The 54,184-nt window shown below is 45.0% G+C and carries 44 protein-coding genes and 4 riboswitches; of the genes, 10 read left to right on the forward strand and 34 right to left on the reverse strand.

From position 1 onward, the window contains the following. Positions 1-645: 645 nt before the first annotated feature. Entirely contained in the window at positions 646-1,401 is a 756-nt protein-coding gene (locus tag MHH60_RS28250; protein WP_076135382.1) for an SDR family NAD(P)-dependent oxidoreductase, read from the forward strand. Positions 1,402-1,500: 99 nt separating this feature from the next. On the opposite strand, the gene MHH60_RS28255 is transcribed toward MHH60_RS28250, so the two are convergent. The 22 genes from MHH60_RS28255 to MHH60_RS28360 form a co-directional block, all read right to left on the reverse strand. Further along, complete coding sequence (locus MHH60_RS28255) at positions 1,501-5,814, reverse strand: glycosyl hydrolase (protein ID WP_143766700.1); 4,314 nt, start codon at positions 5,812-5,814, stop codon at positions 1,501-1,503. Between the two features lie 396 nt (positions 5,815-6,210). Continuing rightward, positions 6,211-6,555: a hypothetical protein gene (locus MHH60_RS28260; protein ID WP_076135381.1), complete on the reverse strand. Its 345-nt coding sequence runs from the start codon at positions 6,553-6,555 to the stop codon at positions 6,211-6,213. A 219-nt stretch (positions 6,556-6,774) separates the two neighbouring features. Continuing rightward, positions 6,775-7,875 (reverse strand): glycerol dehydrogenase, encoded by a 1,101-nt coding sequence (locus MHH60_RS28265; protein ID WP_076135379.1) that lies wholly within the window; start codon positions 7,873-7,875, stop codon positions 6,775-6,777. A 163-nt stretch (positions 7,876-8,038) separates the two neighbouring features. Next, the gene (locus tag MHH60_RS28270; RefSeq protein ID WP_076135377.1) at positions 8,039-9,433 is read right to left on the reverse strand and encodes an MATE family efflux transporter; all 1,395 of its coding nucleotides are present in this window, start codon (positions 9,431-9,433) and stop codon (positions 8,039-8,041) included. A 513-nt stretch (positions 9,434-9,946) separates the two neighbouring features. Then, positions 9,947-10,855 carry an AlbA family DNA-binding domain-containing protein gene (locus MHH60_RS28275; RefSeq protein WP_076119639.1) on the reverse strand — a complete coding sequence of 303 codons (909 nt, stop codon included), beginning with the start codon at positions 10,853-10,855 and terminating at the stop codon, positions 9,947-9,949. Further along, positions 10,852-13,965 (reverse strand): sacsin N-terminal ATP-binding-like domain-containing protein, encoded by a 3,114-nt coding sequence (locus tag MHH60_RS28280; protein WP_212567877.1) that lies wholly within the window; start codon positions 13,963-13,965, stop codon positions 10,852-10,854. The genes MHH60_RS28275 and MHH60_RS28280 overlap by 4 nt, the downstream gene beginning before the upstream one ends. A gap of 23 nt (positions 13,966-13,988) precedes the next feature. After that, positions 13,989-15,887, reverse strand: coding sequence for an AAA family ATPase (locus MHH60_RS28285; protein WP_076119641.1), 1,899 nt, complete (start codon positions 15,885-15,887; stop codon positions 13,989-13,991). Next, positions 15,887-16,390: an ABC-three component system middle component 2 gene (locus tag MHH60_RS28290; protein ID WP_076119642.1), complete on the reverse strand. Its 504-nt coding sequence runs from the start codon at positions 16,388-16,390 to the stop codon at positions 15,887-15,889. Before MHH60_RS28290 ends, MHH60_RS28285 begins: the two co-directional genes overlap by 1 nt. After that, positions 16,387-17,481 (reverse strand): ABC-three component system protein, encoded by a 1,095-nt coding sequence (locus MHH60_RS28295; protein WP_076119722.1) that lies wholly within the window; start codon positions 17,479-17,481, stop codon positions 16,387-16,389. The genes MHH60_RS28290 and MHH60_RS28295 overlap by 4 nt, the downstream gene beginning before the upstream one ends. 417 nt (positions 17,482-17,898) lie before the next feature. After that, positions 17,899-19,908 carry a C40 family peptidase gene (locus tag MHH60_RS28300; RefSeq protein ID WP_076135374.1) on the reverse strand — a complete coding sequence of 670 codons (2,010 nt, stop codon included), beginning with the start codon at positions 19,906-19,908 and terminating at the stop codon, positions 17,899-17,901. 28 nt (positions 19,909-19,936) lie between these two features. Then, positions 19,937-20,344 (reverse strand): DUF6075 family protein, encoded by a 408-nt coding sequence (locus tag MHH60_RS28305; protein WP_076119644.1) that lies wholly within the window; start codon positions 20,342-20,344, stop codon positions 19,937-19,939. A gap of 119 nt (positions 20,345-20,463) precedes the next feature. Then, a complete protein-coding gene (locus MHH60_RS28310) occupies positions 20,464-20,883 on the reverse strand; it encodes an RNA polymerase sigma factor (protein WP_076119645.1) in 420 nt (139 codons plus the stop codon). Positions 20,884-21,666: 783 nt separating this feature from the next. Further along, the gene (locus tag MHH60_RS28315) at positions 21,667-22,128 is read right to left on the reverse strand and encodes a hypothetical protein (RefSeq protein WP_076119647.1); all 462 of its coding nucleotides are present in this window, start codon (positions 22,126-22,128) and stop codon (positions 21,667-21,669) included. Next, positions 22,115-22,309, reverse strand: a complete 195-nt coding sequence (locus MHH60_RS28320) for a hypothetical protein (RefSeq protein ID WP_076119648.1) — start codon at positions 22,307-22,309, stop codon at positions 22,115-22,117. The genes MHH60_RS28315 and MHH60_RS28320 overlap by 14 nt, the downstream gene beginning before the upstream one ends. 165 nt (positions 22,310-22,474) lie before the next feature. Beyond that, entirely contained in the window at positions 22,475-23,152 is a 678-nt protein-coding gene (locus MHH60_RS28325; protein ID WP_143766699.1) for a response regulator transcription factor, read from the reverse strand. A 96-nt stretch (positions 23,153-23,248) separates the two neighbouring features. Then, a riboswitch (cyclic di-GMP riboswitch) is annotated at positions 23,249-23,336 on the reverse strand. A gap of 76 nt (positions 23,337-23,412) precedes the next feature. After that, positions 23,413-24,222 carry an alpha/beta fold hydrolase gene (locus MHH60_RS28330; protein WP_283936254.1) on the reverse strand — a complete coding sequence of 270 codons (810 nt, stop codon included), beginning with the start codon at positions 24,220-24,222 and terminating at the stop codon, positions 23,413-23,415. Positions 24,223-24,266: 44 nt separating this feature from the next. After that, entirely contained in the window at positions 24,267-24,773 is a 507-nt protein-coding gene (locus tag MHH60_RS28335) for a sigma-70 family RNA polymerase sigma factor (RefSeq protein ID WP_076119651.1), read from the reverse strand. Between the two features lie 78 nt (positions 24,774-24,851). Beyond that, positions 24,852-27,188, reverse strand: coding sequence for a histidine kinase (locus MHH60_RS28340; protein WP_076119652.1), 2,337 nt, complete (start codon positions 27,186-27,188; stop codon positions 24,852-24,854). 76 nt (positions 27,189-27,264) lie between these two features. Further along, positions 27,265-27,873 carry a potassium-transporting ATPase subunit KdpC gene (gene kdpC, locus MHH60_RS28345; RefSeq protein WP_076119653.1) on the reverse strand — a complete coding sequence of 203 codons (609 nt, stop codon included), beginning with the start codon at positions 27,871-27,873 and terminating at the stop codon, positions 27,265-27,267. 54 nt (positions 27,874-27,927) lie between these two features. Then, positions 27,928-29,958, reverse strand: a complete 2,031-nt coding sequence (gene kdpB, locus MHH60_RS28350) for a potassium-transporting ATPase subunit KdpB (RefSeq protein ID WP_076119654.1) — start codon at positions 29,956-29,958, stop codon at positions 27,928-27,930. Between the two features lie 13 nt (positions 29,959-29,971). Next, positions 29,972-31,654: a potassium-transporting ATPase subunit KdpA gene (kdpA, locus tag MHH60_RS28355; protein WP_076119655.1), complete on the reverse strand. Its 1,683-nt coding sequence runs from the start codon at positions 31,652-31,654 to the stop codon at positions 29,972-29,974. A gap of 293 nt (positions 31,655-31,947) precedes the next feature. Next, on the reverse strand, positions 31,948-32,349 hold the full coding sequence (locus MHH60_RS28360) for a hypothetical protein (RefSeq protein WP_076119656.1): 402 nt from the start codon (positions 32,347-32,349) through the stop codon (positions 31,948-31,950). 109 nt (positions 32,350-32,458) lie between these two features. Continuing rightward, positions 32,459-32,622: riboswitch (cyclic di-AMP (ydaO/yuaA leader) on the reverse strand. A 115-nt stretch (positions 32,623-32,737) separates the two neighbouring features. Beyond that, a riboswitch (cyclic di-AMP (ydaO/yuaA leader) is annotated at positions 32,738-32,925 on the reverse strand. 276 nt (positions 32,926-33,201) lie between these two features. Between MHH60_RS28360 and MHH60_RS28365 the strand changes: the two genes are divergently transcribed. The 8 genes from MHH60_RS28365 (at position 33,202) to MHH60_RS28400 (ending at position 43,229) form a co-directional block, all read left to right on the forward strand. Then, complete coding sequence (locus tag MHH60_RS28365; RefSeq protein ID WP_076135372.1) at positions 33,202-34,746, forward strand: ATP-binding protein; 1,545 nt, start codon at positions 33,202-33,204, stop codon at positions 34,744-34,746. Then, positions 34,743-35,444 carry a response regulator gene (locus MHH60_RS28370; RefSeq protein ID WP_076119658.1) on the forward strand — a complete coding sequence of 234 codons (702 nt, stop codon included), beginning with the start codon at positions 34,743-34,745 and terminating at the stop codon, positions 35,442-35,444. Before MHH60_RS28365 ends, MHH60_RS28370 begins: the two co-directional genes overlap by 4 nt. A 211-nt stretch (positions 35,445-35,655) precedes the next feature. Further along, positions 35,656-35,815: riboswitch (cyclic di-AMP (ydaO/yuaA leader) on the forward strand. Positions 35,816-35,926: 111 nt separating this feature from the next. Then, positions 35,927-36,379: a hypothetical protein gene (locus MHH60_RS28375; RefSeq protein WP_076119659.1), complete on the forward strand. Its 453-nt coding sequence runs from the start codon at positions 35,927-35,929 to the stop codon at positions 36,377-36,379. Positions 36,380-36,388: 9 nt separating this feature from the next. Further along, positions 36,389-36,766, forward strand: coding sequence for a Na-translocating system protein MpsC family protein (locus MHH60_RS28380; protein ID WP_081388994.1), 378 nt, complete (start codon positions 36,389-36,391; stop codon positions 36,764-36,766). A 56-nt stretch (positions 36,767-36,822) separates the two neighbouring features. After that, positions 36,823-38,052, forward strand: coding sequence for an aspartate kinase (locus tag MHH60_RS28385; protein WP_076119661.1), 1,230 nt, complete (start codon positions 36,823-36,825; stop codon positions 38,050-38,052). Positions 38,053-38,141: 89 nt separating this feature from the next. Next, positions 38,142-40,166, forward strand: a complete 2,025-nt coding sequence (gene kdpB, locus MHH60_RS28390; protein ID WP_076119662.1) for a potassium-transporting ATPase subunit KdpB — start codon at positions 38,142-38,144, stop codon at positions 40,164-40,166. Positions 40,167-40,193: 27 nt separating this feature from the next. Continuing rightward, on the forward strand, positions 40,194-42,482 hold the full coding sequence (locus tag MHH60_RS28395; RefSeq protein WP_076119663.1) for a sensor domain-containing protein: 2,289 nt from the start codon (positions 40,194-40,196) through the stop codon (positions 42,480-42,482). Between the two features lie 42 nt (positions 42,483-42,524). Next, complete coding sequence (locus tag MHH60_RS28400) at positions 42,525-43,229, forward strand: hypothetical protein (RefSeq protein WP_076119664.1); 705 nt, start codon at positions 42,525-42,527, stop codon at positions 43,227-43,229. Positions 43,230-43,425: 196 nt separating this feature from the next. Here the strand turns inward: MHH60_RS28400 and MHH60_RS28405 are convergent, their stop codons facing one another. Genes MHH60_RS28405 through MHH60_RS28420 form a run of 4 tightly spaced genes read right to left on the reverse strand, consistent with a single transcriptional unit; the run spans position 43,426 to position 46,679 of the window. Then, a complete protein-coding gene (locus tag MHH60_RS28405) occupies positions 43,426-45,756 on the reverse strand; it encodes a VirB4-like conjugal transfer ATPase, CD1110 family (protein ID WP_076119665.1) in 2,331 nt (776 codons plus the stop codon). Then, positions 45,749-46,114 (reverse strand): PrgI family protein, encoded by a 366-nt coding sequence (locus MHH60_RS28410; RefSeq protein WP_076119666.1) that lies wholly within the window; start codon positions 46,112-46,114, stop codon positions 45,749-45,751. Before MHH60_RS28410 ends, MHH60_RS28405 begins: the two co-directional genes overlap by 8 nt. Positions 46,115-46,139: 25 nt before the next feature. After that, positions 46,140-46,469, reverse strand: a complete 330-nt coding sequence (locus MHH60_RS28415; protein ID WP_076119667.1) for a hypothetical protein — start codon at positions 46,467-46,469, stop codon at positions 46,140-46,142. A gap of 24 nt (positions 46,470-46,493) precedes the next feature. Continuing rightward, the gene (locus MHH60_RS28420) at positions 46,494-46,679 is read right to left on the reverse strand and encodes a hypothetical protein (protein ID WP_076119668.1); all 186 of its coding nucleotides are present in this window, start codon (positions 46,677-46,679) and stop codon (positions 46,494-46,496) included. Positions 46,680-46,843: 164 nt separating this feature from the next. On the opposite strand from MHH60_RS28420, the gene MHH60_RS28425 reads away from it, so the two are divergent. After that, complete coding sequence (locus MHH60_RS28425) at positions 46,844-47,179, forward strand: helix-turn-helix domain-containing protein (protein ID WP_036684668.1); 336 nt, start codon at positions 46,844-46,846, stop codon at positions 47,177-47,179. Positions 47,180-47,200: 21 nt separating this feature from the next. Here the strand turns inward: MHH60_RS28425 and MHH60_RS28430 are convergent, their stop codons facing one another. From MHH60_RS28430 to MHH60_RS28465, 8 genes are all read right to left on the reverse strand, one after another. Continuing rightward, positions 47,201-48,040, reverse strand: a complete 840-nt coding sequence (locus tag MHH60_RS28430) for a hypothetical protein (RefSeq protein ID WP_249923549.1) — start codon at positions 48,038-48,040, stop codon at positions 47,201-47,203. A 67-nt stretch (positions 48,041-48,107) separates the two neighbouring features. Beyond that, a complete protein-coding gene (locus MHH60_RS28435) occupies positions 48,108-48,416 on the reverse strand; it encodes a glutamyl-tRNA amidotransferase (protein ID WP_069202418.1) in 309 nt (102 codons plus the stop codon). Next, entirely contained in the window at positions 48,413-50,182 is a 1,770-nt protein-coding gene (locus MHH60_RS28440) for a VirD4-like conjugal transfer protein, CD1115 family (RefSeq protein ID WP_076119669.1), read from the reverse strand. Before MHH60_RS28440 ends, MHH60_RS28435 begins: the two co-directional genes overlap by 4 nt. Beyond that, entirely contained in the window at positions 50,169-50,360 is a 192-nt protein-coding gene (locus MHH60_RS28445; protein WP_076119670.1) for a hypothetical protein, read from the reverse strand. Before MHH60_RS28445 ends, MHH60_RS28440 begins: the two co-directional genes overlap by 14 nt. Before the next feature lie 40 nt (positions 50,361-50,400). Then, positions 50,401-51,303 carry a hypothetical protein gene (locus MHH60_RS28450; RefSeq protein WP_076119671.1) on the reverse strand — a complete coding sequence of 301 codons (903 nt, stop codon included), beginning with the start codon at positions 51,301-51,303 and terminating at the stop codon, positions 50,401-50,403. Continuing rightward, positions 51,300-52,262 carry a PcfB family protein gene (locus MHH60_RS28455; protein WP_076119672.1) on the reverse strand — a complete coding sequence of 321 codons (963 nt, stop codon included), beginning with the start codon at positions 52,260-52,262 and terminating at the stop codon, positions 51,300-51,302. The genes MHH60_RS28450 and MHH60_RS28455 overlap by 4 nt, the downstream gene beginning before the upstream one ends. Then, complete coding sequence (locus tag MHH60_RS28460) at positions 52,204-53,595, reverse strand: relaxase/mobilization nuclease domain-containing protein (protein ID WP_076119673.1); 1,392 nt, start codon at positions 53,593-53,595, stop codon at positions 52,204-52,206. Before MHH60_RS28460 ends, MHH60_RS28455 begins: the two co-directional genes overlap by 59 nt. Positions 53,596-53,608: 13 nt before the next feature. Further along, entirely contained in the window at positions 53,609-53,974 is a 366-nt protein-coding gene (locus MHH60_RS28465) for a plasmid mobilization protein (RefSeq protein WP_249923550.1), read from the reverse strand. Positions 53,975-54,184: the final 210 nt, after the last annotated feature.

The following is a 54,184-nucleotide window of genomic DNA, read 5'->3' on the forward strand; positions in this document are numbered from 1 at the left end:
GGTGGGAGGGTAGACGGTAGGTGGTTGGACGGTGGGCGGTTGTACGATAGACAGTAGGTGGTTGGATGGTGGGCGGTGGGCGTAGGCAGTGGGCGGTGGGCGACTTGCTAGGTGTGATTTTCGTACGGCTTGCGGTAGGGTTTAAACTAATTAGGGAAAAACTCCCTGAAAATAACCGATATTCGCTCTAAATGAACGAAATCAGGGAATTCCTCCCTAATAATTAGGGGGATTTCTTAATTAGTTACTTAATCGGCCGAAAATCAGGTAAGTTTTCCCTAATTATAAGTCTGATGAACAGAAATCTCTGAATTTCAGGGAGAAATTCCCTAATTACTCTATAAATACTTCACTTATTGCATCACTTGCAGCATCACTTGGTGCGACACATGAATCATCAACTGTTCATCACTTGGTGCGCCGCTTAATTCAATCGCTCAACATCTACATAAGAGCCGGAATAGGCCTCATTAGCTGCTGAAACATTCATCATCACCCTCTATATTCATCTTGGTAAATGATGCCGTTTCTACTTCATGGTAAATATAGCTACTATTTTGGGTAATATATAGTCGAAGTAACAATTACACCTTACCTCTGATAAGAGTTAAATACTACATTTTTTCACAAAAAGGAGATAGCAACATGAGCAGACTTGCAGGAAAAGTAGCTATTATTACTGGTGGAGCAGGCGGTATTGGTAAAGGAATGGCCTTGGCTTTTGTTAAAGAGGGCGCTAAGGTAGCCATTATTGACCTCAATGAAGAAACCGGCAAAGAAACAATTAAAGAATTACAAGAATATCAACCTGAATCTATCTTTATTCAAGCGAACCTCAAGGAACACGATAAAATAGCTCACCTTGTTAAACAAGTAGCTGATAAATTCGGAAAAATAGATATTTTAGTAAACAATGCTCACGCATCCAGAATGAAATCTATCGAAGAAACTACACAGGCTGATTTCGATTTATCTTTTGATACAGGCTTCTATCCAACCTTCTATTTCATGCAAGCAGCACTACCCTATTTAAAAGAAGCACAAGGTAAAATTATTAACTTTGCATCGGGTGCTGGCCTCAACGGGGATCCCAATCAAGGAACATATGCTGCTGCAAAAGAAGCCATCCGTGGTATTACCCGGGTAGCCGCTAATGAATTTGGTCCATTTGGTATCAACGTAAACATCATTGCTCCAATTGCTAATTCTCCTGGCATGATTGAATGGGCAGAAGCAAACCCTGAGTATTACCAAAACATGATTTCAAAAATACCTTTGAGAAGATTGGGTGAACTGGAAAGTGATATTGGTCGTGTTGCGGTATTCCTAGCGAGTGAAGATTCCGATTATATTACGGGCCAGACTATCATGGTAGATGGCGGATCCATTAAGCTTCGTTAATTTCAGGCAGATACTCGGCTTAAAATGAATTAATTTGATGCTAAATAAATAAGCCGGAAGTGAACATCGTAAAATGTTCGCTTCCGGCTTTACTACTTTCTATTTAATCGTGATTTCGTCCACATATACGGTAGCACTACCCACCGGATCGGTTGCTGTGGTCATGACTTGAACGCCAATCGCTTGGGTCAAATTACGATCCGCTACCTTGCTGATATCCAATGTTATTGTAGTAAATCCATTGGTATCTACTGGTGCAGCCGTAGAAGCAGTCCATGTTCCCCAGCTTGAGCCACTTTGGGTGAACAGCTGAGCCATTACACCGCTAACATCGCTTGCATCAATAGGTACAACCTTGATTTTAAGCGTAATTGTTGATGCATTCGCTAAATTGGTAACCACCATACGACGCAGCTGGAACTGCCCTCCATTTAATGCTAAGTCCGCTTGCATCGAATGAGTTCCCTCAGCATACACAGCATTGCTCACCGATAGATTCTGGGCCAGTGCTGTATTATATTTATTATTTTCATCCACATTGATGCTGAAGCCTTGCAGTGTATTGTCCTCGAAGCCATAGACGACAGCTTCAGGTGCGGTACCATTCTTCAGGGTCCGAACATCATCCAGATACAGCGTAGAAGTTCCCGTGCCACTGAATCCCTCGAGCTTGATACCTATGGCTTTTACACTATTAAGATCAGCAATACCTGCCAAGTTGAGCGAAACCGTAGTAAATCCGCTCGAATCTACTTTCACAGCTCCACTGTCAGCCCAAGACCAGGCCGATCCCGTCTTAATATACAAACGTGCATCCGCTGTTCCGTTCGACAGTTTAATTTGTGCGCTTAATTTATCTACCGCGCTCAGATCCAGACTGCCATTTTTGCTGAGCTCAAAAGCTCCACCTGAATCGAGTGAGAACAAGGAGCTTAACGAATGAGTTCCTTCAGCAGCCTCATCAGTCGAGATCACTGCCGCGGTTGCACTGGCATTATTCTGCTCTACTGTCCAGTCCTGAGTATCTTTTTCGAAGCCATACAACAGCTTCGCCTGTTCTGGCGTGCTGCCAGGACCTTCGCCCCCGTTAGGGACGCCACCGGTTCCATCATTAAACGCTGTAATATCGTCAAAGTACAGCGTACCAGACGTACTCGCTACTGTGTCCTTTTTATTTACGTAGATAGACACTGCCCGAATGTCCTTAAGGTTCTCTTTAGTGATTACTTTACCGGCATTTCCTGTATCCCATGGCGCTGGAGCGAACTGGCTGAATGGAATTTCCACCATGCCAGGTGTCGTACCTGCCAGTGAAGGATAAGCTTCAAAAGAGATGCCGCTTGCATTGACCTGAATAACAAGCTTGTGGTCGCTGCCATCAGGTGCAATCCAGAGCTTCAATTTGTTGGCGTCCGACCAGTCGGCATTATTCATGTTTTTGGTACGACCTGTATAACCCTGGCCGTCCACATTATAATCGAATCTCAGGCCATACTTGCCATCATTTTTATGGTCCGCATCAAGTGAGATCGTATTTAGATCACCCGCAGGACTTAATGCCGCACGAAGTAATTCATCATTCCCTTTGTAATTCTCAAAAGTATCTACAATCAATGGGTCCCCAATGCCTTGCACGTCACTTACAAAGATTTGGATCGTTTGTGAAAGTACAGAACCATTCTTTGCATAGGACTTAACAGTAAGCATCACGCCTGATTCGTCGAAGGCTACACCTGGTGTCCAATCTGCCAAGTAATAGAAACCTTCTGTGTCAGCTGCCATACTGTACTCTGTTGTGTCATCCCCAATCAGATAGGTTACTTTATCCACGTCCTGATTCAACACACGAACACGAAGGGTCGATGCTTTTGTCGTGGGCACTGTTTGGTTTGCGGTTGGTGAGGCAATGTGTAAAAAAGGTTGCTCGGTTTCTGTAGTTACCTGTTTCGAATACGCATCCGCAACAGCCACTTCATGGCTGAAGCTTGTATACGGATCCTTATAATAGTCTACGAAATCAGGGAGCAGTTCATGATCCCCTAGTCCGTTTGGAGCATTTCTATAAGGGACAAAGATAGAATCTGTATTGAAATTCGCCCAAGTCTGCATGTACGCCATCCGTTTAGCATCCGGATCAGACTGCAGCGCAGCGATTAGCTTGGTAAAGAATTTCAGGTCCTTCGTTCCAGTTGGCTTCACACCCGAATAACCGAACTCAGTAAATGCTGCAATTTTTCCCTTATCATCCGCCAGCTTCGAGATCAGCTTAGCATCCTTCACAACTGAATCAAACCAACCCTCAGTGGTTCCGTCATAATAATTATCGAAGCCAAGGATATCGACATAGTCATCTCCCGGATACGTCTCAAGGAAGGTCGCATCTGTGCCGTTAAATGGACTTCCCGGTGAGAATGCATATAAGAAGTTATGCACATCTTTTTTGTCCCTTAAGTATTCAACGGTATAACGATAGATTTCAGCATACTGCTCCTTCGTACGGTAAGGCGCACCCCACCAGAACCAGCCACCATTTTGCTCGTGGAATGGACGGAAAATGACTGGAATAGCTTTACCATCATCATCTTTTAAGTTATTCGCAAAGTCCGCAATCATATCCAGGAATGCATTAAATTCTGCATGCTTGTCACCGCCGGGTAATATATGCGTGAGCACATTTCCTTTGGTGTCATAAAAGTCCTTTCCTGTGACGAAGTTCGGCATATGCGAGCTTAATGTAAGCACGCCGCCTTTTTCATAAGCAGACTTCATCACGCCGATTAATTTATCACGATTCTCCAGCTTGGTTGCGCCTAAATCTCCCGGTTTCTCAAAACCTTCAAGACTAAGCGTATCCCAGCCGAACAGCCCCGGAAGGTCGCCTACTGCATTCTCGACCTCAGACTGCGTTCCGTCCTTTTCAGTAATAGAAAGTCCTTCTGTAGTAGCATGCTGATGTCCAAACAAGATCTCACTGCCGCGAATATCCTGTAAATAGGCGAATAGCGATTTAGTCTCACTACTTGCATCAACATCCGCTAAATTCTCGATACGTCCCACAGGACCCGTAGGGTCTGTCGCTGTTGGTGTTGCCGTTGGTGTTGCCGTTGGTGTTGCCGTTGGTGTCGGTGTTTCCGTTGGTATTGGTGTCGCTGTAGGTGCCGCGGTTGGATTAGTCGGACCTGCCGGCGTTGTTGATGAGCCTGATGCCGAGGTAGGCGCTGGGGTAGCCGTTGCTACAGGACCTTGATTGCCTTTGATAATGACAATTGTGCCAGGAGCAATGGGCTTACCGTTCAACGTTACTCCTGTTGCTTTAACGTCCGCTTTTACAATGTCGCCCTGACCAGAAATAGTGGTTCCAGTCGCTTTATCAGCAACGTTTAGATTTGCAATCGATGCGCCTTCACCTAGGATCAATCCCACAGTTCTATTTAGAATTCCCGTGGTGATCATCGTCCCAATTCCAAACTCCAGCCTTGCTAGACTATCTACCGTTAGCTGAGAAATTTGGGTTGTACCACTCGTGAGGACCCGAACCTCACCCTCTTTACGATTTATATTTACTTTGCCTAATGAGCTATTTTTAATAAGAATGGAATTTACCCCGCCACCTGCAATAAATGTGGTGCCCGTAACCTTAATACCCTCAAGGGTCACTTCGCCGTTACCGATCCCAGCAGTTAGATATAGGTTTCCGTTTATCGTTGCATTTTTTAACACAACACCATCCTGATTAACGACTACATTCCCAGAAACTATTCCTCCTTCAAAGCTTCCAGATTGCGAGTAATAACTCTTCACTATTTTATTAATTAACGTTATAACTTCGGCACGGGTGATCCTTCCAAGCGGCTTAAAGGTTCCATCCTCATACCCTGTAATCAAACCTGAGAGCGCATGAACTGCATCCTTAGCATAAGCCTGAATCTGAGCGGAATCACTAAATTCACTCATTGATGAAGCGCTTTCAGTAACTTGAAGAGTAAATATCCGAGCCAACATCGTCACCGCATCCTGACGCGTTATATAATCAGTAGCTTGTGCCTTATTCTCTGAGTATCCTTCATAATACCCAGCATATCTTGCCAACGAAAGCTGATCTGCATACCAATCGGTCGCTTTTACATCGGAAAAAGATTGATCTGACTTCATATAGAAACCGAATACCTTATTCAAGATCGTAGCAAACTCAGCTCTTGTAATTCCTCCATTGGGGTGAAAAGAACCATCCTGATACCCGTTTAAAACGCCATTTTCTACCCACTTCGCAATATTTTGTTGTGCCCAGTGCCCCTGTGTATCACCGAATCCAACAGTGGATGGTGCTGCTGCTGCAGAAATTACAGATGGGAAAGGAGACATTATCATTGCACAGGCAAGTATACTCCCCAGCCACTTTTTCGCTTTTTTCATTCCTAATTCTCCTTCGAAAATAAATGGATTTGATCATAAGAATAGCCAACCAGCTGTTATGAACCCAATAACTATCTGTCCTTATAGAAGACAATTACAGACCTACTCGCTAACTATTCACCTCCACATCTTCAATTTTGTTATTGATAACAAACACTAACAAAAATCTCTTATTTCGTTACATATTCCGGTATACGCAAGATTATAGCGGTTACATTGGCATAAAACAATCAAAATATTGCCTCTTGTTATAATTATTTTATCTTTTACGTTAGCATATATGTTAGTTATTCCGAAAATAAATAACAAAATTCAATTTAATATAACAAAAATAGACACCCCGCAGGAGTGCCTCCCAATAATCATATAGATGAGATCCAATTCATTTATCATGTTTTATTGGTGGCACGGAAACACAGATGTTCCTTCCCGCACCTCGTTCGTCAGATCGTCCATAGTGACAAGATTATGTGTAGTTCCGAGAACGATAATGACATAATACGATTGCCCACTTGAATCCTCGAGCACTACCTGATAACCTGACCCTCCAAATAAGGGTTTGCAAATCGTTGCAACTCTCAGCGATGCACTTTCCGTGTACTCTTTACGCACATAATCCATTCCAAGACTTCCTGCTGCCCGCTTGTTCTGACGCTCCGAGCTTCCGTGAATTACTGCTATTATTACCGCTCCAATAATTATGATAATAAGGATTAGATAACCTAAATGTTTTTTTCTCATCTTTCCTTCCTCCTTATTACATAGAGTACAATTGACACAGCAGCGGGGCGATTAGCAATAATCTCGTTTCTGTAGGTCCCCCTATCCCGCGATTAAGTGCAGAAGCCATTAGCTATATGAAAAATTTTACCACTACAATACTTCAAAAGCTTACCCTATATAAAAATAAAAGGCACCCCCAAGGGCGCCTTCATTATCACTGCATATTAGTTGTGCTAGTTATTTATAAGACTCTGCCAGCGAGTTCGCCACCACTATCGCATTGTACACATCTTCTGGAGTAACCGGGAACGGCATATTGCCCATTGTGTCTCCTTCTGCACAAGCAGCTTCAGCAACTTGGCGCCATTCGGATTCGATAAATTCCGTACACCCCAGATCGGCGAGGGTTAGCGGAAGATCTACATCCTTGATAAGCTTAATGACAGTTTCCAGCTCCTCATTTGAGGCATTTTCCAGTACTAACTGGGCTAAAAGACCAAACGTAACCTTTTCACCATGCTGAGGTTTGTGTAGTGAAGGAACGGCTGTCATCCCATTATGGATAGCATGTGCGGCAGCCAGACCACCAGATTCAGCACCCACACCACTTAGATAAATTGTCGCTTCAATGGTTTCCTCCACCGCGCGTGTATAGAGTTTCTGATCAACCGCACGTTTAGCTTTTACCGCATTCTTAAGTAGAGCTTCATAACAAAGTCTTGATATACCTAGACCCGTTGTAGAAGGTTTCATGAGTACGAGATTGTCACCATTAGAGGCATAACAGGCACGGGCTTCAAAATAAGTAGCCAGTGCATCGCCAATTCCAGCTGCAAAAAAACGGGAAGGCGCTGAAGCTAAAATCGCTGTATCAGCTAAGACTACATCCGGATTACTTGGGAGGAACAAGTATTGATCAAATGAACCATCTTTATTATAAATGACAGCCAGTGCTGTACATGGTGCATCAGTAGAAGCGATCGTCGGAAAAATAACTACAGGCAGCTTCTCATAATAAGCAGTAGCTTTTGCGGTGTCCAGTGTTTTACCTCCGCCGATACCGACGATGATATTCGCCCCAGCTTTACGGGCAAGTTCCCGATTACGATTAATCTCTTCCTGAGTACATTCATAATTAAACTTTTCAAAGGTAGCCTTATTCCCCGCACCTTCGATGGAACTTCCCGCCTCTTTCTTAGCACGTTCCAAAATGAACTCATCACAGATCACATAAGCATGATCGCCAAACGCCTTAATATACTCATTCAGATCTGAAAGTAAGTTATGGCCGGAGATAAATTTCTTTGGTGAAGTAACGGATCTAACGAAATGTGACATTGTGCAAGACTCCTTGTTGTGTGTTTTAGTAAGCATAAAGACGCAATTCCTACATATTATTACCCCGCTACCCAAGAAATACTCAAGCTGCATTCTCCAAAAGTACTCATCAGAGCATGCAAAAAAGACACCCCTCAGGGTGTCCTTTTTTTTTTTATATCTATTATATAACACGATGCTGAACCCATTTCTTGCCCATAAATCGCCGCAGAAAAATCAAACCCCTGATCCCCCACTCACAATTCATCGCCAGCCAAACGCCGAGTATACCAAAGTTCAGAACAATACCTAAGATGTATCCGAGCACTACACGGAACAGCCACATCGTAAGCATCGAAACCATGGAGGTAAACTTGGAATCCCCTGCTGCTCTAAGCGCCGAAGGTGTAATAAAACTTATGGACCATAACGGAATTTGCGCAATCGTATTAATGAGCACAATCAGGAAGATATCGCCCACAATCTCAGCAGGAGGATGGAACATCGACACTAATGGATTGAAAAAAGGCATAATCAGCAACCCCATCACCACCAGGGAAAGAGAAGAGGTGACAAGGAATGATTTAATAAATTTTCGAGCATCCTTAACATTATTGCTTCCCATACATTGTCCCACCACTGTAATAATCGTTAAGGACAACGCATTCCCGGGGATTTGCATAATCCCTGCAAAGGAGGAGGCAATCGCATTAGTCGCAAGTGCATACGTACCCAGACTAACGATAAAGATCTGAGTCAGAATTTTACCACCATTAAAGAACATCTGCTCCGCCGCAAACGGCATCCCGATGAACATTATTTTTTTCAGCATAGACAGCTTAACCGCTACAAGATCGCGAATACGGATATGCAGATCGTTGTCCAGTCGGAATAGATAATAAAGTGCGCAGAACGCCCCCAGGTATCTAGCAATATTTATAGAAATGGTCATCCCCAGAACACCCATATGCAACAGGTTAATAAAGACGAGATTCAATAAGACGTAAGTTAAATTCATAATTAGCGAAAGCACAAGCGAGGCCCTCGTTCTACCGATTCCTCGAAGAGCACCACATACCGCTTCCACAACAGCTATACCAAGATAAGAGATACAGCTCCCAATCAAATATATTCGGGCGTTCTCCATAACCTCTGGCGAGGCCGCTCCAAATAGTAAATTCAACAGCGGATTGTGAAAAAGAATTCCGAACATCCCAATAGCAAATGCCATCAGCGAAACAGATGACGTAGCACCTGCCGTAGCTTTTGACACCATGAGGTCATTGCCGCTCCCTTTATACTGCGCAACAACAACCGTCCCACCTGTTGAGACGGCAATAAATACACTAATGAGAAAAATATTAAGAGAATCTATCATATTGACCGCACTGATAGCTGCCACACCAGACGAGCTTATCATAGCTGTATTCACTAGATTAAGACCCACCACAAAGGCCTGATCCACTAGGATAGGGATGAATAAAGCAATCATCTGACGATAATCTATCGATTCACCAGAGAAATACTTTTCCAGAAACCGCACACTTTGCTTCGTATTTACACCTACATTAGGCTCCATCTTTGCTTCACTTCTTTTATATAGAGTTTGTCAAATTGAATTATGCGTATAAATAGAAAAAGGCTCTTCAGGTTGAAGAGCGATTCAAAAGTATTGCCTGTTTATATGCACTTAGGTATGCGGTCGAGAGGACTCGAACCTCCACGGGGGTTAGCCCACACGGACCTGAATCTAGCGCGCTAAAGGAAAGCAAGCGGAAAGCATGTCCCTTTAGGGGAACCAAAAAACCGCGAAAAGCCTTATAAAATCAAGGGTTTCGACGTTTTTCATCGCCTTTCCCTACTGCCACAAGGCATCTCGGAAAATCATCAAAAAGTGATCGAATTTGAACGTTTGAGAGAACTCGGAGAGAACGATACTCGAATCAGCCCTGCTCCATACCATCGACAAATTTTAGCGGAGCAAAAATTCATTTACTTTCTGATGTAGGAAGCTTAAGCATCTCTAACAATTCTTGATTGGGACTTTTTCCAATTGTCGATTCTTCGACAAGAACTTTTCACTGTCCAATAACTACGTTTCTTGTATTTTTACGCACATATGATAAAGCCGTGTATTTTTACCTGAACGATTATGCGTCGTTGTCATGAATCTAATATCAGAGTATGAATAATCTTTATCAGCATTTGTATCAGAAGAGACAAGCATTACTGGATATTTACGTGTTTTGACGTAGTTGCAATACCTATCCCAAAAAGACCCAAAATCTTTAACTTTGACATATGACAAGCATACATTGAATGCATTTCCTGTTGTATCGTAAGAATATATCTTGTCAAGATGAACATCTAGATAATTAGTGTTTAAGCTATCTAAATTAAGGGCTTCGATAATAGTAAAAGGCATTCTATTGTTTTCAACAAAAATATCAATTTCGCCAGATGATTTACCACTAGCAGAACTTCCGCGTCGAGTTTGGTCTTTTATATGATATCCGTTTGTTTCCAGTAAATCTGTAATAAAGTCATTACGCTCATCTTCTGTAGTGCTAACGTAAATCTTACGTGCTTGAAGTTTGATGCAAGCCAAGTAAAGATCACGAATAAATAAATCGGTTAGTGACTCTGTATTTTGTGGAATACTGAAGAAAATCTCATTTTCAACATTTATCACTTTTATTGCATAAATATTTTTACCTTCAATACTAAGTGAACCAAATTCTATTAGTGGTTGCTCGGATAACAAACTGAGTGCCCGTTTAATAGGTTCATCTAATATGAATCCATTACTTATTCCATTAATAGAGTAATTATTTGTATTTTTACTTACCCCGATTACAATATAACCATACCCCTCTGTCATGTTTGACAGGGCAGCAATAAACATAGCCAAATTTTGCGGTCTGAATTCTAAGTTTCTACAGATAAGATTTTTCGAATCAGGAGATTGCAGTAATTGCTTTACTTCATTAATATCAATCATTTTTCTCTTATGCTCCTAAGTGGAATCTTGTTAATACCAGTCAGCTTCAATATTTTCCCAAATGTAATTTTTTGCGGTTCGCTCTTATCATCTTCAACCCATAATTCACAATCTTTTTCATAGTCAAGCATATCCAACTCAGTATCATAATATAATATTATTTGACCATAATCAGATGGTCGAGTAATTAAATAAATATCAGTACCGTGTTTTTTTATTACGAAGATAGTATTACTAATTCTGATCGGATCTGAAATGTCATATTCTTTAACACCATTTTCGTCTTCTTTCTTTTCTAAAAATTCAATGATTTTATTCTTGGAGCGCTCAAGAATATCTTGGACATAGCTGAATAATTCTGAGTTGCGTTTAGAATCATGAATAAATTCCGGACCAAACACATTATTTTCCAAAGCGCGATTTAAATCTTCTTCTGTTGAAATACCCCATTGTGCAAGAATTTCCATTGAAATCTCCACCGTTTTACTTGAACTACTTTCAACATTTGAGCGAGATAATATCTGCTCTAATTCTTGCACTCCAGAAACACCATATTTCTCCAATATATCATTGTATTCTTCAATTTTTGACATATTTTCAGCAATATCGTTATCATTGTAAAACCAATGTAAATTAGTTAATAAATCTTTGAAGCACTTTTTGACCGTTTCATTCGTTAAATTTTCTCTAAGCCAAAGATATGTTTTTTGAAATACTTCTTTCACATCAATATCATTTTGCCCGATACTGTTTTTATTCGTTTTCACATACTGCGTGATTTTCTCAGAAATGTTCTCTAAGTAGACAGTTCTATTTTCAGGTAGATCTAGAATAATGTCTTTTGATAACAATGTTTTACGTACATCATATCCAGCATGTTTTGATGCATCTTTTAGAATTTCATCAATTTCACCTGAATCTTGCGATAATTCTGCTCTCATTTTGAAATCTCCATATTGATCAGGCAATATAGAAATCTTATCCAATAAACCCTCTTGCTCGTATTTCACCAAAATTTGAACAAAATTTGATAACCATATCATTGCCTCACGATCACTAGTAAAACTAAAAGTAGAGGCAAAGTTTCTTAAACTTTCATAGGAACTTATGTCCTTGGTTATTTTTTCCCTCCAGAATTTCAAAGCCAATTTTAATAGCTCTTGTGATTGTTTTGAAACTGTATTCATTATCCATGCATCCTTACCTTGCAATTCACAAACGAGATTTAAAAAGTCATTTTGTTCGCTATTCTGTTTAGCTTGAAGAGAAATAATGCTCTTATAAAAGTCTTGTACTGCAGAATGTGATCTATGCAATTTTTTTAGAATCTCTGAGAAAACATCATCTAACGTGAGTTTTTTAATGTTAGTAAGAAATTTACTATTGATTTCTTTATCCAATAATTCAATTTTAAAATCCAAATTTAATACAGTAGATATGTCTTTATAAACTTCATCGATACCGCAATCAAGTGATACCTCATCTAAAGTACGAAATTCACCGTATTGATTCGGCAAAATACGTGGGCTTCTGCCAAGGCTGTTGGTATACGAATATTCATTAGAATAGAATAATGCCAATAATTCATTTAACCAGTCATTTACATTAACATTAAGATTTTTTGATAACTCACTAATATTTTCAAATTTTTCTACTCGGTTAATTAAATCTATTAAACCGTAATTTCGGCATTCTTCCCATAAAGAATTGTACCAACACTCTAATTCTTCACGCTTTGTAATCATATCGGGAATAAGATTACTTGATAGTGTCCATACTTTTGCCCTGAGAGATTCATCTAAATCTTTTGGAATGAGTACACGTGTACCGCCCCATTCATCCGCAAGAGACCTTTTTTCAGCACTATGCGTGGAAATGAGAGGGATTTCCAATATATGAAACTTTAGTTTATTGATTATTTCTTGCTCAAACCACTCTTTAGATAGCCAATCCTTAGCAGGCTGTTCAGAGATTTTAGTAATGTTATAAATTCCTTCGTATCCTTTTCTTAAAAAGTAATCCACCATCTTAATATAAAGATGTGAAGCCTCTATTAATAAATGCTTATTTTCTTTTATTTGTTTATGATCTTTATCCGTTAAACGTATACCATTTCGTGGTTCTGTTGGATTAAACAGAGCACTATTTACTACTACAGGGAATGAAAAATCATTTGTTCCTAAGAGAGGAAAGTCACAAAATATTTTAGGTAGTTGAGGATCGTACTTTGTTGTAAAATTACTATCTGCACACTCTTCAACTTCCACTGCAACAGATACATCATTCGTTCCTAGGACAAAAATAAATTTATCCTTTGTTACCCCATTTGTTGTAATTACAACTTTTGTCACCTTTGCATCTTCAAGCTCAGTTTCAATCATTTTGCCGCGGCTAATTGTTTGTACATATTGACCACTTGTAACGGTGATAGAACCTATCTTTGGAACAAATGCAAATACGTAAGGTGCAGCAATAAGTAGATTCCTCAGACCTTTCTTTGCTGTTGACACCCCAGACTCATCCAAATCATAGGTGAAGCAAGTATTGAAATCTTTATCGTCTATTGTTTTATCAGTAGCTATGGTAGTGTTCTTATCTAATTCCAAGCAACTTTCTTGTATGGCACTGATTATTGATTGCTGATCCACACCTGATCTGTCTAAAACAACATTAAACGAATACGGTGACTCACCAATATCCTGCAGATATCCAGAAACCCTAACTTTTTCTGAAAGCAAGTGAGTAGTCAAAAAACCTGTCCCAAATTTCCCTGTAGTCTTCTTGCTTTTTTCATCAGTTATTGTTCGATCTTTTGTGGATACTTGTTCTATAAGAAAAACAATATTTTCAGTTGAGAACAGCTTCCCATTATGTTTGAATTCAACGCTATTATTGCCTTGGTCAAAGTTTATAGTTATGTCAACCATCCCGCTTGTGTTAACAACGTCTTTCGCATTTTGTATCAGTTCCCAAATCCATCTATAAGAGGTAGTTTCATCATTCTTCATTTTCAAATCATCTAGCATATCAATTATTTTATTTGCAGCTTGTGTCTCTTGAGCTTTATTTCGTAAATTACGAATTTTCTGCGAGAATCCCATTATTCCCATTACCACCCTCAACTTTTTAATTTTTATTGAATAAAATTATTGCTGACTGATTCAGAAACATTGTCAACCGGAATAAAACCATATCTCCCCACACCAATTACTTTGCTAAAGTGAATATAGTTCATGTTATCCTGTACTTCTTTAATAGGATCTATATTTTCAAAAATGATTACCTGAACATCATTTCGAAGTTTAGATAAATTTTTGAAAAAGGCTTGCTTCATGTCTAGCGATATATCTTCTTCACTACTGCTTAGTGTTGTAGGATTGAGTCTTTCTTTGTAAGTAGTTAACGGAGAATCTAAAATAATCAGCCCAGGATGCTTGAGTCCAATACTTCTTGTATATTTCATAATTGCAATTACAAAAGCAGCATTTAATATTGCCCGATAACCTTTTCCATGATTTTTTCTTTTTTTACCTGAAACAATTAACTCCTGATCATCATAATCTATGCTTACACTTGTTAAATCAGGGTAGTTCCATCCATCAAGCAACTCTTTCACTTCTGTAGCAAAATCATCATAAATTTCTGTTGTTATTTCATTAACGAATTTCATCTTCTGGTTCTTTTTAGACAACTCCCTCATAATATCTAACTGGCTAGTTTGATACTCAGCAATACGACGTTCATTAAGTTCAATTTCTTGAAAAATCTTTTTTATGTTCAACAAATTATCCATTCTTTCTTTCGTTAATACTGCAACTGGCTTTAATTCACGCTGAATAATGACCTCAATTTCCTTAATTTGTTGACTTAGTAGTTTTACTTTTTCATTGTTTTCTTTATTCTCATTTTGTAAATTTGTTAATGTTTCTCTAAGATCAATTAGCTGAGCGTTAATTTTATTACTTTCCTCAGAACACGCAATTTGTAAATCCTCTAAGTAAAAATCATGATTATGCTCAGTAATTTTTGAGTTAAAAGGATTATTGCAAACAGGGCAATTTGAATCAAATAATTGTGAGATATAGTGATCCCCTTCAATAAGAAATTGAAGTCGATCTAAATCAGAAAGATAGCTTTTTTCAAGCAATCTGAATCTTTCTAATAGTTCTTCAAGCATTAAAATTCTTGATTTTATTTCTTGTTCTTGAATCCATATTTCTTTCTTTTGTCCCATCCTAAGATTAATTTCTTTGCTATTATTTGATAATGTACTCATTAACTTCTCAATCTCTTTAGTTAGTTCATTGGCATCATAGTCCTGAATTTGTGCGCCTTTTTCTTTCAATTCCATTTTCAATTTCTGCAACAAAGAGCTTACAAACTCCAACTTTCCTTCGAGTCGGGTTCTGTATATCTTAGGGTCTTCTATCTCTTCTCCATGGCTATCGTCTACGCCTGTTAGAATAGTCTTAAATGCAGACAGTTCAGTCGTTCTATTAGAGGGTATACCTGAAAAAATAGGCACTTCCTCTGATATAATTTTTTCCTCATTAAGCATCATTAGAGCAACAAGATTTCTAAAAGAAAAAGATACTTTGGTTCCTCTTGCATTTTTCCTTAAAAGCATATCTTTGATTCCCGTTAAGGATAAGAGAAATGTTGATATATTGTCCTTGTCATCCTTATCATGCTTAGCTTTCAGTTTCACACAATTCTGCAGAAATGAAATATCATCAATTTTTGACTCATAGACAAAAATTGATGAATCACCAATTTCACGCTTTAATGTATAGCTTTCTCCTTCATATTTCTCAAGTTCAATAAAAATAGTTGAATACCCAATACTTTCATCTATTTCTTTTGGTTCATCTTTACCACCAAACATATAGTTTATTAATTGAAATATGTAAGTCTTCCCAGTATCAGAAGCACCTGAGATAACATTAAGCCCTTTTTTGAGTACGATACTAGCATTTCTCTTATTTTTTCCTGTAAGTCGGATTTCCGAAATAAAAAAACCCTCTGTACTCATTAGTTGTCCCCCCTTACGAAAGCTTCTTTTACAAATTCTCCACCCCAGCGATCAATATTTCTCATTATAAAATTTTTGAGTTCCACATCAGTATAATTAGAGAATTTGTCGATCAGTAATTTATTCACATCCAGAAGCCGTAACATATAGTTAGACTCAAAATGTTGAAGAAACGCTTTAGAGTAAGGTGTTGCTCCATACAAAATTCCGCTTTTTCCATATTCGATGTTAATAAGTTTTTTGCTAATCATTAAGTGAAGCCCTTGGCTTACTAAATCTCGCTTTATCAGTATTTCACCAGATCGAGATGGTGTTGAAGGATGCAGACTCTCAAATTCTGGCTCAACATCACCATAATGTGTTAATAGATAATCCAAATAAATCAACCTTTGAATATCTATAGCTTTATTTTCTAATCCTGCTAAAATCACTAAACATCGAAGTCCAGTTTCTAATGGAGTATTGAATAGGTAGGTTTCTCTTCTTAGTTTTACCTCGTTCATTTTCTCACCCAGTTCAGAATGTCATTGTTCGCCAGTTGATGGCAAATTCCACTTCTATCACTTCCATCAATGTAGCTAATTAGTACATTGCTTGTAATCTCCAATTTTCTAGCTTCTTTTATTGTTTCCTTAACACATACAAAGCCGTCAGCATGAGTATCCTCTGCAGTGTCTATTACTCCTCTATAAATTTCATCCTGCAACTTTTCAAAGGGCTCGTCATAAGGCAACTCATCTCTAGCAAATCTTCTAAGTGATTCTGCTTTATAATAGTCTTCCCGCTGTCTATTAAAATGTCGATGCAGCGAGCTGTAGCTTTTCAACTCCTCAACACCAGCAATCTTTTTTCCAAGGTGATCTGAATATGCTTCAAATAGTTGTGAAACATATCTTACTTCTTCCGGTTTTATTGAAGGCCCTGGGGCCTCCGACTGAGGTCTAGGCTTATTTAACCCACCACCAAAACGATATTTATAAAAAGGTGTGCTGCTGTACTGTTCTATCAATTTCTGAGGAGGACAGTGATTTATTATTGAAAAGTCAAACTTTTGGATATATTCCAGCAACTCATTAGTTAAAGAAACTTCACTTACATTCGTAATCTTTCTCTTGCATTTATCTTCCCAAGCTGAGATTAATCCAGCATTAAGACGAGTCGGATACTCGATTAATTCTGATAAAGAAGTTCCCAAACCACAAGAAGAAATCAAATAGTACTTTCTTGGAATTGTATATTCTTTAATAAACGTGTAGTAGCATAGTTTCCCCAATTCTAACCATACATCACTTGGATAAAGCGGATGGTCATAATGCTTACATTGATAATTATCCCAGACATGATTCGGGGAATCATCATTTACAATTGCAACTATATCCCTTCCCTTATCACCAGCCGAGCCTGAGCGATATACAGATGTATACTCTTTTTTCAAATATCCATCGACCCATTCACAAATCATATCCTCAAATTGATCTGCTGAAAATGTTCGCAATCTATCTATAGGGGGGATAGGCAGCCCAAAAAGAATATCGTAATTATCCGGCTTTTGCGGTAATTTGAATGGTTTTAAGTCACTTAGAGTAGTTTCCATATAATCACCTTTCAACAAGAAATGCTACTTCATTAGGATATTCTACATTTTCCAAGCATTCCCTCCCTTTTCCGCAAAAATGCTGATCATTAACTCAACTTCCGCAGGGCGAAAATCGACTTTGATCCTTGTTGTTGGTAGGTTATTGGCGGTTAGATAGTCCAATTCCAAAATAGAAAAACACCGCTTTGTATGGCAATGTGAGAGAATCGAGCTACCACTGCCTGACGAAAGGTGTCTTCCATCTTGATAACCGAGCAACCTGATTGTTTTACCAGATGATTGTTTTCGGCGGAGGCTAGCTTGTTCGGGAAAGCCCTATTACTCCACTGGGATACAGGATACAATTGAACCAGAACGTTATTCAGTATCCCACCAAAAATAGGATTCCTATTGCTCCACTGAAATACGAAAGTTCTACCCCTCAATATAAGGTCTGCCAAACAACACTTGCTTGTCCGAATCGAACAGATTGCGATACACTACCTGTCCCCGACTTGACGAAGCATCCACCACTTTCCCGCCGCCTGCATAAATTCCGACGTGCGTTATATCCATAAATCTACCGTTTCGCTCGTAGCTCCAAAATACAAGGTCACCCGGAATCAAATCCGCCGCGCTTACTGTCAGGCCAATTTCTACGCAAAATCTTGCTTGTTCCGCTGCGGTTCGTGGCAGGTTAATGCTTAGCTGTCGATAAACCCACTGAACGAGATAGCTACAATCTGTAAAGTCATCCTGTCCGGCCTTCGGTTGACTGTACGGATCGCCTAACCGAGTTAGCGCCAATTTGACAACTTCGCTGCCTATTTCTCCCTCGGGCAAATGCTGCCCAATATCCGCAAGCTGCCCCGGCGTCAAGCCAATATCAGTTTCTTTACCCAGCATCGCAAACATGAGTGGCCGAAACTCTCCAGACATCATTTCCTTCATGATGTCCATCTGTTCATTTGTAAAGTGATAAGATTCAGCCTGTTGCTCCGCAGTTTTGCTCGAAACGGTAATATGCAAAATGCGTTCATAGCTGGTAGTCGTCTCTTCGCTGGTAGTCCCATCTTCACGCTCTACCGTAATGCTTTCCGTATGTTCGATCGTTTCGATACGGGATTCCAGTTGATTCATGTCCCAAAACACCGATTGGATGATCCCGATCCTTGTTGCATCAAGTGTTGCTACATCCATTCCGTTTTCTGAATCCATAACAGTCTTCACGGCAAAAACGGCTATAATGTCCATCCAATTATCTATTCGCGTGTTGTCCGCGCTACCGGGGAAATGAAACTCCACCCGGTCTACACGGCCAGCGGACTGCTGTATTTCTGCCAGTCGGTCGGCATACTCAATGTCCAGCTCTTGAATGATTCGGGAAAGCGGCTTTACATCCGCATCCGTGTTTTCACCGGAAACAAAGATGCTGAACGGAGAGGAAATGACAGCAGCTATAGCCATAACAATGCACAGCAATACAATAACGGTGCTACTAGTCCCCAAAAGCGCGGCTCCCCCTTTGACAACCAAAGCGGCTGCTTTTACTACCATTTTAATGATCCGAAGATTTAATCGCGCTGCAGCTTGTGCTCTTTGAATGGAACTGCGGGCAGTCATCGCCATCTGTGCAGTCCGCTGCGCTGTCCTGGCGCTATTCATTTTTCCTTCCGCTTGATTATCAGAATGGCTTTTAGCCTGTCCTAGCCGTTGTCCCGTTTTAATAAATGGCGATAATGTCTTGAACTTCCGTTCTTTACGTTTGATCGTATGGCCTGCTTGCTTGGATATAGCGAAGGGGATTCGGGATGACGGTGGCCTGAAATGCCGCTTCCTCAAGCTTTCGGACGTTATCGCTTTTGGGCGATTCCCGCTTACATTTGCTGAATGAGATGCCGCGGCGGCAAATGCTCCTTTTTTCCCGGCTGGTTCTTGATCTCTACCTTCCCGATTTAGAATTCGGTTAGTAAGGCTATTTTTGCGAAGAGGATGCAAAAGCCGGGCATTGACCCGGCTCCGTATAAAGCGTTGTTTTTTTGATTGATGGTTAGCTGACAAGAGATATTTCCCATCTACCGGATTGCGGAGATGCAACCTACGGGCAAGTCGCAATTGACGTGTACCTGAAGGCTTAGTAATTATAACAGCGGGGCTCTGCATCGATACCATATCCCCCTCTGACTTTGCCCGCCTTTTTTGAATGAGCTTTACCAATCTTTTGCTGGCAACCACGCTCATTCCAATTTGAAAACGTAATGTTTTATCTATGGCAGATGCAGAATGGTGCTGCGCATATTCATTTGGAGATTGTGAAGTCGTCTTGTCATTGTTTATATGCTGTTTTGTGCGGGCGCTTGAATGTTTTACACGATCCATCAAGTTTGGCAGTCTGTCCAAACGTTTAATGTCTTTCACAACAGTCCTTTTTTTAATATCCTTCATCTATTCCACTCCCTTAGCTGGTTGCCATTCAGCGAACTTGTTCGTTCAGCCGCTTGAAATTCTTCTCCTGGCTTCGGCAATAATCCGGATAACGAAGTTGAATCGCTTCAAAAAAATAGGGAGCGTAGCTGCAATCGAATAATTCGTGGGGAGTAGAGTAGCGTTCCCCACCTTTTTCCGTCCAGCCATTCCACAGATTAAAAGCAAGCCTGCACACGCGGATAGAACTACCGGTTTGCCACGAGAGTGCAAGACCTCCGGGTTTAATGCCTCCATTAGAAAAATCAAACAAATCGCGGATATGACTCCGTGTATCGCGGGAAATACCTAATGTGTAGAAAAGTGCCCGATGATAGCCGTCGCTGCATTTCCTTTCATCCAGCATCCGATAGTAGAAACTTTCGTGTTCAGCATCTCGAAATCGAATCGGATTCATTGTTGCCTGCCCCTCTCATGGAAAATGAGCGGCTGGTTATAACCAGCCGCCGCCTACATAAAGCTCTTTACCTATCTGTTCATTTTGGCAAGCAAATCGGACCCTTTGACCTACCGCAATCACATTTTTTTGAGAAACTGCGCCATTTGTTTTAAGCCGCGTTCAATAGATTTTCGTACTGCCCGTTCATCAACTTGCTCCGCTTGGGCAATCGCTACTTTGCTCATGCCTAAGAAGAAGTGAGCATAAATTCGTCTGAACGATTTTTCCGGCAATCGACACATAGCCGCATAAAGCTGCTCATTGGAAAGCTTACGCTCGTAATATTCCTCCGGGGAAATCGAAAGGAAAAGAACATCTTGTTCTATACCGTCGTTCCGATCAAGCGAGTAATAAGCGCGATGACGATAGGTGCGCAATTTGTATGCGCTCTCATTTAAGTCAAAACGGCGAATTTCTTGTGCTACTTCATCATCTAAGTCGATCCATACATCCGTTTTGATAAAGGGATACATGTCCCGCAAATTAATCCTTTTCATATTCGTCCCTCCATTTTGGTCTGTGGGCAAACCAAAATGGAGGGGGAGAGCGACAGCCAACGCTGTCTTTGACGCGATTGTGGAAAATCTCCAAAAAACAAAAAAGACTTTGCCGCAGAGCATTCCAACGCTCCATTACGGTTAAGTCTGAACGTAATCGTATTAATAACCGGAAAACAAACATATAACAAGATCGCGGCTTGACATTACTGCAACAGGGGGCACATAAATATCAACTCCATCCTCACATGGCAACACCGTGCGAGAAGAAACACCATCTGTTTTGTTGGTGCTGTCATCCGTAATAAAAAAAGCGCCTTGAACTTTTTCCTGTTAAGGAAAAGAACCGGCGCTTGATGCTTGATTATGAGAGAGAATGAAACAGGGAGGACAAGCAGGCGATCTTGGTTCGCTTTTGCCCGAAACAAAAAACAGGCTCCAAAAATCGGATGGCCCGTCGTCTCTCGACTATGTTGGAAATAGGATATTACTAAAAGCCTCCTTTCATCTTTATGGTATTGAACGAAACGTACTGTTCCTGTCTTGTCCACAATATCATGTTATCACGAGAGCCATGCAAATGGGGTGCAAAAGTAGGGAATATAGGGTGCATTCCTGACACATGTTCGGTGCATGTTCGGTGCAAGGAGAGTGCATCAGCGTAATTTTTCAGAAGATGTACCTACCTACGGAGGCCCGTCTAACGGAGATTAGGTTACAACGTGCTTTATTTCTGCTCACCAAAAAAAGATGCGCAGTTGCATCTTTTTCGGAAACCAACCTTTACTTTTCATCAATCGGATCATACTCCAATAATGCTGTCCGACTTTTTATTTTGCGATATATTTTTTGCAAAATTCGTTTTCGATGATAGAAAAAAGCGCGGCGCGATAGTCCCAAGCGATCCATAACAATTGAAAACGCCAATTGATCTTGATACCGCAGTTGAACGAATTGTCTTTCCTCTGGGGCGAGAGCCGAGAAAGCATATTCTATCAATCCGATCCTGGATTGAAGAAACGGTATTTCATATTCGGTGATTTCCAAACGGTGAATGACTGTGCGAAGCAACGTGTCATTAGGTTTGCCGCAGCCATATATCGCCACTTCATGCAGCGCTTTTGTCAATCCCGGAATGTGTGTAAGCTCTGTTTGTGCATATTCCAGCCGTGCTTTCCAATCCGTGTACGCGATCAACCAATTCTCAACTTTTTCATAAGGGGTTATCTGTTCAGCTAACAACATAAGCCGCTCCCCCGTTTCCTATCCGACTATCCAGACATAATCCACACTCCGTTTCTTTTCGACACATGTCGATCATCCTTTCATCCATCATTTTGGGACAACCCAAACGGCGAATGAGAATCAAGAACCACATTGGACTTGTCCCGTTCTCCACATGACAGACAACTATCCCATGCTTCATCTTTTAGTTGCTTTTGCCACAAATCCCTCCTATTCATAGTGGGCCATTTCTATCAATTCCTATCCCACCTTATACCTAATTTTATCAATTTTCGATACCATCCGGCAGGATGATTTTTTAGTCACCCTAATGCTTTAGAACCTTGTCGAAATAAATCGAAAATCGTCACCGGGTATCGTGCTCCTTATTGTCCGAGTGTTTCTCTAGTCCAAGTCGTTTTGCCTTTACTGCTGCTTCTTTAATGGATTTCGTACCGAGCTTTCTACTAATATGACGAACATGCGTCTTCATTGTATTAGGTGAAATACCCATCAACTGAATCAACTTGGATTTGGAATGGCCCCAAGCGATTAATTGCAGCACTTCCTTTTCAGTCACGGTCAGCTTACAGCAAAGTTCCTTACGCTTCAACCGGGTGAGTTCCTCGCGAAGTACCTTCGATGCTATCGGATGTAACGAGGAGCTACGGTGATACGCTTCCCGAATTGCGATGATGATGTCGCCCGTATAGGTTTTACTTATAAAGTTTACCGCTCCGACTGTTATTGCTTCGACAACAACTTCGGGGTCTGTACTTGAGGCCACGATAATAATTGGAATATCTTTTTTTGCAAGAATGTCCTTGGAAGCATCTAGCCCATCGTGCCCGGACGACCCAAGTGTTGTATTCACCACCACAACATCCACGTCCAACTGTAAACTAGCTCGCAGCGCCTCTTCTTTTGTAACGGAAATGTTAATGAGATGAATATCCGTCGCTTTTGCGAGCAAACCAGTAAAGCGACGGCACCATTCCCTGTCGTTGTCAGCTAGCACAACTTTTATATTCGCTTTACCAGCCATCGTAGACAATTTCGAATGAAATTCTGCTTGGATATCTTATTCCCCTCCAATCCTCCAAATAACAAAAACACGACCCCATAGGCCGTGTTTGGCAAATTGGGTAACCCGGCGGTCATCACTTGAACAGTGAGAAGATCCGTGGCTTTGCGTCACTGCCTTTCGGTCAGCTTTGCCTCTTCCAGTATGAATTTAGTCGACGATTTATCCTGCTACACATAAATATGAATTTGAATTCGTATGGATACTCAAAACTTTCGTCCTTAAGAGTACCTTTGGATCAGCCCGTTAGTTTCTATTAAATGATTTTCCTCTAAAAAGTGTTGGACACTCTCATTAAATCGTTGTGGCTGACACAAATTGCTAGGATCATAAGAGTCCTCAATAACTTCAAAGCGTACATTAGCAAGCAACTTCGCGGTCTCCTTCATATGCCTAACTCCTGTAAGTGTATTTGCTCCTACAATACACAACACGGGCACTTCAATCAGGGGAAGAAAATGGGTATAGTCAATCCTACTGACAGCTATCCTCTGTTTATGCAATTCTCTGGATCTTTTTTCCAGAATCCCTTTTCTTATCGCACGGTAAGCCAAGTCCCACCTGTAATACATAATCTTAAGTGAGCGTATAAAGAATTCACCAGGCAAGTAGTAGGATAGCCAACCGACGGCAGTTATCGCATATAACATTTTTCCCGGAATGGTTGTCATGACATTTTTACTAAAGCTATCAGATATGATGATTGCACTTACTTGATCCGGAAATAATTGCGAGAATTTTTGGGCCAATACACCGCCATACGAAACGCCAACGAGTACAGCTCGTTTAATACCCAAATAAGCAAGCAGTATGCTGAGATCTTCACATTGGGTTTCAATGATGCTATCATTAGGAACCATTAATTTCCCCGATTGTCCGTTTCCCCTTAGATCAACAAGTACAATTTTACATGATCTCTTGAAAAATTCTATCTGAGGCCCAAACATCTCGTGAGTTAATCCAAAACCATGAATAAAAATAAGGGGAGTTCCTCTACCATAAACTTCAAAGTACAGTGAAGTCCCGTTCACATTCCAGAGTGGCAATATTCCCAACTCCTTATCTATCAAGATCCTCAATGATAGGTTACTCTTTCACTGATAAACTCTCGACAATAGCGCAAATATGTTTTGATCGTTCCAACATCCATATTTAATATTTTACTTACATCTCCCAGTGAAAAGCGGTGACAATAAAAAAGAATAACAACCATCCTATGTTTTTCTGGTAAAGCATCAATGGCTTGATTCACTTGTTGCTGTGTGCCTGTTAAGCATCCTGTTTCACAAGCTGCTTCCGTCTGTGTCCAAGCTTCTTTCTGCTTCCGCAGTCGTTGCAAGCATGAATTCATAGCAACCTTAAATATCCAGATTTTTAGATGATTACAAAGATCGACATTATTGAGATTTTGATACACAAGAATAAAAGTTTCGGCCACAACCTCTTCCGCATCATGCCCACTTTTTAACATACGAGAAGCCACGTCATATATTTTATCTTTGTACATGTTAACCAATTCCACAAATGCATTAAGATTTCCGCCGCTAGCTAGTATAACAAGTCGTCCTTCGAGTGAATACACATCTCACTCCTCCCCAAAAGTACCTATTGCGTAATCCTTCGTTTTGATTAAGGCAAACCTCAGATAACATATAGAACGCTACGTTTCTTCCAGTTGAATGAGAGGATCAAAATCGGCCACGATCAACACATCCATATGACGCCCATGACGCAAAATCGGCCTAATCACTGGTGGTTTCCATATTTTTTCCCACAAGATCCGCTTGGATTGTCCGATAATTATTTGTGTACTTTGAATATCGTTAGCTTTGTTCAGCAACATATATGGAATTTGCCTCCGATTCCGGGCAAACAGCATTATGAACCTGCCGCCCAACCGCGCTGTCAAGTCTTCCAACACTTTGATGCGCTTTTTCAACTCATCAGCAACCACAGCATGATCGTGAACATACGTTACAACCCAGTCAGCCTTTAAACGATAAGCGATTCGAAACCCTCGCCTGATTAATCGCTCGGCGTTGGAACTGGTTGTTACTCCGACGAAAACGGTCTCCCGCCTTCTCCACGGTCCGCGAAGCGAATCGTTTCTTTCCCAAGCTTCCAATCTTTCGTCCACATCATCGGCGATTTCCCGAAGAGCCAATTCACGCAGAGCAATCAAATTACCCGTTTTAAAAAAGTTGCCTAGCGCCTGATCCACTTTATCCAGCGCGTAAATCTTCCCTTCTCTCATTCGTTGCTGTAGCGATTTCGGAGCAACATCAATAAGTTCAACCTCATCGGCCATGCCCAAAACGCTGTCCGGGATGGTTTCCCGGACACGGACTCCGGTGATCTGCTCAACAGCATCGTTCAGACTTTCCAAATGCTGTACATTCATCGTTGAAATAACGGAAACGCCTGCATTCAAAATTTCAACAATATCTTCATACCTTTTTTTGTTCTTACTGCCGGGCACATTCGTATGCGCCAGTTCATCCACAAGCACCACTTCCGGATTGCGGCGAACGATTGCTTGGACATCCAGATCTTCCAAGCTCGTACCTCGGTATTCGAATTTAGCCCGAGGAATTGTTTGCAGCGAACCGACTTGCGCCATCGTATCTTTTCGGCCATGCGTTTCCAGAAGCCCAATTACGACATCAATTCTTTTTTTCAGCAGGTCATTCCCTTCGCGGAGCATCGTATACGTTTTCCCGACACCGGGTGCAGCGCCAATGAGGACCTTAAAACGTCCTCTTCGCAGTTCCCCCATTTTTTTCTCCACTTCCTGATCGCTAAGCCTGCGGTAATGATCCTCCGAGCGATTTGTCGCCTGCATCTTGGTCGGTAATATCCGCTCCCCTTCCTTTTCAGCACGATCCGCAACGAAATAGATATCCGTCTTTTTCGTTTTTTTGAGAATGCCATTTGCAATCGATCCCCTCCACAGCTCCTGCCATCGGCTTTGCTTGGAATGACCGAGTACAATTCTCGTCACCCCATGCTGGGCTGCGTAGTGCACTAAAGTGCGGGGGAGCAGCCATCTGTGTGGCAATGGAAGTTCTTCAAACTTCGCTCCTATTTTTTCTACAAGCTTAATAATGGAACGTTTAAAAGTGGCTGCTTCTCTCGATAGCGTTTTTTTCGGAGGAACAAAGCTAACGATAAGCAAATCTCCGCCCAATCGTTTGGCAATTTGTTGACCGCGGCGGATATGAATCGATCCGTTCCAATGATATTGCGCCGATACAAGGATACGTTCCGCCGCTCCGGACGGCCCGATTAACCCCTGTTCTTCGCGGTATTTTTCCAACGAATCGTTGACGTCTTCAGCCACAAGCCGCAAAGCCAGTTCTCTCAATTTCCCGATATTGCTTCGTTTAAATAATAAGGGTGTGGAGTCACTGTTCACGTGTCCCTCTTCCAAACGCTTTAAAATGGTTTCCGGCGATACATCAATCAATCGAATCTCATCGGCAAATTCCAACGTATCTGTGGGGACTGTCTCCTCCACTACGACACCGGTCCACTTTTGCGCCAGTTCTGTCGCACCTTCTAATTCATATACATTGATCGTTGTAATGACGCTGATCCCATGATTCAGCAAATATTTGATATCCTCAAGACGTGTCGGAAATCGGGCCTCCTTTCGATTGCGATGGGCAAGCCCGTCGACCAATACCACTTCCGGATTACGTTTAATCAAGGCGTCAAGGTTCAAGTCTTTACGCTCTGTTCCATCCTTCATCCAGTGGATGCTTCGCACACGTTCCAAATCTCCGAGTTGTTCCATGGTTTCCGGTCGCTGCCTCGTTGAAACCGCACAGATAACAACGTCAATTCCCTGCTGCTTAAGGTGTTGACCTTCCCGAAGCATATGATAGGTTTTACCAGAGCCACTGACTGCACCAATGTAGATCTTTAAATGTCCACGATGAAGCTTGGAAATGGAATACAAGATTTCTTCAGCTGTTTTTCTTCTAAAACTCTCCATACTTTTCTCCCTTCGCGTCCCTCACAGTAAAACGCGATAACCCCGCCTATTTGGGATAGGCAGGGCATGCATAACCTTACTTTTTGATGAGTTCGCTCAGTGCGATATTCAATTTCAGCACATTGACTCTGGGTTCCCCGAAAATCCCCAAATCGCGGCTTTCCGTATGCTCGTTCACCAAATTTTCCAACTCATTCGTGGATAGGCCTGTCAATTTGCTGATGCGTGGCACTTGTACCTTGGCCGATTCCGGCGTAATATGAGGATCCAATCCTGAACCGGAGTTTGTGATCAGCGCAATAGGCAATCGGCTGACCGGTACATCCGGGTTGTTTTTTTTCCATTCTTCAATAGACTCTTGCGTCCGTTTTACCAGATCCGGGTTGGAAGGTCCATAATTATTGGAACCGGAAGCTTCCGCTTTGTATTCGATGCTCGAAACCCGGCCTTGAAAATATTTCGGATCGGTAAATTGTTGCCCGATCAGTTCGGATCCGACAATTTCTCCACTGCTGTTTTTAATCAAGCTGCCATTGGCATTGCCCGGCATCAACACTTGAGCGATTCCTGTGCATGCTAACGGATAGATAATACCGCATAGCACAACAAACAAAATACTGATCCGCACGATCGAAAACAGATACGATCCGCCCGATTGTCCAGGAAAATGGTCCGTTTTATTCATCCTTTTTCATTCCTCTCTGGTTCTCTTCATCCTATCTTCACGTTCGTCGATTATCTACACCCACAAGTGGACAACCAAGTCAATCAATTTGATTCCGATAAACGGTGCGATCACACCGCCTAAACCGTAAACGAAAAGATTTCGGCTGAGCAACTGCGCGGAGCCCATCGGTTTGTACGCAACCCCCTTCATCGCTAGCGGAATCAACAGCGGAATGATAATCGCGTTAAAAATGAGCGCGGACAATATAGCGGACATCGGTGTGCCCAGTCCCATAATATTCAACACGTTCATTTCCGGAATTGCCAGCATGAACATCGCCGGGATGATCGCAAAATATTTGGCGATATCGTTCGCAATGCTAAATGTGGTTAATGCGCCGCGCGTCATTAATAGTTGCTTGCCAATTGCCACCACTTCGATGATCTTCGAAGGATCGGAGTCGAGATCAACCATATTCGCCGCTTCCTTCGCCGCCGTCGTGCCGCTGTTCATGGCGAGCCCTACATCCGCCTGTGCCAGTGCAGGGGCATCGTTCGTCCCGTCTCCGGTCATGGCCACCAGTTTTCCTTCCGCCTGCTCCCGCTTGATGACGGCAATTTTGTCTTCCGGCTTGCTTTCGGCAATAAAATCATCCACCCCAGCTTCGCGTGCAATCGTCGCAGCCGTCAACGGATTGTCTCCCGTACACATGATCGTTTTGATCCCCATTTTTCGAAGCTGGTCAAAACGCTCCCGCATACCAGGTTTCACCGTATCCTTCAAATAAATCAAACCGAAAATCTGTTTATCAACGGCAACGGCCAGTGGCGTTCCCCCCTCCGAGGCAATCGCGTTTCCCTTCTGATCCAAATCATTAGGAATACTGCCCCCCTGAGCGCTAACCCATTTCTTAATCGCGTCAACCGCACCTTTACGAATTTTGCGCCCGTCTTGTAAATCCATGCCGCTCATGCGGGTTTCTGCTTTAAACTCGATAAATTCAGCTCCGTCCGAAAGCAGCTCGTTAAAGGACAATCCTTCTTTTTTCATCAGTTCTAGCACGGATCTGCCTTCAGGAGTTTCATCTTTCATGGAACCTACTGCCGCCCACTGTGCCACAGTTGAAGTGGACTCATTTCCCACTGCGATAAATTCACTGGCCATCCGATTTCCGAATGTAATCGTACCCGTTTTGTCGAGAATCATCGTATTGATGTCGCCAGCCGCCTCAACCGCTTTCCCTGACATCGCAAGCACATTGAACTGGGTGACCCGGTCCATCCCGGCAATCCCGATGGCAGATAATAAACCGCCTATCGTCGTTGGAATGAGACATACCAATAACGATATCAATACGGGGATCTCCAGTTTAATCTCCAGATAATTGGCCATCGGCGCCAATGTCACCACAACGATCAGAAAGATGAGTGTTAAGCTGATTAATAGCGTGTTCAGTGCAATTTCATTCGGTGTTTTCTGGCGCTTTGCGCCTTCTACCAAAGAGATCATGCGATCGATGAACGATTCGCCAGGGTCACTTGTGATCCGTACGGTAATTCGATCGCTGACCACCCGTGTGCCGCCGGTAACTGAGCTAAAGTCACCACCCGCTTCTTTAATAACGGGGGCCGATTCACCGGTAATGGCAGATTCGTCTACAGAAGCCAGACCTTCGATCACATCACCGTCTCCTGGGATCATTTCCCCTTGTGAGACGACAACCACGTCGCCCTTGCGCAACTCTATAGATGGAACTACTTTTATTCCACTACCGATCACTTTATTGGCTGTCACTTCTTTTTTTGTTTTCTTGAGCGAGTCGGCCTGAGCTTTCCCCCTGCCTTCGGCCAATGCTTCGGCAAAGTTGGCGAATAATACAGTAACGAGGAGGATCAGAAATACAGTTACATTGAACCCTGTACGCCCTTCGATACCGAAATAACCCGGAAACAGCGTCATCAACAAAACGACGAATGTTCCCACTTCTACGACGAACATCACCGGATTTTTCATCATCGCGACCGGATTCAATTTCATGAAGCTATCTACAATTGCTTTTTTAAGCATACCCGCTGATAACAAGCTTTTTCGTTTCGTATTCATTTCCTCACCTCTTCTATTTAAGGAGTGTCAAGTGTTCCGCGATGGGGCCAAGCACAAGGGCTGGTAAAAAGGTCAACGCCCCAATAATCAAAACGGTTCCTACCAGTATCCCAACAAACAGTTTATTGTCCGTACGCAGCGTACCTATTGTTTCCGGCACCCATTGCTTTGCGGCCAAAGAACCGGCAACGCCAAGCAGCGCAACAATGGAAATATACCGTCCGAACAGCATGACCAAACCTGTAGAGACATTCCAGAACGTTGTATTATCAGCCAATCCTTCAAATCCGGAACCATTGTTCGCGGCCGAAGAGGTATATTCGTACAGTACCTGTGAAATCCCGTGGAAGCCCGGATTGCTAATCGCACCTTTGCCCAAATCGGTGAGAAATGCGATGGCTGTTGGAGCAAGAATAATGAGCGGATGGGCTAAAATAGCAATGGCGATAAGCTTCATCTCGCGGGCTTCAATTTTCCGTCCCATGAACTCCGGCGTACGTCCAACCATTAGTCCGCAAAGAAATACCCCCAAAATGGCGTACATCAGCATATTGACCAGCCCGACGCCGTCGCCACCGAACACGCAGTTCAACATCATTTGTGACAGCGGCACCAGACCGCCTAAAGGCGTTAATGTATCGTGCATGTTGTTAACAGTTCCCGTTGTTGCAGCGGTGGTTACCGTTGTGAACAAAGCAGATTGCGCAATTCCGAACCGAACTTCCTTCCCTTCCATACTGCCCTGCGAAGCATCCATCCCCAGCGCATTTAACGCTGGATTTCCTCTCAATTCCGAGGTATAGACAACCGACAGGAAGGCTACGAACAAAATTAGCATAGCGCTAAAAATAACCCAGCCCTGTTTTCTATTTTTGGCGAACCTGCCGAATGTGTAAGTAAGCGCGGCGGGTATGCACCACATGGATAGCATCTCAATCACATTGGTTAACGGATTCGGATTTTCAAACGGGTGTGAGGAGTTTACACCGAAGAATCCTCCCCCGTTCGTTCCCAAATGCTTAATGGATACGAGTGAAGCGACAGGACCAGTCGCGATTTGTTGCGACGCTCCTTCAAGCGTCGTAGCTTGAATGGTTGGATCCAATGTCTGCGGCACTTTCAAACCGACCAACACGAGTGTAACGATAATGGCTAACGGAATAAGCAAGCGGGTGTGCGCCTTGACAAAATCGCTAAAAAAGTTGCCAAGCGTCTTGCCTTTACTCGTTATGCCGCGAATGAATGCGATCGCGACGACGATTCCGGTTGCAGCTGAAGTAAACATCATCATCATAATGACGGCCATTTGCGAGAAATATGACAATCCTGTTTCACCGCTATAATGTTGCAAATTCGTATTCGTCATAAAGCTGATGACGGTATTAAAGGAAAGTGTGGATTCCATCTTGTCGATTCCATTTGGGTTGATCGGCAAGATGTTTTGAATCCGTAAAATGAGATAACTGACAGCCACCAGTACAACGTTGGTCAAAATTAAACTCAGCGTGTACCGTTTCCAGTTCATTTCCGAACGGTTTTTTAGACCGGTCAGCCAATAAATGATCTTCTCCACTGGCCCGAATATATTATCCGTCCGATTGGCCTGATTGGAAAAAATATGAAAGATATAGGTTCCCAAAGGCTTGACGGTCAAAAGCAAAATCAGAATGACCGCCACAAATTGCAAAATGGCCATTGTATTTCCTCCTAAAGGCTTTCCATTGGAAAGCCAGCATCGTAAGCTTCATTTTGTACACTCATGTAACGATTTAGAATTTATCCGTATTCACAAGCGCATAGACTAAATACAGAAAAATGAAAACAGTAAACACGATTACCATGATCATTGGCGTTCTCCCCCTGATTCACCCACAACTCGTCCGCACCAAGCCAGAAAACCGCAAAATAATAAATAGGTCCCTGCCAGCGCCAAAACCATAAACAGATCCATCATTTCCATTCACTCCTCCTCGTAACCTTCTGCCCAAGCTAATCAAGCAAAAATGAAACATCATCACTATTGGAGTGGATCACATAATTGGCCCCTAGCCCTTTATAGATGAGCCTGGAATTACTGCTCTCTGTGATGACGTAAATCGGCTTTCCCGTCCAAGAACGACAGATCTGAATGTATTTGCAACAAAGAGGCAAACTACGCTCGAACAAAAAAACTTTACCGATTGATAGTTCAGGAATGATCCATCTCTCACGCTCTGTAGTATCCACCGTAATGAGATTCTTTACTCCTAAATGTTCCAATCGTGACTTTTCCGTTTCATTATTTGTAATCGCGGCAAAAGGCACTCCTTTAAATTTTAAAGTTTTGATAAATTGCACTCCGGCTTTATTGGGCGCGGATACGACAATAAATTCATTATCATGGGATACCATGACCGATCTCCTCCATCTTTGTTCAGGCAACAAAAAAGAAGCTTTCGGAAGAGGAACTCTTCGTCAGCTTCTTAGGCACAGTAAAGCACCGTGTCTAATTACGACAATTGTTGCCTCTCTTAAGACGCTTGCGAGGTTAGCTGTCGGATTCGGGCGCAAGAGTCGCCCTACACCGGATTTACCAGCGATTCACCCCATGAAGCCGACAAGCCTGGCTTCTACTGGTTCCCCCGCTCCTTCGTCCTGAAACGAAGAATTCAGCGATTTAAACGATGATCATTTTTTTCCGAAATGAGCAAACGAAAACCCACAGAGGCATAAGCCCTGTGGTCGAAACTTACGATCACAAGCTTCATCATCCTCTCTCTCCATAAGCAACACTTTTGACAAAGAGCTGCTTCCACGCTTACGAGGTTAGCTGACGGATTCGGACGGTGAGAGTCGCCCTACCCTCGCTTATGCTCCGCATAAGCAGATGGATTCACCCCATCCGGATTGGCTGCTTGCTCTCACACAAGTTCCGTCCCGTAGTTGGTTCCCCCGTTTGCCTGAATGGCAATTAAGCGAATGCTAATTCTTAATTGAAAAGCGATTCAAATCATGGATCGTATGTTACTCCGAGACCAAAATACTGTAAAGTGCAGCACATTGCATAACTGATTAGATTGTGTCATCTATGCTTGTAATGGCTTCATTTTTGTTCGAGATCTTCATTTTCCTCGAATATGCTCATCTTTTTAAGACTTTTCATATTTTTTTACGGAATTTTTACGCCTAAAGCCGGTTTATTTTACTCCTTTTTTACAGTAACCTAATGGGAGGAACTTCAGAAAAAGCAGGGTGTGATTCGTTATGTCGAAATGGAAAGCAATATGGATTTCGTTGCGAGCGTACCTATTCACAACGGTACTAATCGTTCTCATGACCTTCGTACTAAAACCGTTTGGTCTTGCTTTCGATTTGGTCAATATCGCCATTATTTATTTGCTTCCGGTTCTTTTCAATGCCGTCTACGGGGGTTTGCGCCCTGCTCTCTACTCAGCGATCCTGGGAGTGTTGGCCTTTGACTTTTTCTTCGTGCCTCCCGTTGCAAGTTTTGCCGTGTCAGACTTGCGCTATCTGGTTTCATTTGGCGTTTATTTGGCGGTTGCGACATTAACGGCAAGCTTGGCGGCTAGGCTGAAACGGCAGGTCCATTATTCCAAGCAAAAAGAGGCACATACCGCTGCGCTGTACGCGCTTAGCAAGCAGATGAGCGCGATCGCGGATATCGATTCCATGCTTGACCATTTTTCTCTACAAGTTTCACAAACCCTGGAGACAGAAATCGCGATCTATTTGACCAATAACCGGAACAACCTGGTTCTTGCCCATCGGACCGCCGAGCATCCCGACGATAGCCAAAAGAATGCGGAGCTCTCTGTCGCGCAGCGAATGTTTGAACACGGCGAGACGGCCGACTTGAACGAATCACCGGGTAACTTTATTCCGCTTCGGGCTGAGAAACGCATCTATGGTGTCATGGTATTCTATCCAAAACAAACACTAAATGGGATCTCAACCGAGCAAATGCAGCTCCTCGAAGCGCTCGCAGGCTTGGCGGCGAGCGCAATAGCTCGCGTCAAGCTGGCGGAGGAAGCCAAGATTGCTCATCTTACAGCAGAGTCGGAACGGCTTCGTACCGCGATTCTGAATTCGGTTTCCCATGAGCTGCGCACCCCACTAGCAGCCATCATCGGCTCGGCAACCGGTCTGATCGAGGGCGAGCATCTATTCTCTTCGGAGGATCGCATGGAGCTTCTTTTCACGATCCGGGACGGTGCTCTTCGCATGAATCGACTGGTGATAAATTTGCTCAGCATGGTTCAACTTGAAAGCGGGATGCTGCGCCTTAGGAAAAACTGGTGCGATGTGGAGGACTTAATCGGCGTTACGTTGACTCAAGTCAAGGACTTTCAACAACATCGCAAGCTCCGCGCCGAGCTGCCGGATGACGACCCCATTATAGTGCTGGGCGATGAAGTGTTGCTGGAGCAAATGTTGGTCAATGTGGTCAGCAACGCGATCAAATACAGTCCGGATTACAGTGAAATCGTCCTGTCTGTACAAACCGAGGAAGATGACGTTGTCATCTCAGTCTCCGATAAAGGGATTGGACTGGAAGAGGACGAACATGATCGGATATTCGAAAAGTTTTACCGTTCAGCCGCGGCGAAGCAAATAACCGGTACGGGTTTAGGACTTGCCATATGCAAAGGAATCGTCGAGCTTCATGGGGGAACGATTTCGGCGAAGCCGAACGAGCAGCGAGGGACCATTATAACGATCATGCTTCCCTTTAACAAGCAAGACGACAAGTATGCAACATTTTTAAGAAAGGGGCATCTAGAATCATGACCACTAAAGAAAATGGGGCTCGCATTTTAATCGTCGATGATGAACCCCAAATTCGCAAGCTTCTAAAGGTAACCCTGCAAGCCCATCAATATGCCATCTATGAAGCCTCGACCGGAGAGGAAGGTCTGCATCAGGCTTCCTTGATATTGCCGGACTTGATTGTTCTTGATCTCGGATTGCCTGACATGTCCGGTATGGATATTCTTGGCCGCATCCGGGAATGGTCGAATGCGCCGGTCATTGTCCTAACGGTAAAAGATCGGGAGGAAGACAAGATCGCCGCATTAGACAGCGGCGCCGATGATTATGTGACCAAGCCGTTCGGAATGGGAGAACTGGTCGCCCGAATACGTGTTGCGCTGCGGCACATGGCCAAATCGGCGAACGAACCCCACTTCCAGTTCGGCGAGCTCACCATCGACCTGGCACATCGGAACGTGGAATTGAAGGGAGAACGAATCAAGCTGACCCCAACGGAATACGATCTGTTGAAAATTCTCGCCTCCAACGCCGGGAAGGTCGTCACGCAGCGTCAGTTGCTACAACAAGTGTGGGGCAGCCAACACAATCAGTCAGACAGCCATTACTTGCGGGTGTATATCGGGCATCTTCGCAAAAAACTGGAGGAAGACTCAACCCAACCCAAGTTCATTGTGACGGAGCCGGGGATCGGCTATCGCTTCCTGTCCAGGGAATAACAGAAGCGTTCATCCTGTCTAAGTCGATTCTCCACCACTCGAAAACGTAATAATGGAACCTTTTTGCAGAAATATTGCCGTCTCGGTTAGTTTTTGTTCAATGCATCCGCTTTCATGCACGAGAAAAGGCGAAAAAATCAAAAATCGATGTCGGATTCGGCTTTTACATTGTCGTGAAAAAAGCGTATGATCTCTATCAACAACTTCAAAATCAATTGAATCGCTGAATTCCCTAAAGGGAAACGGGGGAACCAACCTGAAGCCTTTACATGGTTTCACGGGGTGAATTCCTTGTCTGCGTAGCACATGGAAAGGGTACTCTCAAGCCCTAACCCGACAGCTAACCTCGTAAGCGCATTGAGAGAGAACCGTACCCGAGCTGCGTTTGTCCGATGGACTGACAACAGACTGCCCGAGAGCCTCGTTTCTCTGCTCTTCGGGCTTTTTGTCGTACCCAAAAAACATTTAGGAGTGTGGCAAGCATGTTACATGTACAAGAAGCGGATCCGCTGCTGGGTCTTCAATCGTCCGGTTTTCGGTATGAGGAGAGAATTCGTTCCATCGAAGTATTTCGTTTCGATCAAGAACTGACCCAGCGTCTATTATCCAACAACGAAAAAGATAGCATCTGTGGATATCTGAAACTATCCGGTAATGGATTCAGGGGTTGGGGCGAATATCGATTGCCTTGCAGCAGTAGAACGTTCGACCTCGTCGGATGGGCTTCCGTTTTTATGAATCTGAAAGGTCTTGATGTTGCCCAAGCTTTTCAATTGGTTCAAGAGAAGGAAGAGAAATGGGGGAGATTCCGGAAAGAACTTGCCGAATCGACGTTATTGAACTGTGTTCCTACTCTCAGATCCCCTGTTCATTTGCCTTTTCCGAAAGAACACATCTATTTCATGGAACATACTGACTCTTACGTCTCATTCTGATTTCCTGACATGAAGGAGAAATGTATGATGCAGGAGTTAACCAACCAACTGAAGGAAGCCTATTTGCAATGTGAGCGGGAAGTGCTCGGCGTACATCCGCAGGAGGTTGAAGTAAGAGTCATTAAAAATCATATTGTGATCATTGCCAAAGGGACTCCAACAATTGAACAATCCATCTCTGTCCATGCCATACGCGGCAGAAGCATTCATCAAACGATATGCGAAATGGATCGCGAACGTTTGCAAGCACTGTTGAAGCCTAAAGTTGCCTCAATTGTCGGTTGCGACGTTACTTCCATTCAATCGGACATTTGCATCGGCACCGGAGAAAAAATGGAGCTTATTCATTTGGATTGCGATATCGAGAACAAGTTTATGCATGATTAAGTTTAAGTAAACGGTTTTACGGGACAAATTCGAAATCATACACGGGAGAGATGATGTTGTCATTATTGGTGATGAAATATGGAGGCAGTTCCGTAGGCGACGCCGAACGGATAAAGCGCGTTGCGCGACGGATCGCGGACCGAAGGCAGGAAGGCCATCAGTGCGTCGTCGTGGTGTCCGCAATGGGAGATACGACGGACGATTTGATCGAGTTGTCCAAACAAATCGCGGAGACAACTCCTTCAGCACGTGAAATGGATATGCTGCTCAGTACCGGAGAACAAGTTGCGGTAGCCCTGTTATCCATGGCACTGCACGTCCTGGGCGAACAAGCTATCTCTTTAACCGGATGGCAAGCTGGCATTCTTACAGAAGCAAACCATGGGAAGGCACGGATTATCGACATTCAGACAGATCGAATAAGGAATGCGCTAAATCAGGGGAACGTCGTCATTATAGCCGGCTTCCAAGGCGCGACAGAAAATGGCGAGATTACAACGCTTGGACGAGGAGGCTCCGACACAACAGCTGTCGCGCTTGCAGCAGCGATTCGGGCAGACTTGTGCGAAATCTATACGGATGTGGACGGTGTTTATTCAACCGATCCCCGCATCGTCAAGCTGGCCAGAAAACTGAAGGAAATCTCGTACGATGAAATGCTGGAAATGGCTCATCTCGGAGCGGCGGTTCTCCACCCCCGCGCAGTGGAATGTGCCAAACAAAATAAAGTGAAGCTGGTCGTTCGATCCAGCTTTACGAACCATGAAGGGACGCAAGTGAAGGAGGAAACGGATATGGAACAAGGAATCGTGGTTCGTGGCATCGCGTTCGACAAGCCTATTGCGCATGTAAGCTTATTGGATATGCCAACAAGCCCCAACCGACTCGCCACGGTTTTTAATTCGCTTGCAAAAGACGACATTGATGTCGATCTTATCGTTCAGGGCGGGATAAGGAATGGCAAGGCAGACCTGTCCTTTACCGTTAGTCTCGCCGATCTGGAGAAGGCAAAAAGTGTGCTTGATCTTATCCAGGCAGACGTTGGATTCAAAAACTTGGAAGCCCATTCCGATTTGGTGAAAGTATCTATCGTCGGGGCAGGAATGGTCAGTTCTCCAGGTATTGCGGCAACGATGTTTCATACCATTGCCGAAACCGGCGTAAGCATTCACACAGTCAGCACTTCTGAAATAAAAATCTCGTGCGTAATCGAAGGCACCAAGCTGCATGAAGTTGTTCGCTCCCTGCATACTGTGTTTGAACTCGATGATCGCGAGTGGAGCTAAATCGTGATTGATGCAGCCAAAAACGGCTTTGTCGAAGGTGGGGCAGCATTCAAAATCGCTAGTGCAACGGACGGAATAAGGTGATCCTCATGAAGCAGGAATGGAGAAATTCATTCAACAGAGCAACGGTTACTCGGGCGCTTATGGAATGTATACGCAAGCTCAATCCGCGGCGGATGATGTGGAATCCGGTTTTATTCGTGCTTGAAACGGTAACCTTGCTGATTCTGCTGATCATTCTTTTTCCTGCCTATTTTGGCAGCACACAGTCGATCGGATTCACCGTCGGGGTGTTTGTTATTTTACTGTTCACCATCCTCTTTGCCAATTTTGCAGAAGCTTTAGCCGAAGGACGGGGAAAGGCGCAAGCAGACAGCCTGATCAAAACAAAAAAAGAGCTGTTCGCGAGGCAGATTCTCAAGGATGGATCCATTCGAGAGGTAGCCGCTGACGAGCTATGTAAAGGAGATATCGTCTGCGTTCAAGCCGGGGAAGTGATTCCCGGAGATGGCGTTATCATAGAAGGCTTGGCCGCAGTTGACGAATCGGCGATTACCGGGGAGTCAGCCCCTCTCATCAAACAGGCGCAGCCGGAGGCAAATTCCGTTACCGGCGGGACGACTGTGGTTAGCGATTGGCTTAAAGTGGAGATCACCTCCGAACCGGGACATTCGTTCCTTGATCGCATGATCTCCTTGATTGAGGGAGCCAAGCGTCAGAAAGCTCCAAACGAAATCGCGCTGAACACGCTTCTGATTGTTTTCACGCTCATTTTTCTGATCGTGGTCGTCACCTTGCATCCACTCGCTTCGTACATTGGTGTTCAACTGGACATAACCACGTTAATCGTCCTGTTTGTATGTCTAATTCCGACGACCATAGGCGGACTTCTATCCGCTATAGGTATTTCCGGGATAGACCGTGTGACCCGATACAACATTTTAGCCAAATCGGGAAAAGCGGTGGAGACGGCGGGTGACATCAATACGATCATTCTCGATAAGACGGGGACGATCACATACGGCAATCGCAGGGCTTCAGAATTCATCCCTTTACCTGGCGCATCTTTACAGGAGCTGATTGAAGTCGCTGTTATTTCATCCATATTCGATCATACGCCTGAAGGAAGTTCCATCCTTGAACTTGCCAAACAACACCATGTGAACAGCGATGTACGGGCATACCAAGGAGAAGCGATGCCGTTTACGGCTGAAGAGCGGATGAGCGGACTCAACTTGAACGGCAACTTTTACCGCAAGGGAGCGGTTAATGCGGTCAAGAGTTATATCATACAGCGAGGCGGAGAAATTCCGAATCAACTTCAGGAGCATAGCGACCGTATTTCCAGACTGGGCGGAACTCCGCTGGCTGTGAGCAAAAACAATCGCATTCTCGGTCTCGTTTATTTAAAAGATACGATTAAACCCGGAATCCGCGAACGCTTGCAAGATCTGCAGCAGATGGGGATTAAGACCATCATGTGTACCGGAGACAATCCGCTTACTGCTGCTACGATTGCCAAGGATGTCGGTATTGACGAATATTACGCCGAGAGCAAGCCGGAAGACAAAATCCGCATTGTCCGTGAGGAACAAGCGCAAGGAAAATTGGTAGCCATGACGGGCGATGGCTTGAACGACGCTCCCGCGCTAGCCCAAGCAGACGTCGGTCTGGCGATGAACAGCGGGACGAATGCAGCTAAAGAAGCCGCCAATATGGTCGATCTGGATTCCGATCCTACAAAGCTTCTCAAGGTCATTTCCATCGGAAAACAGCTTTTGATAACTCGCGGAGCCATTACCACCTTTAGTATCGCAAATGATTTTTCGAAATATTTTGCCATCATTCCTGCGATGTTTGCAGGAGTAATTCCCGAGCTTCAGGTTTTGAACATTATGGATTTACAGTCACCGACCAGTGCCGTTTTGTCCGCTCTGATTTTTAATGCGGTTATCATTCCATTATTAATTCCATTAGCTCTAAGAGGTGTGAAGGTTAAACCGAGGGGAGCGAGCCAGCTATTGTCGCGAAATATTCTGGTTTACGGAGCGGGCGGCGTCATATTCCCCTTCATCGGAATTAAACTGATCGATATGATTTTGAACTTACTTTAGATTCTGTTGAAGTCGAGGTACCCTGCGATGGAGAAGCATGTTGATACGAGAAGAAAAAAAGAAGACACCATTATTTCGGTGCGCATCGTTGCGATCCATATGCTTTTAGCATGTTTGTTGCTGCTCGGCTTCAAATTCGGACTCTCCAGCTTACTTCCAGGCACAGTTGCCATTTTCGCTACGTCCGGCATTCTCTATTTCACCATTCGACGCAATTTGAGCTCCATACGACTACAGGATGCTGCAAATTGGGAGATGGAAGAAAAGAAAATCAAGGCAACGTTGGAAAGCATTCAGGATGGTTACTACGAAGCAGATCCTTCTTGTCATTTGCTTGTATATAATCAATCGCTTGTCGACATTTTGGGTGTTTCCGTGCAAGAAATGGCGGGACGTAAAATGACGGACTTCATGGGCCCGGATGATAAGACGAGACTAAAACAAACGTATCAATGGGTAGCTCATACGGGAACAGCGGTTAACTGCGTTGAATGGGAAGTCGTTCGCAGAGATGGAACACGCAAATCCGTAGAGGGGTCCATCGTGCTGATTCCTGGAACAGAAGATTCGAATCCACTGGGATTCCGGGGAATCATTCGAGATATTACGGAGCGTAAAGATTCCCAAAGGATGCTGGAAGAAAGCCGGCACCGCTACCAATCGTTGTTTGATCATAATCCGGATCTCGTTTGTTCCTTTGACATGGAAGGCAAACTGACGACCATTAATCCTGCTACTGAAGCACTAATAGGCTATTCCTCCAATCAGCTATTGGGAAGAGTCTGTGATCATTTAATCGCCTCTCGAAATATAACCGAATACCTGCGGTACTATGTGCGTGCCAAACGGGGAACCTCGTCGAGCTTTGAACTGCCAATCAGACACAAACGCGGACATGTTGTCGACCTGCAGGTTCGGCTCGTTCCGATCATTATAGATCGAAATAATGTCGGTGTTTATGCTATTGGCAAAGATATCACCGAACACAAGCAGTCGGAAGAAACCATTAATCACATGGCTTATCACGATCCACTTACGGATTTGCCGAATCGAAGACTATTCATGGACCATTTATCTATAGGTTTAGAGCATGCATCACGCAATTTCCACAATCTTGCCGTGATGTTTCTTGATTTGGATCGGTTCAAATATATTAATGATTCTTTAGGCCACTCGTTCGGGGATCGCCTTTTGCAAACCGTTGCCGATCGGTTGAAACAGTGCATGGGTCAAGCAGGAACCATCTCCCGCTTGGGTGGAGACGAGTTCACCATTTTACTCCCCTTCGTTACTAGTGAAAATCTGATTATTGAAAAGGCCTCAGCCATAATAGATGCTATTAATATCCCGATCATAATTGATGGCCATGAATGTTTGGTCACAACCAGTATCGGAATCAGTGTTTATCCTGAAGATGGAAAGGACGTTCAAACGTTAATGATGAACGCGGATTCCGCCATGTACCGGGCTAAGGAGAGCCACCGCAACAGCTATGAATTTTTTAGCCCGGCTATGAGTGCACAAGCAACGGCACGGCTTACTGCGGAGCAGGAGCTCCGAAAAGCTTTGGAACGAAATGAGCTGTTTCTTGTCTACCAGCCTCAATTACACTTTGCATCAGGCCAAGTTACGGGAGCTGAGGCCCTTATAAGATGGCAGCACCCGAAGAGGGGGCTGGTTCCACCGTCGGAATTCATCCCTTTGGCTGAGGAAACAGGTATGATTGTTCCCATAGGCGAATGGGTGCTTCGCACAGCTTGCCGGCAAAATAAGGTGTGGCAGGATGTGGGATATTCTCCTATGCGAGTAGCCGTTAACTTGTCTGTATATCAATTTAATCAAGCCGATATTGTTCAGAAAGTGAAGGAAATCTTGCAGGAGACCAGATTGAATCCACAATGGCTGGAACTCGAACTTACCGAAAGCATTGCGATGCAAAATGCCGAGAGAGTGGTAATGACCTTGGAGGAATTGAAGAACCTGGGTATCCAAATATCTATCGATGATTTCGGTACCGGCTATTCCTCCCTTAGCTATCTTCGCCGATTTCCTGTTGATCGTTTAAAAATCGACAGGTCGTTTGTTAGCGATATTACGGAACGCGAGAATGAGGCGGTGATTGCCGCGTCGATAATTGCGATGGCACATAGCTTGAAGCTTGATGTCATTGCAGAGGGAGTGGAAACCGAAAAGCAATTTGAATTTCTCAAAACCAAGGGATGTCATGTCATGCAAGGCTATTATTTTTGCAAGCCGCTTCCGGCGGAATCATTTTGGCAATCTGTTCGAACACAAAAAGATTATAATGAATCATAGTTCAGCTACAGCTTCAACTAAGTAGAGAACGGAGGAAGAATAGTGAAACAATTAGAATTCGAACAAATGATGTTTAATTCAAAAGAAGTGTCAGCACTTGACCGCTTTTCCGTTGAACATTATACGCCAATTGTGGTAAACGATAAAAGAGTAATCGAAAATATTATATCATACATGATAAATATCCAAGCAATCCTCGCCCGGCACTATCTCTACAAAAGAGCTTTAGGAATTTCTGTTTCAACAGATTCTACATTCTTTATAACTGAGCATACCTGTAAGGAAATAGAAATGCTTAGATCAATTTTTGACGAAGTGTTCATTATCAGCAGATCCGATGGTACTCTCGTTAACGTTCAAGTCAGTCGTGTAAATGATTTAGCCTATGAGGTATTTTTGGATATGATATCATACAAGCAAATTAATGAACAAGTACAGCACTTAACTCTTGAAAGAACTTTCACTCAGGATTTTTGTCGTAAAGCTTACTTTGAAATTGAGAAAAGTACAAGATTCCCCGTCAATAGTGAGTATTTCGACTACCTAATAAAAGGTACTACCTTATCGAGCTTCATTAATCCGCTATTTGTCGATGTAAGCGGCTTTCGTCTGGAAGAGATTGAACAAAACGATGTCGTACAGCAGCTCGCATCACGGGTGAAGCATTTATATTTATTAGTTTTTGAAAACAACTCGGATGAGACGCCAAAATCCTTTTACAGTAAACAATTAAGATGGTGCCTTTAGAGAAATATATTCATTTGTTTTATTTGATTATATTCTTGATTCTTGAGAATTGTTTATGAATTCTTACGTGTCGTGCCATAAGTTGAACAGTGCTAGTTCTGTTATTCAGGTTCTGAGCGAATAGGAGCCTTTGAAAAGTTAAAAACAGTAAGCGGTTGATCCTCGTTGCGATCAGCCGCTTACCGCTGTTCTACGATTACTCCCCAGGCTTCGTCGTCATCAGACGATAGAGTTTCGTGTGCCGCGGGAACTTGTCGGTAAACGGTACGAGAGAGCTGCCGACCTTTATCAGACCATTCCCCGCGTCAACATTCGTAATATAGGACAGTTGCAGGTCCGAAATGTTGAGCAACTCGGCAAGCTCAATCCGGTCGGTACTGGCCTGATTCAGCATGACGATGAATTCACTGTTTGCAAGCATGGTGCGGGCTGTATGACTTTGCAGCAGATCGTCCACATTTTGCGTAATCCCTGTGCAAAAAGCGCCATACTTTCGGACGCGCTTCCAAAGCGTGAAAAGAAAGTTGGCGCTGTATTCGTGCTGGAACAGAAGGTAGATTTCATCAATAAAGATAAACGTATTCTTGCCTCTAGCGCGATTTTGCGTAATCCGATTCAAGATGTTGTCGAGTACGACCAGCATGCCGATGGGGAGAAGCTGCTTGCCCAAGTCGAGAATATCGTAGCAAATGAGCCGATTATGGACGTTGACGTTGGTCGATTGGGCGAACGTATTCAGACTGCCGGAAGTAAATAATTCAATGGCCAGCGCGATGTCCTGCGCCTCCGGTTCTGGTTGTTTGAGCAGCTCCGCATGAAAATTCTGCAATGTCGGCGGCTGTCCCTTATAGTTGCTCTGCAAATACTTGCGGTACACTGCGGCGGTACAGCGATCGATGAGCGACTTCTCCTTGGCTCCAAGCTGATGTCCTCCAATCAACTGCTCGCACAACGATAGTACGAATTCCGATTTAAGAATGATCGGATTGGCTCCGTCGCCATAATCCCGGTTCATATCCATCGCATTGATATGGTTCGACGAAGTAGCAGATATGTGAATCGTCTCGCCACCTAGCGTATTTACAAGAGCAGAATACTCCCGCTCCGGGTCAATCAGGATAATGTCGTCATCGCTCGCCAGTATATGGTTGACGATTTCTCGCTTTGCGGTGAAGCTCTTGCCGGAACCAGATACGCCGAGAATGAAACTATTTCCGTTCAGCAATTGCTTGCGATTGGCGACGATCATATTTTTGCTGATGACGTTCTGCCCGTAATAAATGCCGTCTGGATGCATGATCTCCTGTGCGCTAAACGGGATAAAGACCGCCGTGCTTTCGGTCGTGAGCGTCCGCAAAGCATGAACCTTTCGCAGCCCATACGGCAGCACCGTATTCAAACCGTCCATTTGCTGATAGGAGAGCGTAGAAAACTGGCACAAATGCTTGCGGGCCGTAGTGAGCAATGTCTCCGTATCGCTATCGAGTTGTTCTTTGCTGTCCGCGACATGCACCATCGTAAGTAGTCCGAACATCATCCGCTGGTCGCGTGTGGTCAGGTCGCTAAGAAATTCCTTGCTTTCTTTGCGCTGCTGCTCCATGTCGTAAGGGATGACAGCAGAAAAGTTGTTGTTGCGATTTTGCCGCCGTTGCCAATTCGTAATGTTCGTTTCCACACCGAGCAGTCGATTCTCCACTTCGCGGACAGCTTCGTCGGTCGGAATCGGGATCACATCGAGCGATAGAAGCAAGTTGCGGTTCAAGTCGCACAGTTCAGCTACCATGCTGTCCTTGATGTAGCTGGCGTAATCACGCAGAAAGATGACCCGACCGTAATATTCGCCCATCCGAAAATGATCTTTGGCAAACTCGAAGCTGTCCGGGCAAATGTAATCCTTGAAATCGTGACCCTTGCGCATCATCTCCTGCATGTCGAAGCGAAAATCGGCTTCCTCGCCAATCCGGAAGAAGTCATGCAGAATGCGCAGGCGGTCAGTCGCATCAAGCTCGGTACATTTCGAGCCGAGACGAGAGAAATGCGCCGTCAACTCCGTGCCGACCCGCGCGAAGTAATGGCGAGCTTCATCCACATTCTTTTTAACCACGGAGATGGTGATGTATTTCTCTTGAATCGTCCCATTTGTGTTGCCATCAGTCGCTTTACCAAGCAACATGTCGTTGTACTCCTGCCGATACACATCCAGCCCGTCGTGCTGGAGCGGAATAAGAATGGAACGTTCTACATCTGCCTGATTCAGCCGCCGATTGTGAATCGTAATCTTCGTCGTTGCGCCGCTGTCAAACGAATTAAGCAATTCGGAGTAGGAAAGGAACATCGTCTCCTTGTCCTCTCTCGATGCGACAGCGTAATTTATGTCCGCGAAACGGAACGACTTCGCGAACTTGTTGCCGACAGCAAAAATCCCGTCCGGCCAGATGGCGCGGATCGGGATCGCTTGTTGTACGCTTTTGGGAATGACAGACCGCTCCTTGTCCTGCTTCATGGTGCGCCTGAGCGTCTTAATCATCGCGCTTCATCCTTTCTTGCTCACGCTTGTGGAGGCTTCCTTTCAGCGCTTCGTAGTATATGTTGGTCGAGCGAAAGACAAGCCGTCTTGGCATCAGAAACTCCGACTTCACATACGCCCACAATAGTTGCTCCGCCGTCATACCGTGATAGCGGATAAACCCGAGCGCGGCGCAGGGAGCTGCCCCTAATATGCACATCCAACTGAGCGTTTCCAGTCCGAAATGACTGCGCAGCCCGAAATACAGTCCAATCGCCGCAGCGACCGCCAGAATAGAAAAAAAGAACTGCCGCAAGGACAGTCCGAAGAACAAGCTTTCCGTATAATCCCGGATTTCCCGGTTGATTTTCACTTCCACTTTTTATCCCTCCCGGATGAGCAGTCTACGCCTCAGGCTCGTTGCGTTCAGGTTTGAACAGTGTGTCGTCATCAAATGGCACAGGATTGCTCAATAGTTCCACAGCAAGCTGAAAGCCATCCTTCATCCCTTGCAAATATAACCACTCATTGATAATCGATTGTTTAAAATGATGTCTGTCCTCCCAAGCTTCAAATTCAGGCATGCGACCAATATCCATACCAACAAACAAGACTTGAAAAGCCTTCTTTTCTTCAGCACGAACACGCTTGAGATCAGGATGATGCTCGAATCGTGCAGAAACGTAGTCCAATCGACCTTGAATAGCTGTTCGAAACCACGGTGGAATTTCCATTACCTGCTTCCCCCCACAACTCTTTTACCTTACCTGCTGCTTCTGCTTGGCTTTCATGTGATGATAGCAGGCTACTAGCTGATCGACCTTCTGACTTTGCTCTTGAAATGCTTGATGGCCGGATAAAGAAATGGATTGCTTTATTAACTGTTCACCAAGCGTATTCAGCTTTCGCCGCTCCTCTTCCAGTTCTCTTAACAATTCGTTCATTTATCCATCCTCCCGTTTTTATTGTGAGAGCCGACATTTTTGAATGAAACACGGTGTATGTTAGAAGACTACTTCGATGGTAAGTTTTAACCTCATTTATGTCAATTGTGTACTCCTCCATAATGGGAGTTATAAACTCAACCCCTGTAAAGAGGTGACGCTTGATGATTGGTTACGATAAAAAGAAGGTGGGGCAACGCATTCGGAAGCAACGAGAGGCTTTGGAAATTTCTCGTGAACAACTGGCTGAACGAGTTGGACGGGTCCCAAGATTTTGCGCCGATATTGAACGAGGTAAAGCCGGGATGTCCATTGAAACGATGTTCAGTATTTGCAATTTGCTCAAGCTTTCTCCTAATGAATTGCTCCTTGGTCAAGAGGAGAGCGCCACACCTTACGATGAAACGGCATTGATTATGGCTGCGCTCAATCAATGCACAGAGAAGCAGCGCAAGGATGCTCTGGCGCTATTGAAGCTATTTTTGACCGCAATCCGATAACACCCATCATTCACAAGGTGGTTACAGTCCCATCATTTCGCGCACGATGCGATCTGCCATTTTTACCGTACCGACAAGAACGAGCATGTTGAAAATGAGTTCCCCAATATACGTCCACACCATCGTAACCGCGCCCGCACTAGCATCGACGGCTGGGGGAGCGGTGGCAAAAGCGGAATAGATGATACAAGCCAGTACAATAATCGCGCCTTCGAGACAAGCCGCCGCGTATCCTTTCAGGAACGACTTGCCAATATTTTGGCTTGGCTCCCCCGCAAATGCGGACAGCGGAACGGGGGCTATTGCCGTATACAAATAGATACGGAAAAAGCGCCCGTACACCGAAAGGATCATCACAAAGGATAGCACCGTAATGAACAAACTGCCGAGAATGGTGACGATCCACAGCGGAATGCTTTGCCAGAAGCCAACGTCTTCAATCGCTTGCGCTACCGTATCCGGCAAGGCCATAGCCTCTGTCGTTCCAAACCCGGAGCGTCCCATCATCGTTGAGATGATCCCCTGTACAATCGTAAAGAGAGCCATCATCAACTCCAGACCATAGGTTACGACCGCCTTGGCGAGCACAAAGCGGATAAACAGCTTGACGGCCATCTCCGGCCTTTTCACTTCCGCAAAACTGCCGGTCGACTTCACCACGCCAATCACAAAAAACAAGACCAGAAGCGCCAGTCCCGTCGCCTGCAACGCACCGTGAATATCTGTGATGACACGCCAAACGCCCCCACCCTTAAAATCCGCTGGCGATTGCGTAACGAGGCTCCAGATTTCATTCATCTTATCGTTCCAGGTATCCAAGGCATTTTCGAGGTTGTCGATCACCCAACTGTTTTTTGACACATGCTCACCCCTTCCGTAAACGGGGAACAGACGAAACGTCCGCCCCCCTTCATGCAAAGCTTCAGGCTCATCCGGCAATCAGGGTAAGAATTTCCTTCGTAAACGTAATAATGACCCCTCCGGCGAGCGTCAGAAACCCGTTTGCGCGCTGAGAAGGGTCATGGGATTTTAGCGACAATCCAATTTGAACAATGCCGAAACCGAGAATAATCATGCCAATCGCACGGATTAAACCGAAGATAAAAGTAGACAGGTTGTTGACTGTCGTCATCGGATCGCCCTCTGCATAAGCAGTGGAGACGAATACAGTTCCCGTTAAGATCAGCACGATGTACAGGGCCAGCAGCCGTTTCGTTTTCATTTTCAAGTTCATCATTCCCTTCGTAAAAATAACGACTCTACTTCTTCCTCCGAAAGAAGTTCATAATCCCCGTCTGCATGAAGGAACACGGATTGCCAGTCCAAAGCGTGTTCCGTGCCGCCATGCTGATAGGGAAGACCATTACCATCCGTCGTGAGCGAGACATGAGGATGCCTGAGCAAATCATATTTGTCGTCCTGGACTGGATGTTCGCCACGGATAAAGAGCAGGCAAAAGCGGTTATCCAGCAACCTCACCTCGTCTGGTGTGAGCAATTCGCGGCCTGATTGCTGGTAGTTGATCGAGTAGCTGCCGTTTCTCCCCTTGCTCTGGCCGTAGGTATTGGTATCAATCGTTTCCTTGCCCAGCAGCTCCGAGACGTATTTGTGGGTAGACTGTTCGTTGCCGCCCAAGTACAAAAATTCGTCGCAGTTGCCCACAATCGATTCCCACGCATCCTTGTACAGCGCCTTGAGTTGCGCTAAATTTTGCAAAATGATAGAAACGGAAATTTCACGGCTGCGCATCGTGGAGAGCAGCTTGTCAAATTCGTCGGGAAGCGCTACATTGGCGAACTCGTCCATCACAAAGTGAACATGAACCGGGAGACGTCCGCCGTGCCGATAGTCCGCTTCGTACATCAAACATTGAAAAAGCTGTGTGTAGAGCATGCCTACAATAAAATTGAAGCTGCTGTCGTTATCGGGAATGACGGCAAACAACGCCGTCTTCTTCTCCCCCATAACGGGCAATTCCATTTCATCGACCAAGCTCATCCCCGCAATCGTATGCAAGTTGAACTTCTCCAACCGAACGCCGAGGCCAATCAAAATGGACTTGGCCGTCTTGCCCGCCGCCAGCTTGAAAATGTTGTACTGCTTGACGGCAAGGTGTTCCGGATCGCGCATGGCCAGCCGCTCGAACAGTTCATCAAGTGGACTTTGGTACGTTTCGTCCTCCTCCCGCACCTCAGCAGCAGCGATCATATCCATCACCATCGGAAAGTTCTGCTCTTCCGGCGGCGCTTCATACAGGAGGTACAGCACGAGCGCTTCCAGCAAGGCGGTCTCGGATCGCTCCCAAAAGGGATCGTTGGTATTACTGCCCTTCGGTGTCGTATTGCGGATCAGATTGGTGACCAGCTTGAGAACATCCTTGTCGTCTTGCAAATAGGCGAATGGATTGTAGCCATGCGAACGGTGTGGATTGATGAGATCCAGCACCTTGATGTCATAGCCTTCGGACTTGAGCAGATGCCCGGTATCGCGCAAAATTTCGCCCTTGGGATCGAGCACGACAAAGGACGTATGCGCCTGCATGACGTTCGGCTTGGCGTAAAACCTCGTTTTGCCGGACCCGGAACCGCCGACTACAAGAACATTCAGGTTCCGGCGATGCTTGCGGCCATCCAGGCCGATGCGTACCTGCTGCGTCAGAATTTTGTTTTGTTCCGGTTGCTTGTCGCGATACTTGGCATTTATCCGTCCGGCCTTGCCCCATCGTGCGCTGCCATGCTCTTCGCGCCGCCGATAGTTGCGTGGGGACGCCAAGTAGATGCCGACCGAAATCCCATAAATCAACGTGAACAGCAACAAGCTTCGTGGCGTATCCTCGACCCATTGAATCTGGAAGGGATTGTTAATCGCCTCGCTGAGATACAGCAGAAGTGCCGGTAATCCCTTTGACAAAGCGGGGGCGGCAAGCAGCGCCGCCCACACGACCGGAATAAAAAAAAACGCAAAGAGTAAAAGATTACTCCTTGCGGTTTCAGCGCGCCGCATGATGACTCCGGCGCTTTATTTTTTGATAGGGAGCGTCAATCGCTTTGAGCAGTAAATCGTCAACAGGATCGGTCGGCCGCTGCTGGCCCATCAAGTCGTTGCGGAGCGCATTCAAGGCGTTGATGACAATGCCATGCTCGTAATGATCCATTCTCAGGATGCGTTCTTCCTCTTTCATCGCCACTCCTCCCAACAGAAAAATGAAAAGCATGCCACGACTAGCGGGTGGAATCGCTGCGATTCGGTTGCTGCTGTCGCTGCTGGGCCAGCATACGGTGCATACGACGGGAAATGTCGTGTGCCGCATCCTTCATCACCGTCAGCTCGGCGCGAATATGCTGCGGCTCCAACTCCTTGAGCCGTTCGTGAACCCGGCCGAAGCGGAAAGAAGCCGTCTCGACGCCGAACTTTTTGCAAAGCATATACGCAGCGCAATAAGCTTGGAAATTGTAATGGGAGCGGCTGTAGTCGTTATGGCCGCGATCAATCTCCGCATGCGCCAACTCCTGTGCGAGCGCCCGAAAAATGTCACTGGCCCCAAGCCCGCGACGTATCACGATGTTTCGCGTATCCGGCTGATAAAGCGCATGCACTTCCGCAGGCAAGGCATCTCCAATCGTAATCGCAACAGGTGAGCGGTCCATCAATGCCTTGATGCGCGTGCGGTCATCCGGGTAGATCGGCGATTCCTTTTTCGGTGCGGTTGTTTGCGCAACATCGAACATCTTCTTGGGGTTGTAGCTGATTGCGGTACTCCCATCTTCTCGCTTGTATTCCTCGCCTGGCTCCAAGATGTAAAATCCGGATTCCTTGCGACGGATATAGACGCCTTGTTCTTTCCAGCTATCAAAATCAGCAATGCGAGTGGCATCCGGGCGCTGCGCGAAAATAAGCAGCGCATTCGCGACGCTGTAGAGATCAAAACGGCTTTGTACGTCCAGATAATGCTGAAATTGTTCGCCGTTTTGCGCAATGGCGGCTGTGGCAGTATCAATCGTCTCATACGTCCACTGCCGCAGTTCTTGCTTTTTTTGCGCCCACGCTTCTTTGTCGAACGGCTGCTCACGCTGACCGGAGGCCGTCGTGACTTGGGGCTGGAATAACTCGTCCAGTTCGCTCATTTCGATTTCCCTCGCTTTCGACTCCCGGCCATCGGAACGGATGCTTTGCTGCCGGACGCCGAATTCCCGCGATCTCTGCGCTTAGGCAACGACGGTTCCTGCACCTGCTGCCGCCGTCTGCTCTCTGCCGCCCGGTTTTCCTCCCGAATTTCACGCAGCAATTGGCGGACGGACACTTTTTCCTTCGGCTTTTCAGGGTCAATCGTAACCCTTTCGTATGCCTCGCTGCGCTCGGAGGTAGGCGCGGACGGAGAGGATGGTTCCGTTGTCCTCTCCTCCTGTGTCGGCGGGAGGGGAAGCGGACGCTCCGGTTCCGTTCGCTCGACCTCCCACGCCTCGGCCGCCGGTTGATCGGTTCCCTGCTGCTCGTTTACCGGCTGCACCTCCGCCGCCGGCTCGGGCTTTCCCAACAGATCGTCCAAAAAATCTTCGCTCACTGCCGCTCCCTCATTTGAAGCTGGCGACTCGTTGGCTCCTTCTTCGGGTGTCCCGGCATGTTGCTCCGGTGGTTGCGCCGCCCCTTCACGCTCGACCGACTGCTTCTCGCTGCGGGATTTCACAATCTCCTGCTTGATGCTGGCCGTATCTACGGTCGCCAGCTTGAAGCGTTCAACGATTCGGTTGATCTTGGACGCATCCTCGGCCCGTACCATGACGTCGCAAAGCCCGTCCACATTTTTCTTGTCACGCAGCGCGCAATAGAGGACACCATACCGCTTCGCTTCTTTGCAAAACGTCGGCAAGTCTTCATTTCGTACTGCAAATACCTTCAGTTCCTTACCGCTGCGCAGCAAGCTTTCCAAACGAATGCGGCCTCTTGTTCGTTTTTGCCCTTGCAGGGCGGCGAACAAATAAACGGCCAGATGCTTCGCGCCTTCGCCGGAAATTTTCGCCATGACCTCAATGCCACGAAGACTCATGCTGACGACCTGATCGGCCGCCTCGGTTCCGCTGCTCATGGACATTGGCCTCCCTTCGTGTCGATTGGTCTTCCTCGTTACGTTGCAGCTTGTTTGCCAGTTCGTCGGATCGGGTAAGAACGCCCGTACAAAGTCTCACCTCCTTTCGGAGCTTCGCAAGCTGACGGGAAAGTTCGGCAATTTGCGATTTATACGACTCGATTTGCTCGGGAAGCTGACAGCGGCGAAGCCGGTTGTACAGCATTTTGCGGGAGCCGTATCCTTGTCGCAATTCCGTTTGCAGCCCGTCAAGATAATCCGTCAATTGATCCGTATTGAAAATTCGATGACGGCATAACAGCTTGGTTTGCTCCGTGATGGCCGTCAGATATCGTAAGTCTTCGCGCAATAAAAAAGACGTCCGTTTGAGGGACGCGCGGGAATGAGGCAGAATCCCCATCTTGAATAAGTACCGCAGATACAAGGCTTGCAGACCGCTAAATCTACGTCCGATATGCAGGGTACTGCGAACGATGACGGCTCGTCTGCGCCGCGGCAACGGCATCGGTGGCTGACGCTGCGGTAACTGGTTTTGCAGAATACGCTCTTTTATCGCATGCTCCGTGTAATCGTCGCCAAGACTGCGCAATCGAACAAACCGCTCTTTGCCCGGCGGGCGTACCGCCAAATGCTTGACGTTCGACTTCATTTCATAACCCTGCTTCTGAAGGATCGCGAAAAATTGCGTCATGGTCATGGCAGCGGCGATAGCGGCGTTGATGTCCTCGCGTATCAAGCCGCGCCAAGTCGGCTTGCTTTCCTGTTCCGCTCGCCACTCACCGTAATGCTTGGCCTTACCCGGTTCCGGCTGCTCGATGACCGATAAGGCATGCTCCCGGCAAAGTCGATCGGATGTTTGCCGCATCAGCGCGTAAGAGGCTTTGTTATCGTAGTAGCGTTTACCGTTCAGGAACGACACCGCATTAAGTACGAAATGATTGTGCAAGTGCTCCTTGTCCAAATGGGTTGATACAACGACTTCAAAGCGCTCCCCCCATAGCTCCTGCGCCAGTTTGATGCCAATGGCATGTGCCACCTCCGGCGTCGTTTCGCCCGGTGCAAACGCCTGATACCCGTGAAAAGCCACAATGCCATCAGTCTTTTGAAATTGTCGTTTGGTTCGCTGCATTTGCTCGTAAGCGGTAAGCGGATCGCAATTGATCCCGCTCACGTAAAGCTGTTTTTCCGTTTTGGCATCCGCGCTGGTATAAGCGAGCACCTGCTGTAAATCATCATGCGCTACACGCGCTTGATCGGTCTTATCAGGATTGGTGGCGTAATCCAGCACACGCTTGAGGCGGTCGGTAACGTCCCATATTGCGGTTGTCGCCATGTGCGCTGTCCCCTTACGGTGGATGTACGTTAGAATTTCCTTGTAGCTCGTTTCTCGGTTCCGGTGCGGTCACGGCTTGTTGAATCTGCTGGACGGCGCGGCGCAAGTGGTCTGCTTCCTGCTGAAAAGCCGCTCGATCCAGATGACCTGTCGCATGGGCCTTCGCTGCGAATTGGTTAAGGTTATTGCCGATGGCGTGAAGCTCGCGCATCATAGCGAAATAGTCCGTTGGCGGCATCGCCTTCGGGACATATCCATTAATCAGGGATCGAATATAACCTTCCTGTGAAAGTCCCGATGTCTTCGCACTCGCTTGAAGCTTTGCGTTTTCATCATGGTTCACCCATACCTGAATGCGAATCGCTCGTCTTCTCATCATGTTCACTCCTTCTTCAAAGGACATGGCTCGCACGAAATAGCTGAATGGTTTCTGCTGTTTCTGAAAGATACCGATCATTTTTGAAACCTATATTCTTATTAAAAGAGCGTGTAGCTGAGGCAGGGGTATTAGGGGCTTGCCCCTAACAAGCGAATTTGGGAGACCAAATTCAGTGCTTGCTGCAACGCGAGACGAGACATTCGTCTCGTC

Source organism: Paenibacillus sp. FSL H7-0716 (assembly GCF_038002705.1).
Lineage (GTDB): Bacteria > Bacillota > Bacilli > Paenibacillales > Paenibacillaceae > Paenibacillus_AQ > Paenibacillus_AQ odorifer.

Excerpts from the sequence above, each read along its gene's own strand:
- MHH60_RS28250 (WP_076135382.1), top strand. The coding sequence starts at position 646 with ATGAGCAGACTTGCAGGAAAAGTAGCTATTATTACTGGTGGAGCAGGC.
- MHH60_RS28255 (WP_143766700.1), bottom strand. The coding sequence starts at position 5,814 with ATGAAAAAAGCGAAAAAGTGGCTGGGGAGTATACTTGCCTGTGCAATG.
- MHH60_RS28260 (WP_076135381.1), bottom strand. The coding sequence starts at position 6,555 with ATGAGAAAAAAACATTTAGGTTATCTAATCCTTATTATCATAATTATT.
- MHH60_RS28265 (WP_076135379.1), bottom strand. The coding sequence starts at position 7,875 with ATGTCACATTTCGTTAGATCCGTTACTTCACCAAAGAAATTTATCTCC.
- MHH60_RS28270 (WP_076135377.1), bottom strand. The coding sequence starts at position 9,433 with ATGGAGCCTAATGTAGGTGTAAATACGAAGCAAAGTGTGCGGTTTCTG.
- MHH60_RS28275 (WP_076119639.1), bottom strand. The coding sequence starts at position 10,855 with ATGATTGATATTAATGAAGTAAAGCAATTACTGCAATCTCCTGATTCG.
- MHH60_RS28280 (WP_212567877.1), bottom strand. The coding sequence starts at position 13,965 with ATGGGAATAATGGGATTCTCGCAGAAAATTCGTAATTTACGAAATAAA.
- MHH60_RS28285 (WP_076119641.1), bottom strand. The coding sequence starts at position 15,887 with ATGAGTACAGAGGGTTTTTTTATTTCGGAAATCCGACTTACAGGAAAA.
- MHH60_RS28290 (WP_076119642.1), bottom strand. The coding sequence starts at position 16,390 with ATGAACGAGGTAAAACTAAGAAGAGAAACCTACCTATTCAATACTCCA.
- MHH60_RS28295 (WP_076119722.1), bottom strand. The coding sequence starts at position 17,481 with ATGGAAACTACTCTAAGTGACTTAAAACCATTCAAATTACCGCAAAAG.
- MHH60_RS28300 (WP_076135374.1), bottom strand. The coding sequence starts at position 19,908 with ATGAAGGATATTAAAAAAAGGACTGTTGTGAAAGACATTAAACGTTTG.
- MHH60_RS28305 (WP_076119644.1), bottom strand. The coding sequence starts at position 20,344 with ATGAATCCGATTCGATTTCGAGATGCTGAACACGAAAGTTTCTACTAT.
- MHH60_RS28310 (WP_076119645.1), bottom strand. The coding sequence starts at position 20,883 with ATGAAAAGGATTAATTTGCGGGACATGTATCCCTTTATCAAAACGGAT.
- MHH60_RS28315 (WP_076119647.1), bottom strand. The coding sequence starts at position 22,128 with ATGTTGTTAGCTGAACAGATAACCCCTTATGAAAAAGTTGAGAATTGG.
- MHH60_RS28320 (WP_076119648.1), bottom strand. The coding sequence starts at position 22,309 with ATGAAGCATGGGATAGTTGTCTGTCATGTGGAGAACGGGACAAGTCCA.
- MHH60_RS28325 (WP_143766699.1), bottom strand. The coding sequence starts at position 23,152 with ATGGCTGGTAAAGCGAATATAAAAGTTGTGCTAGCTGACAACGACAGG.
- MHH60_RS28340 (WP_076119652.1), bottom strand. The coding sequence starts at position 27,188 with ATGGAGAGTTTTAGAAGAAAAACAGCTGAAGAAATCTTGTATTCCATT.
- kdpC (WP_076119653.1), bottom strand. The coding sequence starts at position 27,873 with ATGAATAAAACGGACCATTTTCCTGGACAATCGGGCGGATCGTATCTG.
- kdpB (WP_076119654.1), bottom strand. The coding sequence starts at position 29,958 with ATGAATACGAAACGAAAAAGCTTGTTATCAGCGGGTATGCTTAAAAAA.
- kdpA (WP_076119655.1), bottom strand. The coding sequence starts at position 31,654 with ATGGCCATTTTGCAATTTGTGGCGGTCATTCTGATTTTGCTTTTGACC.
- MHH60_RS28360 (WP_076119656.1), bottom strand. The coding sequence starts at position 32,349 with ATGGTATCCCATGATAATGAATTTATTGTCGTATCCGCGCCCAATAAA.
- MHH60_RS28365 (WP_076135372.1), top strand. The coding sequence starts at position 33,202 with ATGTCGAAATGGAAAGCAATATGGATTTCGTTGCGAGCGTACCTATTC.
- MHH60_RS28370 (WP_076119658.1), top strand. The coding sequence starts at position 34,743 with ATGACCACTAAAGAAAATGGGGCTCGCATTTTAATCGTCGATGATGAA.
- MHH60_RS28375 (WP_076119659.1), top strand. The coding sequence starts at position 35,927 with ATGTTACATGTACAAGAAGCGGATCCGCTGCTGGGTCTTCAATCGTCC.
- MHH60_RS28380 (WP_081388994.1), top strand. The coding sequence starts at position 36,389 with ATGAAGGAGAAATGTATGATGCAGGAGTTAACCAACCAACTGAAGGAA.
- kdpB (WP_076119662.1), top strand. The coding sequence starts at position 38,142 with ATGAAGCAGGAATGGAGAAATTCATTCAACAGAGCAACGGTTACTCGG.
- MHH60_RS28395 (WP_076119663.1), top strand. The coding sequence starts at position 40,194 with ATGGAGAAGCATGTTGATACGAGAAGAAAAAAAGAAGACACCATTATT.
- MHH60_RS28405 (WP_076119665.1), bottom strand. The coding sequence starts at position 45,756 with ATGATTAAGACGCTCAGGCGCACCATGAAGCAGGACAAGGAGCGGTCT.
- MHH60_RS28415 (WP_076119667.1), bottom strand. The coding sequence starts at position 46,469 with ATGGAAATTCCACCGTGGTTTCGAACAGCTATTCAAGGTCGATTGGAC.
- MHH60_RS28420 (WP_076119668.1), bottom strand. The coding sequence starts at position 46,679 with ATGAACGAATTGTTAAGAGAACTGGAAGAGGAGCGGCGAAAGCTGAAT.
- MHH60_RS28425 (WP_036684668.1), top strand. The coding sequence starts at position 46,844 with ATGATTGGTTACGATAAAAAGAAGGTGGGGCAACGCATTCGGAAGCAA.
- MHH60_RS28435 (WP_069202418.1), bottom strand. The coding sequence starts at position 48,416 with ATGATGAACTTGAAAATGAAAACGAAACGGCTGCTGGCCCTGTACATC.
- MHH60_RS28440 (WP_076119669.1), bottom strand. The coding sequence starts at position 50,182 with ATGCGGCGCGCTGAAACCGCAAGGAGTAATCTTTTACTCTTTGCGTTT.
- MHH60_RS28445 (WP_076119670.1), bottom strand. The coding sequence starts at position 50,360 with ATGAAAGAGGAAGAACGCATCCTGAGAATGGATCATTACGAGCATGGC.
- MHH60_RS28450 (WP_076119671.1), bottom strand. The coding sequence starts at position 51,303 with ATGAGCGAACTGGACGAGTTATTCCAGCCCCAAGTCACGACGGCCTCC.
- MHH60_RS28455 (WP_076119672.1), bottom strand. The coding sequence starts at position 52,262 with ATGAGCAGCGGAACCGAGGCGGCCGATCAGGTCGTCAGCATGAGTCTT.
- MHH60_RS28460 (WP_076119673.1), bottom strand. The coding sequence starts at position 53,595 with ATGGCGACAACCGCAATATGGGACGTTACCGACCGCCTCAAGCGTGTG.
- MHH60_RS28465 (WP_249923550.1), bottom strand. The coding sequence starts at position 53,974 with ATGATGAGAAGACGAGCGATTCGCATTCAGGTATGGGTGAACCATGAT.